56 protein-coding genes and 2 pseudogenes (1 of these 58 running past the window's edge) are annotated in these 55,175 nt (G+C 71.9%); 24 read left to right on the top strand and 34 right to left on the bottom strand.

Annotated elements, in window-relative coordinates; genetic code table 11:
• The 5 genes from ME121_RS17325 to cysG form a co-directional block, all read left to right on the top strand.
• Positions 1-480, top strand: the end of a protein-coding gene (locus tag ME121_RS17325) for an NAD(P)/FAD-dependent oxidoreductase (RefSeq protein ID WP_012319268.1). It extends 789 nt beyond the left edge of the window; the window shows 480 of its 1,269 coding nt (coding positions 790-1,269); the start codon falls outside the window, past its left edge; the stop codon is at positions 478-480.
• A gap of 10 nt (positions 481-490) precedes the next feature.
• Positions 491-2,308 (top strand): NirA family protein, encoded by a 1,818-nt coding sequence (locus tag ME121_RS17320; protein ID WP_012319267.1) that lies wholly within the window; start codon positions 491-493, stop codon positions 2,306-2,308.
• Positions 2,305-3,909 (top strand): sulfite reductase subunit alpha, encoded by a 1,605-nt coding sequence (locus tag ME121_RS17315; RefSeq protein WP_059409279.1) that lies wholly within the window; start codon positions 2,305-2,307, stop codon positions 3,907-3,909. The genes ME121_RS17320 and ME121_RS17315 overlap by 4 nt, the downstream gene beginning before the upstream one ends.
• 88 nt (positions 3,910-3,997) lie before the next feature.
• Positions 3,998-6,694 carry a nitrate reductase gene (locus tag ME121_RS17310; protein ID WP_059409278.1) on the top strand — a complete coding sequence of 899 codons (2,697 nt, stop codon included), beginning with the start codon at positions 3,998-4,000 and terminating at the stop codon, positions 6,692-6,694.
• 203 nt (positions 6,695-6,897) lie between these two features.
• Complete coding sequence (cysG, locus tag ME121_RS17305; RefSeq protein ID WP_083460937.1) at positions 6,898-8,370, top strand: siroheme synthase CysG; 1,473 nt, start codon at positions 6,898-6,900, stop codon at positions 8,368-8,370.
• A gap of 145 nt (positions 8,371-8,515) precedes the next feature.
• Here the strand turns inward: cysG and nudC are convergent, their stop codons facing one another.
• The 5 genes from nudC to ME121_RS17280 all read right to left on the bottom strand — a co-directional run bounded on the left by nudC (position 8,516) and on the right by ME121_RS17280 (position 12,739).
• A complete protein-coding gene (gene nudC, locus ME121_RS17300; protein ID WP_012319263.1) occupies positions 8,516-9,418 on the bottom strand; it encodes an NAD(+) diphosphatase in 903 nt (300 codons plus the stop codon).
• Positions 9,419-9,425: 7 nt separating this feature from the next.
• Complete coding sequence (locus tag ME121_RS17295; RefSeq protein WP_043073720.1) at positions 9,426-9,845, bottom strand: HIT domain-containing protein; 420 nt, start codon at positions 9,843-9,845, stop codon at positions 9,426-9,428.
• Positions 9,846-9,926: 81 nt separating this feature from the next.
• On the bottom strand, positions 9,927-10,520 hold the full coding sequence (locus ME121_RS17290) for a hypothetical protein (RefSeq protein WP_244413239.1): 594 nt from the start codon (positions 10,518-10,520) through the stop codon (positions 9,927-9,929).
• A gap of 179 nt (positions 10,521-10,699) precedes the next feature.
• On the bottom strand, positions 10,700-11,563 hold the full coding sequence (locus ME121_RS17285) for a universal stress protein (RefSeq protein WP_012319260.1): 864 nt from the start codon (positions 11,561-11,563) through the stop codon (positions 10,700-10,702).
• A gap of 27 nt (positions 11,564-11,590) precedes the next feature.
• Positions 11,591-12,739: an acyltransferase family protein gene (locus tag ME121_RS17280; protein ID WP_012319259.1), complete on the bottom strand. Its 1,149-nt coding sequence runs from the start codon at positions 12,737-12,739 to the stop codon at positions 11,591-11,593.
• A 316-nt stretch (positions 12,740-13,055) separates the two neighbouring features.
• On the opposite strand from ME121_RS17280, the gene ME121_RS17275 reads away from it, so the two are divergent.
• On the top strand, positions 13,056-13,757 hold the full coding sequence (locus ME121_RS17275) for a DUF4142 domain-containing protein (RefSeq protein ID WP_024830056.1): 702 nt from the start codon (positions 13,056-13,058) through the stop codon (positions 13,755-13,757).
• 219 nt (positions 13,758-13,976) lie between these two features.
• On the opposite strand, the gene ME121_RS17270 is transcribed toward ME121_RS17275, so the two are convergent.
• The 3 genes from ME121_RS17270 to ME121_RS17260 form a co-directional block, all read right to left on the bottom strand.
• Complete coding sequence (locus ME121_RS17270) at positions 13,977-14,642, bottom strand: carbonic anhydrase (protein ID WP_024830057.1); 666 nt, start codon at positions 14,640-14,642, stop codon at positions 13,977-13,979.
• 44 nt (positions 14,643-14,686) lie between these two features.
• Entirely contained in the window at positions 14,687-15,202 is a 516-nt protein-coding gene (locus ME121_RS17265; RefSeq protein ID WP_043073718.1) for an NUDIX hydrolase, read from the bottom strand.
• A 112-nt stretch (positions 15,203-15,314) separates the two neighbouring features.
• A complete protein-coding gene (locus ME121_RS17260) occupies positions 15,315-16,058 on the bottom strand; it encodes a DUF429 domain-containing protein (RefSeq protein WP_059409277.1) in 744 nt (247 codons plus the stop codon).
• Between the two features lie 120 nt (positions 16,059-16,178).
• Between ME121_RS17260 and ME121_RS17255 the strand changes: the two genes are divergently transcribed.
• Both ME121_RS17255 and dut read left to right on the top strand, forming a co-directional pair.
• Complete coding sequence (locus tag ME121_RS17255) at positions 16,179-17,060, top strand: HpcH/HpaI aldolase/citrate lyase family protein (RefSeq protein WP_012319255.1); 882 nt, start codon at positions 16,179-16,181, stop codon at positions 17,058-17,060.
• A complete protein-coding gene (gene dut, locus ME121_RS17250; protein WP_059409276.1) occupies positions 17,057-17,527 on the top strand; it encodes a dUTP diphosphatase in 471 nt (156 codons plus the stop codon). Before ME121_RS17255 ends, dut begins: the two co-directional genes overlap by 4 nt.
• A gap of 7 nt (positions 17,528-17,534) precedes the next feature.
• Here the strand turns inward: dut and ME121_RS17245 are convergent, their stop codons facing one another.
• Positions 17,535-18,410: an ATP-binding protein gene (locus ME121_RS17245; RefSeq protein WP_012319253.1), complete on the bottom strand. Its 876-nt coding sequence runs from the start codon at positions 18,408-18,410 to the stop codon at positions 17,535-17,537.
• 167 nt (positions 18,411-18,577) lie between these two features.
• Here ME121_RS17245 and ME121_RS17240 point away from each other — a divergent pair, with 167 nt between their 5' ends.
• The 5 genes from ME121_RS17240 to ME121_RS17220 all read left to right on the top strand — a co-directional run bounded on the left by ME121_RS17240 (position 18,578) and on the right by ME121_RS17220 (position 22,320).
• The gene (locus ME121_RS17240) at positions 18,578-19,021 is read left to right on the top strand and encodes an OsmC family protein (RefSeq protein ID WP_012319252.1); all 444 of its coding nucleotides are present in this window, start codon (positions 18,578-18,580) and stop codon (positions 19,019-19,021) included.
• Positions 19,022-19,099: 78 nt separating this feature from the next.
• Positions 19,100-19,465, top strand: a complete 366-nt coding sequence (locus ME121_RS17235; protein ID WP_059409274.1) for a YybH family protein — start codon at positions 19,100-19,102, stop codon at positions 19,463-19,465.
• Between the two features lie 100 nt (positions 19,466-19,565).
• Positions 19,566-20,912 (top strand): serine--tRNA ligase, encoded by a 1,347-nt coding sequence (gene serS, locus ME121_RS17230; protein WP_024830062.1) that lies wholly within the window; start codon positions 19,566-19,568, stop codon positions 20,910-20,912.
• Positions 20,912-21,676 (top strand): 5'/3'-nucleotidase SurE, encoded by a 765-nt coding sequence (gene surE / locus ME121_RS17225; RefSeq protein ID WP_012319249.1) that lies wholly within the window; start codon positions 20,912-20,914, stop codon positions 21,674-21,676. Before serS ends, surE begins: the two co-directional genes overlap by 1 nt.
• Positions 21,673-22,320: a protein-L-isoaspartate O-methyltransferase family protein gene (locus tag ME121_RS17220; protein WP_043073717.1), complete on the top strand. Its 648-nt coding sequence runs from the start codon at positions 21,673-21,675 to the stop codon at positions 22,318-22,320. The genes surE and ME121_RS17220 overlap by 4 nt, the downstream gene beginning before the upstream one ends.
• 112 nt (positions 22,321-22,432) lie before the next feature.
• On the opposite strand, the gene ME121_RS17215 is transcribed toward ME121_RS17220, so the two are convergent.
• The 6 genes from ME121_RS17215 to ME121_RS17190 all read right to left on the bottom strand — a co-directional run bounded on the left by ME121_RS17215 (position 22,433) and on the right by ME121_RS17190 (position 27,902).
• Positions 22,433-23,311 carry a phytoene/squalene synthase family protein gene (locus tag ME121_RS17215; protein WP_024830064.1) on the bottom strand — a complete coding sequence of 293 codons (879 nt, stop codon included), beginning with the start codon at positions 23,309-23,311 and terminating at the stop codon, positions 22,433-22,435.
• On the bottom strand, positions 23,311-23,709 hold the full coding sequence (locus tag ME121_RS17210; RefSeq protein ID WP_059409272.1) for an Mth938-like domain-containing protein: 399 nt from the start codon (positions 23,707-23,709) through the stop codon (positions 23,311-23,313). Before ME121_RS17210 ends, ME121_RS17215 begins: the two co-directional genes overlap by 1 nt.
• A gap of 13 nt (positions 23,710-23,722) precedes the next feature.
• Positions 23,723-24,664, bottom strand: a complete 942-nt coding sequence (gene secF, locus ME121_RS17205; protein ID WP_012319245.1) for a protein translocase subunit SecF — start codon at positions 24,662-24,664, stop codon at positions 23,723-23,725.
• Between the two features lie 232 nt (positions 24,665-24,896).
• A complete protein-coding gene (secD, locus tag ME121_RS17200; protein WP_012319244.1) occupies positions 24,897-26,501 on the bottom strand; it encodes a protein translocase subunit SecD in 1,605 nt (534 codons plus the stop codon).
• A 55-nt stretch (positions 26,502-26,556) separates the two neighbouring features.
• Positions 26,557-26,889, bottom strand: coding sequence for a preprotein translocase subunit YajC (yajC, locus tag ME121_RS17195; protein ID WP_012319243.1), 333 nt, complete (start codon positions 26,887-26,889; stop codon positions 26,557-26,559).
• A 131-nt stretch (positions 26,890-27,020) separates the two neighbouring features.
• Positions 27,021-27,902, bottom strand: a complete 882-nt coding sequence (locus tag ME121_RS17190; protein ID WP_059409271.1) for an alpha/beta fold hydrolase — start codon at positions 27,900-27,902, stop codon at positions 27,021-27,023.
• 126 nt (positions 27,903-28,028) lie between these two features.
• Here ME121_RS17190 and ME121_RS17185 point away from each other — a divergent pair, with 126 nt between their 5' ends.
• Positions 28,029-28,421 carry a YidB family protein gene (locus tag ME121_RS17185; RefSeq protein ID WP_059409269.1) on the top strand — a complete coding sequence of 131 codons (393 nt, stop codon included), beginning with the start codon at positions 28,029-28,031 and terminating at the stop codon, positions 28,419-28,421.
• A gap of 9 nt (positions 28,422-28,430) precedes the next feature.
• On the opposite strand, the gene ME121_RS17180 is transcribed toward ME121_RS17185, so the two are convergent.
• Entirely contained in the window at positions 28,431-28,679 is a 249-nt protein-coding gene (locus tag ME121_RS17180; protein WP_342345203.1) for a hypothetical protein, read from the bottom strand.
• A 186-nt stretch (positions 28,680-28,865) separates the two neighbouring features.
• Between ME121_RS17180 and ME121_RS17175 the strand changes: the two genes are divergently transcribed.
• Entirely contained in the window at positions 28,866-29,207 is a 342-nt protein-coding gene (locus ME121_RS17175; protein WP_029360023.1) for a YidB family protein, read from the top strand.
• A 140-nt stretch (positions 29,208-29,347) separates the two neighbouring features.
• Here ME121_RS17175 and ME121_RS17170 read toward each other — a convergent pair whose 3' ends face one another.
• The gene (locus ME121_RS17170) at positions 29,348-30,832 is read right to left on the bottom strand and encodes a peptidoglycan DD-metalloendopeptidase family protein (protein ID WP_059409265.1); all 1,485 of its coding nucleotides are present in this window, start codon (positions 30,830-30,832) and stop codon (positions 29,348-29,350) included.
• Positions 30,833-31,023: 191 nt separating this feature from the next.
• On the opposite strand from ME121_RS17170, the gene ME121_RS17165 reads away from it, so the two are divergent.
• On the top strand, positions 31,024-31,563 hold the full coding sequence (locus ME121_RS17165) for a GNAT family N-acetyltransferase (RefSeq protein ID WP_059409264.1): 540 nt from the start codon (positions 31,024-31,026) through the stop codon (positions 31,561-31,563).
• Positions 31,564-31,676: 113 nt separating this feature from the next.
• Here the strand turns inward: ME121_RS17165 and ME121_RS17160 are convergent, their stop codons facing one another.
• From ME121_RS17160 to ME121_RS17140, 5 genes are all read right to left on the bottom strand, one after another.
• Positions 31,677-32,954, bottom strand: a complete 1,278-nt coding sequence (locus ME121_RS17160; protein WP_012319236.1) for a porin — start codon at positions 32,952-32,954, stop codon at positions 31,677-31,679.
• Positions 32,955-33,177: 223 nt separating this feature from the next.
• On the bottom strand, positions 33,178-34,026 hold the full coding sequence (locus ME121_RS17155; protein ID WP_012319235.1) for a 23S rRNA (adenine(2030)-N(6))-methyltransferase RlmJ: 849 nt from the start codon (positions 34,024-34,026) through the stop codon (positions 33,178-33,180).
• Positions 34,027-34,093: 67 nt separating this feature from the next.
• Complete coding sequence (locus tag ME121_RS17150; protein WP_059409262.1) at positions 34,094-34,768, bottom strand: ribonuclease T2 family protein; 675 nt, start codon at positions 34,766-34,768, stop codon at positions 34,094-34,096.
• Positions 34,769-34,770: 2 nt separating this feature from the next.
• A complete protein-coding gene (locus ME121_RS17145) occupies positions 34,771-35,232 on the bottom strand; it encodes a hypothetical protein (protein WP_012319233.1) in 462 nt (153 codons plus the stop codon).
• Positions 35,233-35,481: 249 nt separating this feature from the next.
• Entirely contained in the window at positions 35,482-36,477 is a 996-nt protein-coding gene (locus ME121_RS17140; RefSeq protein WP_059409260.1) for an extensin-like domain-containing protein, read from the bottom strand.
• Between the two features lie 111 nt (positions 36,478-36,588).
• Between ME121_RS17140 and ME121_RS17135 the strand changes: the two genes are divergently transcribed.
• Entirely contained in the window at positions 36,589-37,821 is a 1,233-nt protein-coding gene (locus ME121_RS17135; RefSeq protein ID WP_059409258.1) for an amidase, read from the top strand.
• A gap of 87 nt (positions 37,822-37,908) precedes the next feature.
• Here the strand turns inward: ME121_RS17135 and ME121_RS17130 are convergent, their stop codons facing one another.
• The gene (locus ME121_RS17130) at positions 37,909-39,054 is read right to left on the bottom strand and encodes an AI-2E family transporter (protein WP_058606959.1); all 1,146 of its coding nucleotides are present in this window, start codon (positions 39,052-39,054) and stop codon (positions 37,909-37,911) included.
• 264 nt (positions 39,055-39,318) lie between these two features.
• Here ME121_RS17130 and ME121_RS33745 point away from each other — a divergent pair, with 264 nt between their 5' ends.
• Positions 39,319-39,465 carry a hypothetical protein gene (locus ME121_RS33745; RefSeq protein ID WP_179239975.1) on the top strand — a complete coding sequence of 49 codons (147 nt, stop codon included), beginning with the start codon at positions 39,319-39,321 and terminating at the stop codon, positions 39,463-39,465.
• A gap of 27 nt (positions 39,466-39,492) precedes the next feature.
• Here the strand turns inward: ME121_RS33745 and ME121_RS17125 are convergent, their stop codons facing one another.
• Entirely contained in the window at positions 39,493-39,960 is a 468-nt protein-coding gene (locus ME121_RS17125; protein WP_024830076.1) for a molybdenum cofactor biosynthesis protein MoaE, read from the bottom strand.
• Between the two features lie 167 nt (positions 39,961-40,127).
• On the opposite strand from ME121_RS17125, the gene ME121_RS17120 reads away from it, so the two are divergent.
• On the top strand, positions 40,128-41,147 hold the full coding sequence (locus ME121_RS17120; protein ID WP_053620789.1) for a gamma carbonic anhydrase family protein: 1,020 nt from the start codon (positions 40,128-40,130) through the stop codon (positions 41,145-41,147).
• Positions 41,148-41,157: 10 nt separating this feature from the next.
• Here the strand turns inward: ME121_RS17120 and ME121_RS17115 are convergent, their stop codons facing one another.
• The 10 genes from ME121_RS17115 to ME121_RS17070 all read right to left on the bottom strand — a co-directional run bounded on the left by ME121_RS17115 (position 41,158) and on the right by ME121_RS17070 (position 50,454).
• A complete protein-coding gene (locus ME121_RS17115; protein ID WP_024830078.1) occupies positions 41,158-41,886 on the bottom strand; it encodes an amino acid ABC transporter ATP-binding protein in 729 nt (242 codons plus the stop codon).
• 152 nt (positions 41,887-42,038) lie between these two features.
• Positions 42,039-42,731 (bottom strand): amino acid ABC transporter permease, encoded by a 693-nt coding sequence (locus ME121_RS17110; RefSeq protein ID WP_012319225.1) that lies wholly within the window; start codon positions 42,729-42,731, stop codon positions 42,039-42,041.
• A gap of 56 nt (positions 42,732-42,787) precedes the next feature.
• The gene (locus tag ME121_RS17105) at positions 42,788-43,510 is read right to left on the bottom strand and encodes an amino acid ABC transporter permease (protein WP_059409257.1); all 723 of its coding nucleotides are present in this window, start codon (positions 43,508-43,510) and stop codon (positions 42,788-42,790) included.
• An 89-nt stretch (positions 43,511-43,599) separates the two neighbouring features.
• On the bottom strand, positions 43,600-44,523 hold the full coding sequence (locus ME121_RS17100; protein ID WP_012319223.1) for an amino acid ABC transporter substrate-binding protein: 924 nt from the start codon (positions 44,521-44,523) through the stop codon (positions 43,600-43,602).
• 390 nt (positions 44,524-44,913) lie between these two features.
• Complete coding sequence (locus ME121_RS17095; RefSeq protein WP_043073711.1) at positions 44,914-46,035, bottom strand: branched-chain amino acid ABC transporter substrate-binding protein; 1,122 nt, start codon at positions 46,033-46,035, stop codon at positions 44,914-44,916.
• A gap of 49 nt (positions 46,036-46,084) precedes the next feature.
• On the bottom strand, positions 46,085-46,453 hold the full coding sequence (locus ME121_RS17090; protein WP_059409284.1) for a DUF6867 family protein: 369 nt from the start codon (positions 46,451-46,453) through the stop codon (positions 46,085-46,087).
• 5 nt (positions 46,454-46,458) lie between these two features.
• Positions 46,459-47,256 carry an ABC transporter ATP-binding protein gene (locus tag ME121_RS17085; RefSeq protein WP_012319220.1) on the bottom strand — a complete coding sequence of 266 codons (798 nt, stop codon included), beginning with the start codon at positions 47,254-47,256 and terminating at the stop codon, positions 46,459-46,461.
• Positions 47,253-48,143 (bottom strand): ABC transporter ATP-binding protein, encoded by an 891-nt coding sequence (locus ME121_RS17080; RefSeq protein ID WP_024830082.1) that lies wholly within the window; start codon positions 48,141-48,143, stop codon positions 47,253-47,255. Before ME121_RS17080 ends, ME121_RS17085 begins: the two co-directional genes overlap by 4 nt.
• A complete protein-coding gene (gene livM / locus ME121_RS17075) occupies positions 48,143-49,537 on the bottom strand; it encodes a high-affinity branched-chain amino acid ABC transporter permease LivM (protein ID WP_059409256.1) in 1,395 nt (464 codons plus the stop codon). Before livM ends, ME121_RS17080 begins: the two co-directional genes overlap by 1 nt.
• On the bottom strand, positions 49,537-50,454 hold the full coding sequence (locus ME121_RS17070; RefSeq protein ID WP_012319217.1) for a branched-chain amino acid ABC transporter permease: 918 nt from the start codon (positions 50,452-50,454) through the stop codon (positions 49,537-49,539). Before ME121_RS17070 ends, livM begins: the two co-directional genes overlap by 1 nt.
• Before the next feature lie 242 nt (positions 50,455-50,696).
• Between ME121_RS17070 and ME121_RS17065 the strand changes: the two genes are divergently transcribed.
• The 5 genes and pseudogenes from ME121_RS17065 to ME121_RS17045 form a co-directional block, all read left to right on the top strand.
• Complete coding sequence (locus ME121_RS17065; RefSeq protein ID WP_059409255.1) at positions 50,697-51,977, top strand: dicarboxylate/amino acid:cation symporter; 1,281 nt, start codon at positions 50,697-50,699, stop codon at positions 51,975-51,977.
• Between the two features lie 127 nt (positions 51,978-52,104).
• Positions 52,105-53,010 carry an amino acid ABC transporter substrate-binding protein gene (locus tag ME121_RS17060; RefSeq protein WP_059409252.1) on the top strand — a complete coding sequence of 302 codons (906 nt, stop codon included), beginning with the start codon at positions 52,105-52,107 and terminating at the stop codon, positions 53,008-53,010.
• A gap of 94 nt (positions 53,011-53,104) precedes the next feature.
• Positions 53,105-53,778, top strand: a pseudogene (locus ME121_RS17055) (DUF1007 family protein).
• Positions 53,769-54,761, top strand: a complete 993-nt coding sequence (locus ME121_RS17050) for a nickel/cobalt transporter (protein WP_059409251.1) — start codon at positions 53,769-53,771, stop codon at positions 54,759-54,761. The pseudogene ME121_RS17055 and the gene ME121_RS17050 overlap by 10 nt, the downstream one beginning before the upstream one ends.
• Before the next feature lie 61 nt (positions 54,762-54,822).
• Positions 54,823-55,175, top strand: a pseudogene (locus ME121_RS17045) (hypothetical protein); the annotation flags it as partial.

Raw genomic sequence — 55,175 nt, 5'->3', positions numbered from 1 at the left:
GCGCTGGCCCAGGAAGCGGGGCTGGCGATCGGCCGGGGGATCACGGTCGACGACCGGATGACGACCTCGGACCCGCGCATCTTCGCGCTCGGCGAGTGCGCCGAGCACCGCGGCCAGATCTACGGCCTGGTCGAGCCCGCCTACGAGCACGCCGACACGCTCGCCCGCCACCTCGCCGGCGAGGCGGCCGAGTACCGGGGCACGGCCCTGTCCACGAGCCTGAAGGTGTCGGGCCTGCCGGTCTTCTCGGCCGGGATCGTGGACACGCCTGACGATGCCGAGGCGATCGTGCTCTCCGATCCCGGTGCTGGCCTCTACCGCAAGCTGCTGGTGCGCGACGGCCGACTGATCGGCGCGGTGTTCGTCGGCGACATCGCCGAGCAGGGCGCCTGCAAGGGCCTGATCCGCTCCGGCGCCCCGATCGAGAACGTGGACGACTTGATGTTCGGGCGCCCCGCGCCCGAGCCGCTCGCTGCTTGAGGAGGCGCGGATGTCCGAGACCACCACCCAGAGCGCCGCGGGCGCGTTCGAGGCCGAGCAGAAGCGCTACCTCGAAGGCTTCGCCTCCGGCATCGCCGCCGTGCGCCTGACCGGCGGCCTCGCCCCGGGCGGGGCCGGGGCGGCCGCGCCGCCCGCCGAGCCCACGGGCCCGGACGCGATCCACATCAAGGCGCAGGACCGGACCGTCCGGGACGGCGGCAAGCTCTGCGATCAGGAGAAGTGGAAGCGCGCCGAGAACCCGTTCGACGGCCACAATCGCCTCATCCGGGAGGCCGCCGCCGGCAAGCAGCCGAAGCCCGAGGACAATTTCCGCTGGCGCTACCACGGGATGTTCTGGGTCGCGCCGAATCAGGTCTCGTACATGTGCCGGCTGCGGATCCCGAACGGGATCCTGCACCACTGGCAGTTCGCGGGCGTCGCCGACCTCGCCGACCAGCACGGCGGCGGCTACGTCCACGTGACCACCCGGGCGAACCTGCAGGTGCGGGAGATCGATCCCGAGCACGCCCAGCCCTTCCTCGACGGGCTCACCGATATCGGCCTCACCGCCCGGGGGGCGGGCGCCGACAACATCCGCAACGTCACCGGCTCCTCGACCGCCGGCATCGACGCCCAGGAGCTTCTGGACACGCGCCCGCTCGCCAAGTCCTGGCACAACTGGATCCTGAACGACCGCTCCCTCTACGGCCTGCCGCGCAAATTCAACGTCGCCTTCGACGGCAGCGGCGTGATGCCGACCCTGGAGGAGACGAACGACATCGGCTTCCAGGCCGTGGAGGTGCTGGACGGGGCCGCCGTGCCGCCCGGCATCTACATGCGCCTCGTGCTCGGCGGCATCTCGGGCCACCGGGACCTCGCCCGCGACACCGGCATCGTCCTGAAGCCGGAGGATTGCAACGCCGTCGCCGACGCGATCATCCGCGTCTTCATCGAGAACGGCGACCGGACGAACCGCAACAAGAGCCGGATGAAGTACGTCCTCGACGCCTGGGGCTTCGACAAGTACCTCGCCGCCGTCGAGGACAAGCTCGGCCGCAAGCTCGACCGGGTCGCGCCGGAGCACGTGGCCCCGCGCAAACCCACCGACCGCTTCGCCCATGTCGGCGTCCACGCCCAGAAGCAGCCCGGCCTCAACTGGATCGGCGTCGTCCTGCCGGTCGGCAAGATGACCAGCGATCAGGTCCGGGCGCTGGCGAAGGTCGCGGCGGAGTGCGGCGACGGCCAGATCCGCCTCACCGTCTGGCAGAACTTCATCGTCTCCGGGGTTCCGGACGCGAAGGTCGCCGAGGTGGAAGCCCGCGTGGAAGCGCTCGGCCTCACCACCAAGGCCGCGGGCATCCGCTCCGGCCTCGTGGCCTGCACGGGCGCGCGGGGCTGCAAGTTCGCGGCCTCCGACACCAAGGGCCACGCCCTGATCATCGCCGACCACGTCGAGAAGGCCGTGCCGAACCTCGACGTGCCGGTGAACGTCCACCTCACCGGCTGCCATCACAGCTGCGCCCAGCACTACATCGGCGATATCGGGCTGATCGGCGCCAAGGTCGTGGTCTCGGAGGAGGGCGACACCGTCGAGGGCTACGACGTCGTGGTCGGCGGCGGCTTCGCCGAGAACCCGAAGATCGGCACCGAGATCTGGAAGGCCGTGAAGGCCGAGGACGCGCCCGCCCGCGTCGAGGCGCTGCTGCGCGCCTACCTCGCCCTCCGCCAGGGCCCCGAGGAGAGCTTCCAGGCCTTCACCAGCCGCACCGGCGCGGAGGCGCTCCGCGACGCCGCCGAGGACCAGCCCGCCCTGAAGGCCGCCGCATGACCCAGCACGTCTCGCCCCCCCTCGTCCTGATCCCCGAGACCGCGCCCTTCAACGAGGACCAGCGCGCCTGGCTCTCGGGCTACTTCGCGGCCCTGCTCGGCCCCTCCGCCGCGGGTGCCACGGCGCTGGCGCCGGGCGATGCTCTCGCGAGCGGCCCGAAGCTCGCCGACAACGACGACGCCCCCTGGCACGACCCCTCCGTGCCGATCGGCGAGCGGATGGAGATGGCCAAGGATCGGCCCGAGCCGCAGAAGCTGATGGCCGCCATGGCCCAGCAGGATTGCGGCCAGTGCGGCTACAACTGCGCCGACTACGCCAACGCGATCTTCCTGAAGAACGAGGCGCGCCTGAACCTTTGCCAGCCCGGCGGCAAAGAGACCCTGCGCATGCTCAAGAAGCTCGACGAGGAGTTCGGCGCCGCCGGAGGCGCCCCGGCTGCCCCGAAGGCGGACGACGACGCCCCGAAGGCGGCGGCCGATCTGGGCCCGCTCGGCTACTGCCGCGAGAACCCGGTCGAGGCGCTGTTCCTGTCCCGCCGCCGCCTCAACGATCCGGGCGGCGAGAAGGAGACGTGGCACATCGAGATCGGCCTGGACGGCACGCCGATCCAGTACGAGGTCGGCGACTCCCTCGGCCTGTTCCCCGCCAACGCCCCGGCGCTGGTGGACGCCGTGATCGCGGAGCTCGGCGCCCGGCCCGAGCGGGTGATCGGCGAGAAGACCCTGCGCGAGCACCTGCTGATGAACTACGCGCTCGGCGCGGCGCCCGACAACCTCTACCAGCTCCTGTCGCTGCTCACCTCCGGAGCGGCGCGCAAGAAGGCGCAGGCGCTCGCCTCCGGCGAGGATCCGGACGGCGACGCCGCCTATCTCGACGTGCTCGGCGCGCTCCACAAGTTCCCGGGCGCGCGGCCCGACGCCGAGGTCTTCCTCGAGGCCCTGGACGAGCTCCAGCCGCGGCTCTACTCGATCTCGTCCTCGCCGAAGATGGATGTCGGCCGGGTGTCGCTGACGGTGGACGCGGTGCGCTACAATCACCGCTCGCGGCTGCGGCTCGGCGTCGCTTCGACCCATCTCGGCGAGCGCCTGCCCGAGCAGACCAAGGTGAAGGTCTATCTGCAGAAGGCGCACGGCTTCGGCCTGCCGGCCGACCTGGCGAAGGACGTGATCATGTGCGGTCCCGGCACCGGCATCGCGCCGTTCCGGGCCTTCCTGCGCGAGCGCGCCGCCACGCGGGCGCCGGGCCGCAACTGGCTGTTCTACGGCCACCAGCGGCAGGCCAGCGACTTCTTCTACAAGGACGAGCTGAACAGCCTGAAGGACGACAAGGTGCTCACCCGCCTGTCCCTGGCGTGGTCGCGCGACGGCACGGAGAAGACCTACGTCCAGGACCGGATGCGCGAGAACGGCGCCGAGCTGTGGAAGTGGCTCGAGGGCGGTGCGCATTTCTACGTCTGCGGCGACGCCAAGCGCATGGCCAAGGACGTCGAGCGGGCGATCATCGACGTGGCGGCGCAGTTCGGCGGCAAGAGCCCCGAGGACGCGGTGGCCTACCTCGCGGCGCTCAAGAAGGCCGGGCGGTATCAGGCTGACGTCTACTGAGCACCGGTAACCCTCCCCCCTGTGCCGGGGGAGGGCGATGCGGCGCGGCGCTTGCTCCCGCCCAGGACGACCCTTCGAGGATCCAGCCATGACCCAGCCAGTGGCGGCGCCCACGGTGCGGACCACCTGCCCCTATTGCGGGGTCGGGTGCGGCGTGCTCGCGACCCCGGACGGCCAGGGCGGCGCCACGATCGCGGGCGACGCCGAGCACCCGGCCAATTTCGGCCGCCTGTGCTCGAAGGGCTCGGCGCTCGGCGAGACCCTCTCGCTGGAGAACCGCCTGCTCCACCCGCAGGTCGACGGCGCCCAGGTCTCCTGGGACGCCGCTCTCGACACCGTCGCGAAGAAGCTCGGCGCGGTCGCCGCGGAGCACGGGCCGGACGCGATCGCCTTCTACCTGTCGGGGCAGCTCCTCACCGAGGATTACTACGTCGCCAACAAGCTCGCGAAGGGCTTCATCGGCACGCCGCACGTGGACACCAACTCGCGGCTCTGCATGTCGAGCGCGGTCGCGGCCCACCGCCGGGCCTTCGGCTCCGACACGGTGCCGGGCTGCTACGAGGATCTCGACGAGGCCGACCTGATCGTGCTGGTCGGCTCCAACACCGCGTGGTGCCACCCGATCCTGTTCCGCCGCATGGCCGACGCCAAGGAGCGCCGCGGCACCAAGTTCGTGGTCATCGATCCCCGCCGCACCCAGACCGCGCAGGAATCCGACCTGTTCCTCGGCATCCGGCCCGGCTCCGACACCGCCCTGTTCGCGGGCCTGCTGGTCTACCTGTCCGACAACGGCTTCCGCGACCGCGCCTTCGTCGATGCCCACACGGCCGGCCTCGACGGCGCCCTCGACCGCGCCCGCCAGATCGCGCCGGATCTCGCGGCGGTCGCCGCCGTCACCGGGGTGGCGGAGGCCGACATCGCGACCTTCTACGCCCTGTTCGCCGGCACGCGCCGGGTCGTCACGGCCTTCTCGCAGGGGGTGAACCAGTCGGCTCAGGGGACCGACAAGGGCAACAGCATCATCAACTGCCACCTCATCACCGGCCGCATCGGCGAGACCGGGATGGGGCCCTTCTCCCTGACCGGCCAGCCGAACGCCATGGGCGGGCGCGAGGTCGGGGGCTTGGCCAACATGCTGGCCGCCCACATGCACTTCACCCCCGAGGAGGTGGACCGGGTGCGCCGCTACTGGGGCGCCCCGCGGATCATCACCGGCGAGGGGATGAAGGCGGTGGCGCTCTTCGATGCGATTGCCCGGGGCAAGATCAAGGCCCTCTGGGTCATGGGCACCAACCCGCTGGTCTCGATGCCGCGCGCCGACGCGATCCGCGCGTCGCTCGCCGGCCTCGACCTCTACGTGGTGTCCGAGGCAGTGGCGGATTCCGACACCGCCCTGGGTCGCGGCAAGACCACAGTGCTGCTGCCTGCCCAGGCCTGGGGCGAGAAGGACGGCACCGTCACCAATTCCGAGCGCCGGATCTCGCGCCAGCGCCGCTTCCTCACGAGCCCGGGCGCGGCGCGGCCGGACTGGGCGGCGCTGGCCGAGGTCGGCCGCCGCCTCGGCCACGGCCGGGCCTTCGCGTTCGATTCCGCCGCGGCGATCTTCCGCGAGCATGCCGGGCTCTCGGCCTACGAGAACAACGGCACCCGCGACTTCGACCTCGGCGCGCTCACCGACATCAGCGACGCCGCCTACGACGCGGCCCCGCCGGTTCAGTGGCCGATCCCGAAACGCTCCGGCCTCCGGGGTGCCACCCAGGGCAAGGCTCGTCTGTTCGGCGACGGCCGGTTCTACACCTTCGACCGGCGCGCCCGCTTCGTCGCGGTGCAGCCGCCGGCCCTCGCGCTCGCGGCCTCGACGGCATTCCCGCTCATGCTCAACACCGGCCGGGTCCGCGACCACTGGCACACGATGACGCGCACCGGGAAGAGCCAGCGCCTCTCGGCGCACCGGGCCGTGCCGTTCGTCGAGATCCACCCGGACGACGCGGCGACCCACGGCCTGGTGGAGGGCGACATCGCCCGGCTGACGACCGCGCACGGCGCGGCCGAGCTGGAAGTGACGGTCACCGACACGGTGGTGCCGGGCAGCCTGTTCATGCCGATGCACTGGGGCGGCGCCTTCGCGTCGCGGGCCCGGGTCGGCGCGCTGGTGCGCGGCATGACCGACCCGGTCTCCGGTCAGCCCGAACTCAAGGCGACCCCGGCGGCCATCGCCTCCGTCGGCTACCGCGCCCGCGGTTTCCTGCTGACGCGCCGGCAGGTGGCGATGCCCGAGGGCTGGTGGTGGGCGCGCGCCGCGATCACCGGCGGCTGGGGCGCGCAATTCGCCACCGCCGACAGCTCCCGGGCGGTGGCGCTGATGGTCCGCGGGCTGATCCAGAGCGAGGCGCTGTCGGGCTGCGAACTGGCGGAATATGCCGACCACGCCCGCGACCGCTACCGCTGTGCGGTCTACGACGGCGACCGCCTCGTCGCCTGCCTCGCCTACGCGCCCGCCGGGGAACGGCCGGACTGGGAAGCCGCCAAGGCCCTGTTCGCCGCCGAGGCGCCCGGCGCCGCCGAACGACGGGCGCTGCTCTCGGGCCGCGCGGCGACCGCCTCGGCGGGCCCGGTGGTCTGCGCCTGCCACGGCGTCGGCGCCGACGTCATCGCCGCGACCATTGCCGGGGGCGCCGCATCCGTGGAGGCGGTGGGCGCAGCCTGCAAGGCCGGCACGAACTGCGGCTCCTGCATACCGGAGATCCGCAAGATGCTGACCGGGCAGACCGCCCGCGCCGCGTGATTATCTGATACACTCACCGGCAAGGACGGACCGGGTGATCCCATCCGATCCCCTCATCCCGAGGTGACCGCGTCCGCGGGCCTCGAAGGAGCCCTCCAGCCGGCCGCGCGATCCCTGGAGCCTTCCTTCGAGGCTGCTGCGCGGCTCCTCGGGGCGAGGGGGCGGACGGGAGTGGCCGGTTCGCGACGATCCAGGACAGGCCCGTGACCGAGACCCCCCTGCGCGCAGCCCGCGCCCCCCGCGAGACGAAGGCCGCCGGCCTGGAGCCGCTGGCGGTGCTGCCCGTCTTCGTGCCCCTCCGCGGCAAGCGGGTCGTCCTCGCCGGCGCGTCGGGCGGCGCCCCCTGGAAGGTCAAGGTCCTCGCCGCGGCCGGCGCCCACGTCGACGTCTACGCGCCCGAGCCCGGCGAGGAGCTGCGCGCCGTGCCGGGCGAGATCGTCGACGGGCGGGTGGAGCTGCACGAACGCGCCTGGAGCCCGGACGACCTCTGGGGCGCGGCCTTCTGCATCGGCGCGATGGAGGACGAAACCGAGTGCGTCGCCTTCGTGGCGGCCGCCCGCGGGGCCGGCGCCATCGTCAACGCGGTGGACCGGCCGCACCTCTGCGACGTGAAGTTCGGCGCCATCGTCAACCGCTCGCCGCTCGTGGTCGGCATCTCGACCGAGGGCGCCGCCCCGGTCTTCGGCCAGACCGTGCGTGCCCGGATCGAGGCGATGCTGCCCCGCGGGTTCGCCCGCTGGGTCGCGGCCGCCCGCGACTGGCGCGACGGCGTCACCGCCCGCTTCCACGGCTTCGCCGACCGGCGCCTCTTCTGGGAGCGCTTCACCGACCGGGCCTTCGCGGAGCCCGACCGGGCGCCGTCGGAGCGGGATCTCGCCGAGCTGCTCGGCGAGACCGAGACCGCCCCGAAGGGCGGCGCCGTGACGCTGGTCGGGGCCGGCCCCGGCGACGCGGAGCTCCTCACGCTCAAGGCGCTGCGGGCGCTGCGCAGCGCCGACGTCATCCTCTACGACGACCTCGTCGCCCCCGAGATCCTCGACTACGCCCGCCGCGAGGCCCGCACCATGCTGGTCGGCAAGACCGGCCACGGCCCGTCCTGCCGCCAGGACGACATCAACGCGCTGATGGTGCAGCTCGCCCGCTCCGGCAAGCAGGTGGTGCGGCTGAAATCCGGCGACCCGCTGGTCTTCGGCCGGGCGGGCGAGGAGATCGAGGCCTGCCGGGCCGCCGGCATCCCGGTGACCGTGGTTCCGGGCGTCTCGGCCGCGCAGGGTGCGGCGGCGTCCCTGGGCCTGTCGCTGACCCATCGCGACGCCGCGCGCCGCCTGCAATTCGTCACCGGCCACGACCGCCGCGGCGCTCTGCCGGACGATCTGAACTGGGGCGCGCTCGCCGATCCGAGCGTCACCACGGTGGTCTACATGCCGAAGCGGACCCTGCGGGCGCTGCTCGCACGCGCCGTGGCGGAGGGCCTGGCGCCCGCGACGCCGGCGCTGCTGGTGTTCAACGCCACCCGCCCGAACCAGCAGGCGCTGCGCGGCACGGCCGCGGACCTCGCCGACCGGGTCGAGGCGGCCGGCCTCGACGGTCCGGCGCTCCTGATGGTGGGCGAGGCCTTCTCGGAGATGCGGGGCGCGCTCCCGGCCCAGGCCGAGCAGAGCCGCGTCGCGGTCTGAGGCCGGATGGCGTGGGCGGCGTCGTCCGCCCGCCGGACGGCATGCGCCACGCCCTCCGGCCCCCGGGCGTGCTTCAAGTCAGCGGCTGTGGCGCATTCGGGCTGAAGCCGTCGACGCCGCGAGCCGGAGCACCGGCAGGCCCGGGTCAGGTCTCCCCGGCCACGAAGGCGCGCATCAGGTAGTGGGCGATCGCCATGGGCGGCGGGGCCTGGATCCCCTCGGGATGCGTCCCCGCCAGCATGGCCGCGACGTCGGCCCGGGTGAACCAGCGCGCATCCTCCAGCTCGCTCGGATCGGTGACGATGGCCTCGTCGAGGCCCTCGGCGGCGCAGCCGAGCATCAGCGAGGACGGGAACGGCCAGGGCTGCGACGTCCGGTAGGTGACTGCGCCGACGCGGATCCGCGTCTCCTCGAATACCTCGCGGCGGACCGCGTCCTCGATCGTCTCGCCGGGCTCGAGGAAGCCCGCGAGGCAGGAATACATGTGCGGCCGGAAATGCGGCCCGCGGCCGAGCAGGCAGCTGTCGCCCCGGCGCACCAGCATGATCACCACCGGGTCGACCCGGGGGAAGTGGTGGGCGTTGCAACTCGGGCACTCGCGGCGGAAGCCGCCGGCCCGCGCCACGGTGGCGGTGCCGCAATTGGCGCAGAAGCCGTGGCGGGCGTGCCAGTCGAGCATCGACTTGGCCACGGCGAGCAGGCCGAGCTCCTCGGCCTCCACGGCGGATTCGGTGGCGATGGACCGGAGGTCGAGGGTGCGGGTCGGTCCCTCGGCGAAGCGCTCGGCCGCCTCGGCGGGCGCGGCGGCGGCGAAGACGGGCTGCCCGTCCCGGTGCCCGAGGAAGATGCGCGTCCCGCCCGCGAGGCCCGCCGCCTCCGCGACGGCGATCAGCGCCGTCTCTCCCCGCAACACGATCCGGTCGCCGCAGATCAGCACGAGGCGGGCCTCGGGCGTGTCGAAGGGCGGCACCGCCTCCTCGGGCTGCTCGGCCGAGTGGCGGTCGAGGCGGTTGCGGACGAAGCCGAGGGTGTCGCGGGGATCGGTCATGCCAGGGTCAGGCCGCGGAGAAGAGGGCGCCGGCGCGCTCGAGGAGCTGGGCGCGGGCGTGGAGCGGGTAGGGCTTGCGGGTCTCGAACCCCCAGACCGGCCCGGGCCAGGCAGGATCCGACCGGAAGCGGCCGACGACGTGGACGTGAAGCTGCGACACCACGTTGCCGAGCGCGCCGATATTCACCTTGTCGGGCTTGGACAGGGCCAGCATCACCCCCGTGGCGAGGCGGATCTCCTGCCAGAGCGCCGCGGCCTCGGCTTCGGAGAGGTCGGTGATCTCGGTGAGGTTCGGGCGGCGCGGCACCAGGATCAGCCACGGGAACCGGGCGTCGTCCATCAGCAGCACGCGGCACAGGGCAAGGTCGCCCACTTCGGCCGTGTCGGCCGACAGGCGCGGATCGAGGGTGAAGGCGGACTCGGTCATCGCCGACCGATGTAGCGCAGCTTCCGCGTCGGCGCGCGGGTTCGCTGCGCCGTCGGTGACGCAGCGTCCCGGCCGACCGGGTCAGAGACCCGGCACGACGCCCTGGCGGCCCACCGCGATCGTGCCCGCCACCAGTCCACCGTCGTCGCCGGACCGCGCGAAGATCGTCACGGCTGCGCCCGGCTGGAGCATCGCCTTCTCGCCCGGGGAGAGCTGCGTCACCGGGGTGCCGTCGGGGATCGCGAAGGACGATTGGCCGCCGTTGTAGGCGACGGTCACACGCGTCGGCGCGCCCCGCTGCAGGTCGGCGACCCACCCGGCGGTGAGGCGCGCGCCCTGCCCGGTGTCCCAGGGCTGGCTGCCCGCCTCGAAGCCGCGCTCGGAGGGCGAGTACAGGGTCACGGCACTCGCCTGCCGCGGCTCGGACTCGGACGCGCCGAGGATGCTGACGTAGCTCTCCGGCTTGATCGACCGCAGGCTGGAGCCGTTGACCGCGTAGATGCGGGTCCGGGGGCCCATCTGCACCGCCAGGCTGCTGCCGCTGGCGCGGCGGATCTCCAGGCGCTCCGAGTCGGCCCGGACCACGGTGCCGCGGAACCGGACGGTCGTCGGCTCCGCGCGGGCGGTGGGGATGGCCGCGATCGCCAGAAGGCCGGCGAGGAAGAGGCGTCTCACGGGGCTCGTCACGGGGCTCCTTTCCGAGGGGTCGTGCCATGGGGGCCCATCGGGGACGCCATGGAGGCGCCATGGGGCGTGCCGTCCGGGTGCGGGACCCGAACGCCGGGGACCGATTCCGGTTCCCGGCGCCGGTCGCAGGACCGCGCCGTGTCCCGGCAGCCGGGCTCGCGACTCAATCAATGCGCCATCAGCACCGGCATGTCGGCGTAGGCCAGGACGTGGCTGGTGACGCCGCCGAAGATCATCTGGCGCAGGCGGCTCTGGGTATAGGCGCCCTTGATGAGCAGGTCGCAGCCGAAGGCCTTCGCCTCCGCCAGGAAGGTCTCGCCGGGGACCCGCCGGCCGGCCGGAAGGGCCCGGTGCGCGGCGTCCACGCCCTCGCAGGCCAGCGCCTGGGCGAGATCCTGCGCCGTCGGGCCCGGCACCATGCCGCCCTCGACGCTGAGCACCAGCACCCGCTCGGCCCGCCGCAGGAACGGCATCGCGAAGGCCACCGCCCGGGCGGTCTCGGTCGAGCCGTTCCAGGCGATGACCACCGCCTCGCCCAGGCTCGCCGGCGCCGTGGGCGGCGCCAGCAGGATCGGCCGGCCGCTCTCGAACAGGGCCGTCTCGAACGTGGTCATGCGCGGGGCGTTGTCGGTCGTGCCCGGCCGCCCGACCACCGTGGCCGAGAACAGCCGCGCGTACTGGCCCAGGAACGCGTCGCCGGTGGGCACGTCCTGCCGCCAGCGATAGCGCGGGCCGGCATCCGGCACGCGATCCGGTATGCAGAGCCCGTCGCGGGCGTGCCGCGGGATACCGGCGCCGTCCATGAAGGCGACGAAGCGGCCGCCCGCCTCCTCGGCCTCGGCCCGGTCGGCCTCCTCGTCGCGGAGCCACGTCATGCCGCCGACCATGTCGACCGGCACGTACTCGGCGAGGGCCGGGCGCAGGGACACGCCCTCGATCAGACTCCCGAAGCGCGTCGCCGCCAGCCGCGTCGTCTCGAAGACGGAGGGCAGGGCGTCGTGCATCGCGACGGGTACGAGCAGGGTCTTCATGCTGGCCTCCTCCTCGGGCACGCGAGGCTAATCCGCCCGGCCGCCCGGTGGAACCGGGCCCGGCTCGGCGCGCACACGGTTTTGCGGCGCGCCGGGATCGAGCCGCCGCCGGAGGGCCCGGGTCAGGGGCCGCTCGACCAGGCGGTGGACCACGAGCGCGGCCGCGGCGCTGACGGCGAGCATCAGCGCCATGCTGCCCCAGGGGGGCAGGGCGGGGGTGAGGCCGAGCCGGAGCAGCGCCTCGCGCACGAGGCGCAGCGCGAACGGGTGGACGAGGTAGAGCGCGTAGGACGCGTCCCCGAGCCTGACGAGGCCGCGCACGGGGGAGGGCAGCCGCGCGACCTGAGGCGCGTCGCGGGTCGGCCCGAGGGCGGCGGCCACCAGGAGGACGGCCGGGCCGCCGACGAGGAGCGGGCGCAGGAACCCGTCGGCCTCGCCGAGACCCGCGAGCACCCGCGCGGCCAGAGCCAGCCCGAGCCCACCCAGCACCGCGAGCCCGATCCGCGCGGGGAGGGAAGGCCGGAACCCCGCGCCCCAGGCGAGGGCGAGACCGGCGCCAGCGGCGAACTCGAGCACGATCGGATCCGACCAGAATCGGAGCGGCACCGGCAGGCCCGGCACGAGGGCGCCGACGACCACGAGGCCGGCCAAGCTCCCGCACAGCCACGCGACGGCGCCGCGCCGGCCGAAACCGAGGCCCGCGGCGAAGAGTGCGTAGAAGGCCGCCTCGTAGTTCAGGGTCCAGCCGAGGCCGTAGAGCGGCTGGACGGTGCCGTCCGGGCGGGCCGCCGGCCAGAACAGGAAGCTCGCCGCGAGGGCGACCGGGTCGCGCACCAGCGCGGCGGCCTCGCCGAGAAGGTCCGGCCGCGCGAGCGCCAGGACGAGGTAGAGCAGGCTCACCAGCCAGTAGAGGGGCACCACACGGGCGACCCGGTGGGCGAGGAAACGGGCGCGCCCGCCCGGCCGCCCCGCGAGCCGGCCGCCGGCATGAACGATGACGAAGCCGGAGATCACGAAGAACAGATCGACCCCGCCCCACCACGGCAGCAGCGTCGCGGGGTCGAGCGCCGGGCCGGCGCCGCGGTCGGCGAGGAGCCCCGCCTCGTGCCGCGCGTGGTGCCACGCCACCATGAGGGCGGCGGCGGCGCGCAGGACCTGGATGGCGACGAGGGTCACGGGGCGCCCGCCCGCGACGCGACGCGAGCCGCAACCGGCGCGACCCGCCCGCGGCCGGGATCGTCCTCCTGGAGGAGCGTGACCGGCACGCCGCCGGATCCGCCGGAACGGCGGCGTCCACGCGGGATCAGATCGGCCCGGGAACCGTGGCGTCCGAGGCGAAAACGGCAGGAACCATAAGCCGATAACCTCGTTGACGGACCAATTCGCGAACCCGCCGGCGCCGAAACGTCTGCGACATCGCGTGCCGAGGCGTCCGTGCTGCGCATGCGGCGTCCTTCCGCGGTTCGCGTGCCCATTTCGAACAGAGGTCCCGATGCTGAAGAACTACGCTGCCGCGTCCGCGCTCGTCCTGGCGCTGTCGACCCCGGCCATGGCTCAGAGCGCCAACGACTTCCGCATGCAGTCGATGCAGGCGAACGCCTTCGAAATCCAGTCCTCGCAGATCGCCCTGTCCAAGTCGCGCAACCCGCGCATCCGCTCCTACGCCCAGGAAGTGCTCCGTGACCACCGCGCCGCCAACGTCGCCCTGGCCGGCGGCCAGATGAACGGCGTCGCCGGCGATCCCGGCCTCGGCGGCCTCGTCACCGCCCCGATCGCGGTGGCGGGCAGCGCCGTGGGCGCAGGCGTCGGCGCGGCGACCGGCGTGGTCGGCGGCACCCTGGCGGGCGGCCCGGTCGGCGGCCTCGAGGGCGCGGGTGCCGGCGCGGCGCGCGGCGCCGCCGCGGGCGGCCAGATCGGCCGCGGCGACGTGATGGCCACCGGCGCCTCGACGATGGTTCCGCCGAACCCCGAGCAGCAGGCGATGCTGGCCCAGCTGTCGGCCGCCCCGGCCGGCGCGCGCTTCGACCGCCTGTACGCCTCCCAGCAGATCCAGGCCCATCAGATGACCATCGCGATGACCCAGGCCTACGCCCAGGGCGGCCCGAACCCGGCCCTGCGCAACTACGCCCAGCAGGCCCTGCCGGCCCTGCAGATGCACCTGCAGCAGGCCGAGCGTCTCCCGGGCGCGATGTAAGCGTCACGGATTTCGGCGGCCCGGCCTCGGCCGGGCCGAACGAGAAGGCGGCGGGCGCGAGCCCGCCGCCTTTCTCATGTCGATGGCCCTTCGAACCGGGATGATCGCGGGCCGACCGCGGCGGACGACCTTCGCGGACGCGCCGCGCCGGCGCGTCCCAGCAACGTCGGATCCGGGACCGGCCGACCGGTCCCGGATCTCAGCGCCCGCGCTACGCGCTCACTCGCACGCGATGGCGGCGACGGAGCGGACGGCTTGGCCGGTCGTGTCGATCGGCGCCTTGAACACGCCGGATTGCGGGTCGCGCACCAGCAGGGAGCCGCTGGCCACGCCGAAATGCGCGCCGTGGATCTCCAGGCGGCCGTCGTCGACGCGCTCCTTCACGAACGGGAAGGTCAGCAGGTTCTCCATGCTCTGGACGACCACGGCGTGTTCCAGCTTGGTCAGGTAGTCGGGCGCGCCGGGATCGCCGGCCTTGTCCTCGGCCTGACCCACGAGCGAGACCCACTTGCCGATGAAGTCACCGGGCGAGAGCGGCTTGGCCTTGTTGGCCCAGGCCTTGATGCCGCCGCAGGTGGCATGCCCGAGCACGACGATGTGCTTCACCTCCAGGGCCTGCACGGCGAATTCCAGGGCCGCCGAGGTGCCGTGGTACTGGCCGTCCGGCTGGTAGACCGGCACGAGGTTGGCGACGTTGCGGATCGTGAACAGCTCGCCCGGGCCGGCATTGAAGATCGCGCTCGGGGAGACCCGGCTGTCGCAGCAGCTGATGACCAGGATCTCCGGATTCTGCGTGGAGGCGAGTTGCGCGAAGCGCCGGCGCTCGGTCGGGAAGCGATCGAGGAGGAAGGACCGGTAGCCTTCGGTCAGGTAGACGGGGAACATAACGTCGTCTCCAGTTAGACAAATCCGCGACAGCGGGAGTGAACTCAAAGTTCTCGCCAAGCAAGAACGCGCGGCTGGGCCGGAATAGTCCCGCGCGCGAGATCGGATGCGAGGTCCACGAGCCCGGCCGGCTCGACGTGCTCGCCGCTGGCGCGCAGCTCGTCGAGCGGCCACCAGCGCGTCCCGATCAGCGGGTTGTCCTCGGTCTCGGCGAGGCGGCTCGTGTCGACCCGGTCGTCGGGCAGGCGGACGAGGAAGTAGCGCTCGCGGGCGTCCCGCGCCTGCCGGAACAGGTGGAACGGGCCGTCGCAGGCCGCGACCTGCGGGCCGATCACGGCGTCGCCCCGGCCGATCTCCTCCTCGAGCTCCCGACGGCAGGCGGTGACGTGATCCTCGCCGGGCTCCAGGCCGCCGCCGGGCATGAACCAGAACCGGAGCGGCGCCCCATCGGGCCCTCTCGCGTGGACCGACGTGTAGGCGATGAGCAGGATCCGGTCCCGCGGATCGAGGACGATCGCGCGGGCGATGTGGCGGACGGGCAGGGGGTTCGCGGCGCTCATACAGCCAGAGCTAGAGCACGCCCAGGGGACGGACACCGGCCGCGCGCACGCCCGCGTGCAAAACAGCACGTTGGGGCCGATGGCGCGCCGGGCGGCGGTGCGGGGCGCCGGCTCAGGAAGGCGGGCGCGGCGCCGGTGCCCAGATCACCGCGGGGAGCCCGAAGGCGTCGCGCTCGGGCGGATCCGGCAGCGGCTCGGCCCGTCCGAGGCTCATGTCGCGGGCCACCACCAGGGCAGCCAGGGCGTCGAGATGGTCGTCCTCCGGGACGCCCTTCGCCCGGGACGCGATCAGCGCACCCGGCAGGCCGGCCGCCGCGAGGAGCGCCCGCCGGAGGTCGAGCCCCTCCCGGGCGCGCCTGCCCTTCTTGGGCAGGCCGAGCGGCCGGCCGCCGTTGAGGGCGTGGAAGGCGACCTCGGGATGGACCTCGTGGACCCGCGCGCGCGCCTCCGGACGCTCGCGCAGGAGCGTGTCGACCGCCCGGACGTAGGGGAAGATGTTGTAGCCCTGGATGGACGGCGCGAAGGGCGGGTCGCTCGCCGCCCGCGAGGCGGCCTTCGCGGCCGCGTAGTCGGGGGCGTAGACCGCGCTCCGCGGCGGCATCGGGAACACCGACGCCCGCGCCGGCCCGAGCCGGGCCCGGGCGGCCCGGTCGGCGGCGCGGCCACCGCCGGTGATCCGGTCGGGCAGCCCGATCGGCACGTCGATCCCGACGATGCCGGGCCGCTCCGGCGCGTCGAGGAGCGCGGCGACGTCGGGGAACAGGGCGCAGCGGTGTCGGTCAGGGTCGTCCAGGTCGAGGAGCACGCCCGCCCAGGCGCCGCGGCAGCCGTCCAGTCCAGCGATCCAGCGCGCCATGCCCGTCCCCCGTCCCCCGTCGCCGTCAGCGCGGCCGGCGTTCTTGCCGGCGTTCTTGCCGGGATGCGCGCGGAAAGCTATCCGCGTCGCCGAGGGCGCCGCCGGCCCGGGAGAAGCGTGATGAGCGAGATCCGTCCCCGTCGCAGCGTGCTGGCGATGCCGGGCTCCAACGCCCGGGCGCTGGAGAAGGCGCGGTCTCTCCCCGCCGACGTGATCCTGATCGACCTCGAGGACGGCACCGCCCCCGCCGCGAAGGCGGCGGCCCGCGCCCAGGTCGCCGCCGCGGTCGCCGCGCGGGGCTTCGGCCACCGCGAGGTCGTGGTCCGCATCAACCCACCCGAGACCGAGGACGGCGAGGCCGACCTCGTCGCGCTCGCGCCGGCCGCCCCGGACGCGATCCTGGTGCCGAAGGTCCGCACCTCCGACGCGCTGATCGCCGTCGGCTCCCGCCTGCGCCGCCTCGGCGCGCCGCTGGCGACGCGGGTCTGGGCGATGATCGAGACGCCGATGGCGGTGGTGAACGTCGCCGAGATCGCGGGCGCGGCCCGGGACGTGGACGGCCGGCTCGGCGCATTGGTGATCGGCCCGAACGACCTCCTGAAGGCGTCCCGGATCCGGCCACCCGGGCGGGCCGCGCTGATGCCCTGGCTGATGAACGTCCTGGCCGCCGCCCGGGCCTACGAGATCGAGGCGATCGACGGCGTCTTCACCGACCTCACCGACGCGGCCGGGTTCGAGGCCGAGTGCGTCCAGGGCCGCGACCTCGGCTTCGACGGCAAGATGCTGATCCACCCGAGCCAGATCGGCCCGGCCAACGCGGCCTTCGGGCCGGATGCCGGGGAGATCGCGCAGGCGCGCCGGCTGATGGACGTCTTCGACACGCCGGAGAACCGCGGGCGCGGGGTCGTCGCGGTGGACGGCAAGATGGTCGAGCGGCTCCACGTCGAGGCGGCCCGGCGGACACTCGCCATGGCCGAGGCGATCGCGCGGCTCTCCGCGTGAGCGACCTGCCCGAGGTCGGCCTGCGTCTGCTCGACCCGCGCCTGCCGGGCTGGGGCTTCCCGCGCTGGGGCTCGTCGGCCGCCGCCGGCCTCGACCTGCATGCCTGCCTCGACGCGCCCGTGGTCCTGCCGCCTCAGGGCAAGCCGGTCCTGATCCCCGCCGGCTTCACCGTCCTGATCCGCGACCCCGCCTGGTGCGGGCTGATCTTCCCCCGCTCCGGCCGCGGCCACCGCGAGGGCCTCGTGCTCGGCAACGGCACCGGCGTGATCGACGCGGATTACGAGGGCCCGCTGATGGTCTCCGCCTGGAACCGCGACGCGTCGGAGCCCGTCCGGATCGAGCCCGGGGATCGGATCGCGCAGCTCGTCTTCACGCGGGTCACCCGGCCGGCGCTGACCGTGCTGGAGGGCGCGCCCGGCTCCGGATCGGAGCGGGGCGCGGGCGGCTTCGGCTCGAGCGGGCGCTAGGCCCCCGTCAGTCCAGCGTCTTGCCGAGCCGCCCGGCCAGGTCCTGGATGAACTGGAAGGCGGTCCGGCCCGAGCGCGAGCCGCGGGTCGTGGCCCATTCGAGGGACTCGGCGCGCAGCTGCTCCGGCGGCACGGCGAGGCCGTAGCGGTCGGCATAGGCGCGGATCATCGCCAGGTACTCGTCCTGGCTGCACTTGTGGAAGCCGAGCCAGAGGCCGAACCGGTCCGAGAGCGAGACCTTCTCCTCCACGGCCTCGCCGGGATTGATCGCGGTCGAGCGCTCGTTCTCCACCATGTCGCGGGCCAGCAGGTGCCGGCGGTTCGAGGTGGCGTAGAACAGAACGTTCCCCGGACGCCCCTCGATGCCGCCGTCGAGCGCCGTCTTGAGCGACTTGTACGAGGTGTCGTCGGCGTCGAAGGAGAGGTCGTCGCAGTAGACGAGCCAGCGGTGCGGGTCGGGCCGCAGCAGGGCCATCAGGTCCGGCAGCGCCTCGATGTCCTCGCGGTGGATCTCCACGAGCTTCATCGGCAGGCTGCCGGCGGGCCGGCGGGCGTTGATCTCGGCGTGGGCCGCCTTGACCAGCGAGGACTTGCCCATGCCGCGGGCGCCCCACAGCAGGGCGTTGTTGGCCGGCAGGCCGCGGGCGAAGCGCTCGGTGTTCTCCACCAGCGTGTCGCGCGCCCGGTCGATGCCGGTGAGCAGGCCCATCTCCACCCGGGCGACCTGCGGCACCGGGGTCAGACGGCGCTCGGGCCCCCACAGGAAGGCGTCGGCGGCGCTCGGGTCGAAGGCCGGCGGGGCGGCGGGCGCGGCCCGCTCCAGCGCGGTGGCGATGCGCTCCAGGAGCGGCATCAGGGTGTCGAGGGTCACGGGGCTCGTCATCGGATCGGGGGGTTCGCGTGCGGGTCTGTCAGGCCGCCGGTTCTACGGGGAAGATCCGGGGAAATCATCCGTATCCGCTCGCATGGCGCGGTCCTCCCGAACGCGAACCGGGATCGGGCGTTGATCCTCCCGGCAGGTCGCGCCGACACGTCCGCCGGGGAGTATCGATGGCAGCGGAACCGACGATCCGGATCACCCAGGTCGCGGATTACGTCTTCACCGTCGATTTCAGCGCGGCCCTTCCGGCGCTCCGCACCGACGAGGCGCCGCCGATCGGCGGCGGGACCGGGCCGTTCCCCGAGCAGCTCCTGATCTCCGGGGTCGCGAACTGCCTCTGCGCGAGCCTCGTCTTCGCCCTGGGCAAGTTCCGCCAGGACGCGCGGGGCGTCGCGGCCGAAGCGTCCTGCCGGGTGGAGCGCAACGCCGAGGGGCGGCTGCGCGTCACCGGGATCGGCGTCCACATCCAGCTCGGAGCCGCCGCCGCCGACATGCCGCGGATCGACCGGGTCCTGGAGCAGTTCGAGCGGTTCTGCACCGTCTCGGAGAGCGTGAAGGCCGGGATCCCGGTCGCCGTGTCGGTGGCCGACCGCGACGGCACGCGCCTGAAATGACGCGCGCCGGGGAAAGATCGGCCGCCCGGCGCATTGCCGCAGCACCGAACGGCCGCCAGGACCGGAAGAGGAGACGCCATGACGGACCAGACGCGAGAGCCGGCCCGCGCCCCCGAGGCGCTCGCCGCCCTATTCAACCGGCGCGCCAATGCCGGCGACGTCGAGGGCCTCGTCGCCCTCTACGAGCCCGACGCGGTGCTGGCGGCGGGCCGCGTCGTTGCCACGGGCCACGCCGAGATCCGGACCTTCTACGCCGACCTGCTCGCACGCAAATCCGACTTCCCGGCGCCGGAGACGCCGCCGCCGCTGCGCAACGGCGCGCTGGCCATGACCTTCGCGCGGCTGCCCAACGGCGCGTTCTCGGTGGAGTTGGCCCGCGAGCAGGCGGACGGCACGTGGCTCTGGGCGATCGACCAGCTCAAGCTCGCGCCGCCGAAGAGCTGACGGTCGGCGCGGAGGCTCCCGCGCGCTTGTCCCACTGGACGCGATGCGGCAAAGCGGGGCCCGCGCGCTCGACGCCGCGCAGAAGACCCGAGCCGACTCGATGCACGACATCCGCGCCATCCGGGAGAACCCGGACGCCTTCGACCGCGACCTCCAGCGCCGGGGCCTCGCGCCGCTCTCGGCCGAGCTGATCGCCCTCGATGAGGCGCGGAAGTCGTCCGTCTCGGCCGCGCAGGCCAACCAGGAGCGGCGCAACGCCCTGGCCAAGGAGATCGGCGGCGCCAAGAAGGCCAAGGACGAGGACCGCGCCGCCGCCCTGATGGCGGAGGTCGCGGCCCTGAAGGCGGCCGAGCCCGAGCTGAAGGCCGCGCAGGACGCGGCCGACAGGACCCTGGCAGACCGCCTCGCCGCGATCCCGAACCGGCCGAAGCCCGACGTGCCGGAGGGCGCGGACGAGCACGGCAACGTCCTCTACCGCAGCCACGCCGCGACCCGCGAGCGGCTGACCGAGGGCCGCGAGCATTTCGAGCTCGGCGAGGCCTCGGGCCTGATGGATTTCGAGGCGGCGGCCAAGCTGTCCGGCTCGCGCTTCGTGGTGCTCAAAGGCCAGCTCGCCCGGCTGGAGCGGGCGCTCGGCCAGTTCATGCTCGACCTTCACACGCAGGAGCACGGCTACCTGGAGGTGGCGCCGCCGGTGCTGGTGCGCGACGCCGCCATGTTCGGTACCGCGCAGCTGCCGAAGTTCGAGGACGACCAGTTCTCGGTCTTCAAGGGCCTCGACTACGTCAGGTCGCTGCAGGGGCAGGCCGGCGCCGACACCGCCCCGGTCAGCGACGAGCATTTCTGGCTCGTTCCCACAGCCGAGGTGCCGCTCACGAACCTCGTCCGCGAGGCGATCCTCCGCGAGGAGGAGCTGCCCCTGCGGTTCACCGCGCTGACGCCCTGCTTCCGGGCCGAAGCGGGGGCGGCGGGGCGCGACACCCGCGGCATGCTGCGCCAGCACCAGTTCAGCAAGGTCGAGCTGGTCTCGATCACGACGCCGGAGGAATCCGCCAACGAGCACGAGCGGATGCTGACCAGCGCCGAGGCCGTGCTGAAGAAGCTCGATCTGCCCTACCGGGTGATGACGCTCTGCACCGGCGACATGGGCTTCGCCAGCCAGAAGACCTACGACATCGAGGTCTGGGTGCCGGGCCAGCGCACCCACCGCGAGATCTCGTCCTGCTCGGTCTGCGGCGACTTCCAGGCGCGGCGGATGAACGCCCGCTACCGCGGCAAGGACGGCAAGCCGGCCTATGTCCACACCCTCAACGGCTCGGGCGTGGCGGTCGGTCGCGCGCTCATCGCCGTGATGGAGAACTACCAGAACCCGGACGGGAGCATCACGGTCCCGTCGGTGCTCCACCCCTACATGGGCGGGCTCAACCGGATCGAAGGGGCCCGCTGATGCGCATCCTGGTCACCAACGACGACGGCATCCACGCGCCGGGCCTCGCGACCCTGGAGGAGATCGCCCGGGAGCTCTCGGACGACGTCTGGGTCGTGGCGCCGGAGAGCGACCAGTCCGGCGTGTCGCACTCGCTCTCGCTCAACGACCCGCTGCGGCTGCGGCAGGTGTCGGAGCAGCGCTTCGCCGTGAAGGGCACGCCGTCGGACTGCGTGATCCTGGGCGTGCGCCACATCCTCGGCGATCACGGGCCGGACCTCGTCCTGTCGGGGGTCAACCGCGGCCAGAACGTCGCCGAGGACGTGACCTATTCGGGCACGATCGCGGCCGCCATGGAGGGGACGATCCTCGGCATCCGCTCGATCGCGCTGAGCCAGGCCTACGGGGCGGGCGGGCGCGGCGCCCTCAAGTGGGACTGCGCCCGGACGCACGGCGCGAAGGTCGTCCGGAAGATCCTCGAGACCGGGATCGAGCCCGGCATCCTGGTCAACGTCAATTTCCCGGATTGCGAGCCGGCCGACGTGCAGGGCGTCGCGGTCGCCGCGCAGGGCTTCCGCAATCAGGCGCTGCTGTCGATCGACGCGCGGGTCGACGGGCGCGGCAACCCGTATTTCTGGCTGGCCTTCGCCAAGGCCCGGTTCGAGCCGGGCCACGGCTCCGATCTCAAGGCCATCGCCGAGAAGCGGATCTCGGTGACGCCCCTGCGCCTCGACCTCACCGACGAGCCGACGCTGACGCGCTTCGCGCAGGCCTTCGCCGAGTGATCGATCTGGGCAGCCTGGAGGAGGCTGCCGGCAACGCGGCCTTCGTGATGGCGCTCCGCGGCCGTGGCCTGCGGGACACCGCGGTGCTGCGGGCCATGGAGCAGGTCCCGCGGGACACCTTCGCGCCGCCGCCGCATCGGGAGCACGCGCGGCGCGACATCGCCCTGCCGCTGTCCTGCGGCGCGTCGATGACGGCGCCGTCCACGGTGGCGCTGATGCTGGCGCAGCTGCGGCTGGAGCCCGGCCAGCGCGTCCTGGAGATCGGCACGGGCTCGGGCTACGTGACCGCGCTGCTCGCCCAGCTGGGCGCGGGGGCGGTGCTCAGCCTGGAACGCTACACCTCGCTGGCCGGGGCGGCGACGCGGCGGCTCGCGGCCCTGTCCGAGGTGCATGTCGTCCGGGCGGACGGGCTCGCCCCGGACCTGCCGGACGGCGGCTTCGACCGCATCCTCGTGCACGGCAGCGTCCCGGCGATCCCGCCGCACTGGCGCGCGGCCCTCGAACCGGGCGGACGGCTGGTGACCGGCCTGGGCGGCGGCGGAGCTTGCCGGATCGCGGTGCTGACGACGCCCGAGGCCGACCCGGAACCGGGCGCGCCGGTGCGTCTCGCAGCGCTGGTGCCGGGGCTGGCGCGCGTGCTCTGACGACGCGCCGTCATCGCGAGCGCAGCCAAGCGACCCAGGGTAGCGCACCGCGTTCGCGAGCGTGGCGCCGCTGGATCGCGCCGCTCCGCTCGCGAAGACGCCGAAGCCGCGGCTACCCCACCCGCCGCGCGGCGCGCCACAGGCGCCACAGCCGGCGCCAGCGCGGCAGTTCGACGAGCGTGTTGAGCGGGTCGTAGGAGGCCCGCTCCATGACGGCGAGGTAGGGCTCGACCAGGGCCACCGGCAGGAACGCCGCCCCCGCCGAGGGCGCGATGGTCGGGCGCGCCGCCTCGAAGGCCTTGAGGTGCTGCCGGGCGATGCCGCGCAGGTCGGCGCAGGCCCGGCGCAGGCCCGGGCCCCCGCGGCCCGTGACGATGTCCTCGCGGGTGACGCCGTAGCGGCCGAGGATGTCGGCCGGCAGGTAGACCTGCCCCGAGCGGGCGTGCCACGGCAGAGCGCGCAGGAGCCCGGTAATCCCGTAGGCGACCCCGGCATGCCCGGCCGCGCCCGCGCCGCCGGGCTCGGTGCCGTTGCCGATCACGAGGCTCGCCAGCCGGAACAGCGCCGAGGCGGTCTCGCCGCAATACCCCTCCAGGTCGTTCACCCGGGGCATCGGATCCTCGTAGAGGTCGAAGACGCGGGCGTCGATCAGGTCGACGAAGGGCTGGCGGCCGAGGCGGTTCGCCCGGATCGTTTCCTCCAGGGCCGCCGCCACCGGGTTGGCGCGCACGTCGCCCCGCGCCTCGCCCTGCAGGGCGTCGCGCCACCATTGCAGGCGGATCTCGCCGGCCATCGGGTTCGAGACGGCCTCGCGCACCCGCGCGATGGTCAATGAGAAGGCGTAGAGGGCGAAGAGGTGCGGGCGGGCGGCGGCCGGCGCGAACAGCGTGGCGTAGTAGCGATCCGGATCGCCGTCCCGCACGAGGCCCTCGCAGTGGGACTGGGCGAAGGCGAGCCCCGTCTCGGCGGTCTGGCCCTCCACCTCGGGCATCAGGCCACCGCGATCAGGGCGGCCGCGATCTTGCGGTTCTCGGCCACCAGGATGTTGTAGGTGCGGGCCGCGGCCCCGGTCTGCATCACGTCGAGGCCGACGCCGAAATCCTTGAGCCAGCCACGCAAGGCCGGATCGATCGCCGCGATATCGAGACCGGTGCCGACGAGCAGCAGCTCGATCCCCGCGGCCTCGGCTTGGATCGGGCGCAGCGCCGTCCGGTCGATCGCCTGGGGCTCCGTCACGTCCCAGGCTCGGACCCCTGAGGGCAGCATCAGGATCGAGCCGCGATGCGACATCCCGGCGAAGCGGAAGCCGCCGTTGCCGTAGGTGTCGATGATGTGGCGCCCCGGCACGAAGCCGGACTCGAAGCTCTTTGGACTTGGCTGATCGGCCATGTTGGAAAAAGGACTACTCCGCCGGTTGCGGGACGCCCGACCGCTCCGACGCCGCGCGGGCGCCCGAGAGCATCAGGCCCAGATAGATCAACACCGGCGTCGAGACGAAGATCGCCGAGTAGGTGCAGATCAGGACGCCGCAGAGCATCACTACGGCGAAGCCCTTGATCGCCTCGCCGCCGAACAGCACCAGCGCCAGCAGCGACAGCGCGGACGAGATCGACGTCATCACGGTGCGCGACATGGTCGAGTTGATCGACAGGTTGAGGAGATCGACCGTGGGGATGGTCTTGTAGCGCCGCATCAGCTCGCGGGTCCGGTCGAACACCACCACGGTCTCGTTGAGCGAGTAGCCGACGATCGTCAGGATCGCGGCGATCGAGGTCATGTTGAACTCGATCCGGCTGATGATGAACACGCCGACCGTCAGAACGATGTCGTGGAGCGTCCCCACGATGGCGCCGAGCGCGAGCTCCCGCTCGAACCGGAACCAGAGGTAGAGCAGCACCGCCACGACCGACAGCACGACGCCGAGCGTGCCAGACTGGACGAGCTCGCCGGAGACGCGTGGGCCGACGGTCTCGGTGCGGCGGAAATCGTAATCCTTGTCGAAGGCGGCGTGCGCCTTGTTCATCACCGCGGTCTGGCCCTGCTCGCCGGGCTGGAGCGGCAGGCGGACCAGCACGGTGCCCTGGTTGCCGAGTTCCTGCACCTCCGGCTCGCCGAAGCCGAAGCCCGCGGCCGTGTGCCGGATCGACGCCACGTCCGCGGTGCCCGACTTCGCCTGCAGCTCCACCAGGGTGCCGCCCTTGAAATCGATGCCGAAGTTCAGGCCGATCGTCAGGAACAGCGCCACGGTCGCGAGCGACAGCACCGCCGAGAGCGGGAAGGTGAAGCGCCGGAATCGCATGAAGTCGAAATGCGATTCATCGGGCCAGAGGCGGAGCAGGCGCATTTTTCGGACCTAACGTTGGGAAGATCGCAGCACCGGCCCGATCGCCTGTCCCACCCTCGACCTCATCCTGAGGTGCCGGAGCGCAGCGGAGGCCTCGAAGGAGGGCTCCAGGATCCACGGCGCCTTCCGGAGAGCTCCTTCGGGGCCCGCTGACGTGGGCACCTCAGGATGAGGGCGGTGGTTCGGAACGGGCTTGTGCCAGGGGTGATGCGTCTCCCGATAGTGAGCGCGTTCAGAACGGCAGGGTCTTCGGCCGGAACGTGTTGTACCACACCGCGATCATCATCCGGGTCAGCGTCACCGCGGTGATGACCGTGGTGAGGATGCCGAGGATGAAGACCACGGCGAAGCCCTTCACCGGGCCCGAGCCGAGGAAGAACAGGATCAGGGCGGCGATCGCCATGGTCGAGTTCGAGTCGATGATGGTGGCGAAGGCCCGGTCGAAGCCCGCCTGCAGCGCCGAGATCAGCGAGCGGCCGGCCCGCTGCTCCTCGCGCATGCGCTCGTAGATCAGCACGTTCGAATCCACCGCCGTGCCGATGGTGAGCACGATGCCGGCGATGCCCGGGAGCGTCATGGTCGCCTCCAGCACCGACATCAGGCCCAGGATCAGCCCGACATGGACCATGAGGGCGATGTTGGCGATGAAGCCGAACGTCCCGTAGGTCGCGAACATGAAGGCCACCACGAGGCCCGCCGCCACCAGGGTCGCGAGCTTGCCGGCCTCGATGGAGTCGCGGCCGAGACCCGGGCCGACGACGCGGCGCTCGACCACGGTGAACTTCGCCGGCAGCGCGCCGGCGCGCAGCAGGACCGCCAGGTCGTTGGCCTGCTGCACGGTGAAGTTGCCGGTGATCTGGCCCGAGCCGCCGGTGATCGCCGAGCGGATCACGGGCGCCGACACGACCTCGTTGTCGAGGACGATCGCCATGCGCCGGCCGATATTCTCCGAGGTCGCCTGCCCGAAGCGCTGCGCGCCGCGCAGGTTGAACTTGAAGCTCACCATCGGCTCGTGGGTCTGCTGGTCGAAGGCCGGCTGCGCGTCGGTCAGCTCGCCGCCGTCGGCCATGACCCGGCGCTCCACCGGGACCTTGGCGCCCTTCTCGTCCTTGGAGGGCAGCATGTCGACGTCGCCCGAGGGGCTGTCGGCGAGCATGCGGAACTCGAGCTTGGCGGTGGAGCCGAGCAGCTTCTCCAGGCGCTCCGGGTTCTGCTCGCCCGGCACCTGGATCAGGATCCGGTCGGCGCCCTGCTGCTGGATCGACGGCTCGGTGGTGCCGGTGGAATCGAGGCGGCGCCGGATGACCTCGATGCCCTGGCTCACGGCCCGGCGGGTCCGGTCGGTGATGCCGGCATCGGTGAGGGTCAGGCGGATCACGCCGCCGGGCTGCTCGGAGACGTCGAGGGTGCGGGCCGCCGTCTGGCCCAGGGAGGTGGTGATCGGCTGCGACAGCTCCTGGAGCTTCGGCAGGACCTTGGCCCGGGCGGCGGCGTCGTCGATCTTCACCTGGACGCCGCGCTGGAGCAGGCCGATGCCGCCGTCGGCGCGGACATTCTCCTGCTGGAGCACGCGGCGCACGTCGTCGCGCAGCGCCTTGGCCTGCGAGGCGATGAGCTCGTTCTGGTCCACCTCGAGCAGGAGCTGCGAGCCGCCCTGCAGGTCGAGGCCGAGCACGATGGCGCGCGTCGGCACGACCCAGCTGGGGAACCAGGAGGGCAGGCCGGCAACGAAGCTCTTGCGCTGCTCGGGCGAGAAGAAGCTCGGCACGGCGAGCGTCAGCCCCACCAGGATCAGACCCAGTGTCGCGATGATCTTCGCACGGGAGAAGCGCAGCATCGGCCGTTTTTTCTCTCTTGGGCCGGCGCACGGCGCCGGCCAGTTCAATCGGAAATCAGGCGGCCTTGACCGTACCCTTGGCGCGGACCTCCGAGATCATCGACCGGACCACCCGCACGCGCACGTTCGGGGCGATCTCGACCTCGATCTCGGGCTGGTCGTCCGAAGCCTTGGTCACGCGGCCGACGAGGCCGCCGTTGGTGACGACCGTGTCGTCCCGGCGCACGGACTTGAGCAGCGCCTGGTGGTCCTTGACCCGCTTCTGCTGCGGTCGCAGGATCAGGAAGTACATGATCACGAAGATCAGGACGAACGGGACCACCTGAAAGGCGATCTCCGCTCCGCCAGCGGCCGCACCGGCCCCTTGCGCGAAGGCGGGGGTGATCAACGAGCGTCTCCTGCGAATGGCGCGCAGGCCTGCCGCCGGATGTGGCGCCCGCAGACCTGTCGAAAAGCGCGCGGACTATAGCCAGGGGCTTCCCGAAAGCAACGGCGAAGCGTCGGGCATCCGCGGCGCGCTCAAAGCAGGGCGCGGATCGCCGCCGCGAAGGCGTCCGGCGCCTCCTGGGGGAAGTTGTGGCCGACCCCCGCGACGATCTCACGCCGGTACGGGCCGGTGAAGTGGCGGGCGTCCGTGTCGGTGGCGGGCGGCGGCCCGACGCCGTCGTCGGCGCCGAGCAGCACGATCGACGGCACGGCGATGGCCGGCCGGGCCGCCAGCCGCGCCTCGATCGGGGTCAGCGCCGGGTCGCCCGGCACGAGGCCGAAGCGGTGGCGGTAGGAATGCACCACCACGTCGACGAAGTCGGGGTTGTCGAAGGCGCGGGCGGTCTGCGCGAAGGTCTCCGCGTCGAACGCCCAGGTCGGCGACCAGAGCCGCCAGAGCAGGCGGCAGAAGGCGTCCCGGTTCTCGGAGAGGCCGGCGCGGCCGCGCTCGCCGTGGAGATAATACTGGTACCAGAGGCGGTGCTCGGCCTCCGGCGCGACCGGCCGCCCGGCGGTCGGGATGTTCTGGATGTTGTAGCCGACGCCGCAGCTGACGAGGCCCCGGGCCCGGTCCGGCCAGAGTGCGGCCACCACGCAGGCGGCCCGGCCGCCCCAATCGTAGCCGGCGAGGACGGCGTTCCCGAGGCCGAGGGCGTCGAGGAAGGCGAGCAGGTCGGCCCCGAGCGCCGCCTGCTCGCCGGAGCGCGGCGTGGCGGGATCCAGGAACCGCGTCGGCCCGTAGCCGCGCAGGTACGGCACGAGGCAGCGCACGCCGTCGGCGGCGAGTTGCGCGGCCGCGGCCGCGCAGGCGCGCACATCGTAAGGGAAGCCGTGGAGGAGCACCGCCGGCGGCCCGTCGGCCGGTCCGGATTCGAGATAGGCGACCTCCAGGACGCCGGCCCGCACGCGCTTCATCGATGGCTCCCGGATTCGCGACGCCGGGATCCTAGCGGGTTCGCCGCGCAATTGCCGCACGCGCTTGCCCTCGCCGGTTCGCGCCCGACTTCACCCTGCGACGAAGAAGCGCGACGGTGGAGAACCATGGGCCTGCTCGACGGTGCGAAGACCCTGATCGGCGATGTGGTGGCGGCGGCCGACCGGGCCTTCGAGGAGACCGGCAGCGGCAAGCTCGCCCTGTCGCTGGCGAAGTTCTATCCCGGCGGACTCCCGGCCTTCCTCGACCGCCTGCGGGAGACCGGGCACGGGGAGGCGGTGGGATCCTGGCTCGGCTCGGGCGCGCGGCAGACGGTGCCGGCGAGCGCCATCGCGGCCTGCCTGCCGGAGGGCGTGACCGAGCGGCTCGCCTACGACCTCGGCGTTCCGGAGGCGCGCGTCCCCACGGTGCTGGCGGAGTTCCTGCCGGCGGCAGTCGCCGACCAGAGCGAGAACGGCAGCCTCAAGCCGCAGCCGAATTTCAGCACCCAGGTCCGCTGATCGCCCACCTCACGGGACGGCGCACTTCATCCGCGGCGGCGCGGTCGCGCAGCTCAGGTAGCAGCTCTGCCTGGCGAAGCAGAACCACGACAGTTCGCCGCTCTTCAGGCAGGAGCCGCCGCAATGGCGGTACGTGCCATAGAGCGGCCGAACGAAGACGGCATCCGCCAGAGGGCGCTCCTGAGCAAAGCGCTCCTGCGCCAGACGCGCCGATTCGGCGTCCGGCAGGGCCGCGGTGACGGACGCGACCGCGAGCACGCAAGACAGCGCCAGGGATCTCATGAGAGCCGACCGCGGACCGATGTCCCGGCCGGCATTCCGGACCATAGGCCGATCGCTGTCGACTAAATTGCGGTTCACACCGGCGCGTCGCGGACCACAGGCCTCTCCCGCTTCGCGAAGATTTCTCTAGACTCCCGCCACTGACCATTCGACGGGGTCCACATGAGTCTGCTCAACACCCTCGGCGGCTCGCTGGGGCAGATCGCGCTGAAGGCATTGCCGGGCGTGATCCAGCAGGTGCTGCCCGGAGGACTGAACGCGCTGCTCGATCAGCTCCGGCGCTCCGGCTACGAGAGCCAGGTCAATTCCTGGCTCGGCCGCGGCCCGAACGAGCCGATCACGGCCGAGGACCTGCGCAAGGTCCTCGACAACGAGCAGGTGCGCCAGATGGCGGAGAAGCTCGGCGTCCCGATGGACCAGCTGTTCCCGACCCTGGCGCAGGCCCTGCCCGAGACCGTCGACCGTCACAGCCCCGACGGGACGCTGCAGGCACCGAAGGCTTAGGACAGCCGGCGCGGGTCGCGAGCCGGGGCGGCCGGACGGCGGACGACGACGCGAAACGGCGGCCCCGTCCGGGACCGCCGCCGCGTCTTGCCGTCTCGTTCGGTGCCGCGCGGGCCGGCCTCGGCCCCGCGCGGTCCGTCTCAGTTGCTGGCGAGCTGGGACATCGGGTCCACGGGCGCGCCGCCCTTGCGGATCTCGAAGTGCAGCTGCGGCGAGGTCACGTTGCCGGAGGCACCCGACTTCGCGATGGTCTGGCCGCGCTTGACCTTGTCGCCGGGCTTCACGTCGATCTCGCCGTTGTGGGCGTAGGCCGAGACGTAGCCGTTGGCGTGGCGCACGAGGACCAGCTTGCCGTAGCCCTTCACGTCGGACCCGGCGTAGGCGACCGTGCCCTCCTCGGCGGCCTTGACCGGGGTGCCCTCGGGGACGGCGATGTTGATGCCCTCGTTGCCGGAGGTGCCGTAGCCGGAGATCACCCGGCCCTTGGCGGGCCAGCGGAAGTTCTCCGTCGCCTCGGCCACCGAGCCGGTGGCGGCGGGCTCTGGCTTGGCCGGCGCGGCGGCCGCGACCGGGGCCACCTTCGGCGCCTCCTTGGCGGCGACCTTCTCGACCTTCTCGGCGGCGGCGGCCTTCTGGGCGGCCTCCTTGGCGGCCTTCGCCTCGGCGAGCTTCTGGGCGGCCTCCGCCTTCGCGGCGGCCTTCGCCTCCGCCTTGGCCTCCTGAGCCTTCGCTTCGGCCTTGGCCTTGGCCTCGGCCTTCGGATCCGCCTTCTTCTCGTCGGCCTTCTTCTCGTCCGCCTTGGCGACCTGTCCGGGACGCACGTGCTTCGGCTTCTCGCCCTCCTTCAGGGCGACGTCCTTGCGGGACTTGGCGTCGGCGACCTTGCGGGCGGCGGCGTCGCGGGCGAGCGCCTCCTTGCGCTCCGCCTCCTTCTCGGCGGCGGCGGCCTTCTGCGCGGCTTCCTTGGCGGCCTTCGCCTCGGCGAGCTTCTGGGCGGCCTCCTTGGCGGCCTCCTTGGCCTCCTCGCGCTTGGTCGCGATCTTGTTCTCGACCTGCTTGGCGTCCTCGCGCTTCTCCTCGGCGGCCCGGGCCGGCCGGGCGGTCATCGGGGACGCGGCGGGGTTCAGCCCGGAGGCGTTGTAGACCGGGATCACGATCTGGCGGCCGGGCGTGATCTGGTTCGCGTTGCTCAGGCCGTTGGCGGCCAGGATCGCCGAGGCGGGCACGCCGAAGCGGGTCGACATCTGGTTCAGGCTGTCGTTGCGCGACACGGTGATCTGCGTGCCACCCTCGGCGCTCCAGCCAACCTTGCCGGTCGAGGCGACGCGGGTCGCGGGGGCGGCGGCGTTGGTCTGGGCCGGCGTCGCGGCGGCGGACGGCCGCGCCGCGGCGGGCGCGCCGAGCGCCTCCGACTGGATGCGGCCGGTCCGGACCGGCGGCACGGATTTGAGGCTCCCATCCGGCAGGCTGCCGGTGGCGGCGGGTTCCGAGTCGAACGGGTTCGAGAACGGGTTGGTCAGACGCGACGCGTCCGAGGAACAGGCGGCAGCCGCACCGCCGATGATGCCGATGAGCGCGACGCGCGACAGCGTCCGCAACATCTGACCCGTACCGCGCACCCGCATCGACGCACCCGTTTGCCTGACGCAACCTGATGCGCCAATGAAGACGGATTCAGGTTAAGCAACCGTTCCCGTTCAGGCTGTCTGCGACCCTGGAGCGAAGGTAGGCGCAAGGTTTTCGCGCGGTGCCGGGGATGATTCCCGGGCGCGGGATCGTCCCTTTTCGTAACCGGCCGGCACCCCACATCGAATCTATGTTTACCATCCGCGGCGCGCGCGACACCCTGGCCGACCTGCCGGCGATCGAGACGGCGCGTCTCACGATCGCCGCCCTCCGGCCCGCGGACGCGGCGGCCGTCCGCGCGCTCACCGACGATCCGGCGATCACCGCGGCGGTGGATTTCCTGCCGACGCCGTTCACCCTGCAGGATGCCGAGGACCTGATTCGCAGCGGCGCGCGGGGCCGGGACTGCTTCCTCGGCGCCTGGACGCGAGACGGCGCTCCCGATTCGGCCGGGCGCGCGCTCGTCGGCGTCTTCGGCACGCACCTGCGCGGCGCCGGCACGATCGAGATCGGGTACTGGGTCGGCGGCGCCGCCCGCGGGCGCGGCTACGCCTACGAGGCCGTCTCGGCGATCCTCGGGCTCCTCGGCGGGCGCTTCCCGGCGCGCGTCGTCGTGGCGGAGTGCCGCCCCGCCAACGTCGCCTCCTGGGGCCTGCTGGAGAAGCTCGGCTTCCGCGACACCGGCGAGGAGGGCCACCGGCCGGGCCGGCGCCTGCTCAGGCGGGCCTGACCCCCGGGGATCGAGCCGGGCCGGGATCGATGGCGCGGCCATGAAAAAAGCCCCCGGCCTGAGGCCGGGGGCTCGCTGACGGGCGGCGTCCTGAGCCGGACCGGGCGTTCCGATCAGAAGGTGATGCCGGTCTCGACCATGTAGCGGTCCTGCGAGGTGCGGTTGCCGGTGCGGCCGAAGCCGGTGCCGAGCGTGCCCTCCGCGAGATTGCCGCGCGTGATCCCGCCGAGTTCGACGTGGGCGTACTCCACGCGGAAGAAGTAGCGGTCGAAGGTGAAGGTCGGCGTGACGGTCACCGAGAAGGCGTTGCTGCCCGCGCCGAAGCCCAGCAGGTTGGTGCCGCCCGAGCCGCGGACGCCCGTCTGCTCGGTGTACTCGACGCGGCCGGCCAGGGCGAAGTTGTCGGTGAACGAGTAGGCCGCCAGCAGCGCGCCGCCGTAGGTCGAGGCCGAGTTGCCGATGCCGACGCGCAGGTCACGCTCGACATTGGTGAACTGGAAGTAGGGCGAGATGATCCACGGACCGTTCGCGTAGGTGTAGTTGATGTTGAAGATGCCGCTGTTCTGCTGGAGGTTCGGCGTCGCGAACTGGTAGCGCGGGCTGCGGTCGAGGGCGTTGGTCCGGCCGACGTTCAGGCCGCCGTTGACGCCGATCGTGTTGTAGTCGTCGAGCTTGTAGGCGACGTTACCGGTGAACCACGTGATCTCGTTGGAGAAGAAGCCGTCCGTGCCGGCGAGCGACACCGAGAGCGGGCCGCTGCTGTAGTTGACCTGCACGCCCTGGTTGATGAAGTTCTCCTGCACGAACAGGAGGCCGCGGTTGATGTTCAGGTTCTGGTAGGTGAACAGCAGCTCGGTGCCGATCAGCGTGAACATCCGGCCGCCCTGGACCGACCACTCATCGTTGATCTGGATCTTGCCGTAGGCGACCGGGACCGGGCCGAACAGCAGGTCGGTCTGGGTGAAGGTGCCGAGCGTGGGGAAGCCGAGCTGCGGGATCGAGTAGCCGCCGGCCTGGATGTAGAACTGGAACGCGCCCTCGGGCTTCTGGATGATGCCCTGGACGTTCGAGAAGTCGAACCGGGCCGCGCGGTCGCGGTCGTTGGGGGCCGCCGGGGTCGAGAACGACGCGAACGGGTTCGACTGGGTGTAGCCGTAGCCGGTGATCGCGCCGCCGACGTAGAGGTCGCCCAGCGGGCCGGCCGAGAAGCAGCTCGGATTGGGATTGGCCTTGATCACGCCGCTGTAGGCCGGGCCGAGCAGCGTGGCCTTGCAGGGCTCGGCAGGGGGCGCGACGGGAACCGGCGCCGGGGCAGCCAGATCGGCCGCGAGGATGCTGGTCGAGGACAGCAGCACGGTGGCCAGGCCGGCCAGGGTGGATCGCTTCAGCATGGTGTCGCAGCTCGTTCGGATTCGTCCACGGCCAAGCTGACATCGCGACGCGATTGACACAAAATCAAACATGAAGCAGTTGCATAATTTTTAGGCAGTTCCGTATCGCAGATCACGTTCGATGCGGAAATGTGACTTTGCCGCCACATTTGTATCGGAACCCCGGCCCTTTCCTTCCGCGCGGAGCCGGAGGACTTCCGCCGGGCTCGCCAATTCTACCGAGTCAGTCGGCGGGTCCGATCGGATCGCAGCGAAACCCTCCGAAGTCCTGCCGGGCGAGGCGTTCGGCGAGCGCCGGCAGGAACAGCATCGCCTCCTCGGCGAGGCGCCAGGGCGGGTTGACCACGATCAGGCCGCTGCCGGTGAGCCGCGTCGGATCGCCCGGCCGGTCGATGAGCAAGTCGAGGCGCAGGGCCGGGCGGGGCAGGGCGGCGCCGAGGTCGCGGACCATCCGGTCCAGGACCGCGGTGTCCTTGATCGGGTACCAGGCCAGGAACAGCCCGGTCGGCCACTTCGCCACCGCGCGGGCGAGATGGGCGCCGAGGCGCTCGATCTCTCCGGGCACCTCGTAGGGGGGATCGATCAGCACGAGGCCGCGCCGCTCCGGCGGCGGGATCTGCGCGTTGATCGCGGTCCAGCCGTCGAGGTTCATCACCTTGGTGCGGGCATCGCGGGCGTAGCGGCCCTGCAGGGTCGCGGCGTCCGCCGGGTGCAACTCGACGAACACGCCCTTGTCGCCAGGGCGGAGCGCCTCGCGGATCACGGCCGGCGAGCCCGGATAGGCGGTGTCACCGTGGCGCGCCCGCACCGCCGCCACCGCGGCGCGGTAGGGCGCCAGCAGCGCCTCCACCTCCGGCGCGAAGGGCGCCGCCATCCGGCCCCAGCCGTCCCGCCACTCGCCGGTGCGGGCCGCCTCGTCGGCCTCGAGATCGTAGACGCCGAGCCCCGCGAAGGCGTCCAGCGCCCGGAACGGCTTGTCCTTGAGGCGCAGGTGGTCGAGCACCCGCGCCAGGACGAGGTGCTTGAGGACGTCGGCGTGGTTGCCGGCGTGGAAGGCGTGCCGATAGTTCATGGCAGCGCGCTCAAGCCGATCCCGGGCGCCGGGTCCAGGGTCCGGCGCGCGAAAGGCCGAAAAAAACTCAGCGGGCGGCGTCGAGACTCACTTCGGGCGCCCGGCAATTGCCGCGGGCGACCTCGGGGCAGGGGGTGAAGCCGCGCAGGTCCTTGCCGAAGCAGATCCGGACCTCTTGCAGCTGCCCGCGGGTGCAGGTGACCGCCATCATGTCGGGGCGCAGGCCGCGATTGGCCGTCACGAACTGCCGGGCGATCTCGATCGGCGCGAGGCTCTGCGGCGGGGCACCGCCCTTGAGCGCGTCGGGGATCGTCACCGCGAGCCGCGCCGCGCGGGCGGCCGCGAAGTAGGCGGCGGGATCGAGCCCCGAGCAGGTGCCGTGCTTGCGCCACTCGTAGCGGGCGAGACCCTCGCTCGGGTAGACCTGCCCGGCGACCTCCATGGCCTGTCGGGTCGGCGCGCGGTTCACCGCCGAGCAGTTCTGCGGGTAGCCGCTCGCGTATTGCGGCCACAGGCCGTGGACGACGAAGCCGAGGCCGCGCCCGGGGGCGCACTGGACGTCGTCCCGGCGGGTGCCCGGCCCCGCGCAGTAGGTCGGCGACCACGACAGGGCGAGGACGTAGAAATCGAAGTCGCCCGGCGTGCCGCGCCGGGCGAAGCCGCCGTAATCCTGGGCGACGGCCGGGGCGGCGACCGACCCGGCGAGGAGCAGGCCCGCGAGGCCGGCGGCGCGCCCGCGCATGGTCAGGGACGCGCCATCCGGCAGGCGGTGGCGTAGGCGTAGGAGAGGTCCCGGTCGAGCCCGTGGATGCAGAACTCGACGCCCCAGGTCGCCCCGATGATCCCGAGGCTCTCGCGCACCGAGTAGTCGACCTTGCGGCGGACCCCGTCGGAGGTGGTCACGGTCGCGGTGCAGAACCGGCGCGGATAGGTGTCGAGGCCCCAGGGCCGCCACGCGGTGCGCTCGATCGTGTCGAAGGACAGGATCGTCATCGACGAGTTCCAGAACTTCGCCTCCTTCTCGGCGAAGTTGGTCGAGACCCGCTCCAGCACCGACGGGTCCTGGCAGCCCGGGATCTGCGCGTCGAACGGGAAGATCCGCTCCTCGGCGGGCTCGATGTCCTCCCGGGCCGAGCGGGCGAGCGCCGGCTGGGCCAGGGCGAGAAGGGCCAGCCCGAGGGCGAAGCCGTGAAAGACCGGGCGCATGGCGCGTGCCTCGACGGATGTGCGATCCTGCATCCGCGAACGATGGCTTGGCCGCGCCGCCAGTCAAGCTCCGGCAGCCCCGCGCCGGCGCTTTGACGGCCTGTGCGGCGCGGCCGCTACAGTCGTCGGTCGAGGTCAGATGCGGGACCGGTGCTCGGCCGGATCCGGCTCCGTCCTCCCGGGGGCGCATCCGGACGGATGGCCTTCGGACCGGCGCCCGGCGCGGAGCCGGGGAGCCGCGTCCGTCCCTCAGTAGATCGGCTCAGCGCTCGGCGGCGCGCCGAGCTGCAGCGGCTCGTCGTAGTCCTGCGCGGGCTCCTCGTGGGCGGCGGCGACCCGCGGCGCCGGCCGCACGGGCGCCGCCGCGGTGTAGGCCGAGGCCGCGGCCGGGCGGTCGAGGGGCCGGGCCGGCGCCCGGGCGACCTGGGTCGCGCTCCCGGCCTTCGACATCGGCGACACGCCGTAGGGATCGTCCTCCTCCACGTCCACCGGTGCCTGCGGGCCGGCGGGCTGGCGCTGCGGCGGGACCGGACGGCTCAGCGGCCGCTCGGCCCCGGTGCCGAGCTGCGGCGTGAACTTGATCAGCGGCTTGCAGATCCGCCGCAGACCGCGCGGGTCGTGCCGGGCGAGGTCGACGTGGATGTGGTCGTAGTGGAACACGTTGGAGCCCGGCGCCAGCACGGTGGTGAAGCGCTGGCAGGCGCCCAGGAAGATCTCGCGCAGGAAGCCCTGCTCGGCCTCCGTGCCGCGCCAGCCGCCCTTGACGGTGATCACGTGGCCGTCGGCGAGCTTGATCGACATCACGTCGATCGCGTTCCCGAAACTGTGCTCGGAGAGCTTGGCGCCGGGCTGGTTGTTGCGGCCGCGGCAGGAATAGGAGCCGGCGTTGATCTCGGCCACGGGTACGCCGAAGTAGAGGTTGGCGGCCGGCTGGATCGTGTCGGCGAGCCACGCCTCGGCCTCGGCCAGCGCCGGGCAGCCCAGCGTCATCCGCTGCTTCAGCAGCACGGAACCGCCGCCGAGCCGCGTCACCCGGAAGGGCTGCTGCATGCCGCAGGGGCCCGGGCCGTCCATCGCCGCGATCGGCGTGATGTACTCCGAGGGCTCGACGAGCTTCTTGGCCAGGCAGACCTGCTCCGCCTGGTCGCGCCACGGTTCGCGTCGCTCGAAATGGTTGATCGAGCACGCGGTGAGGCCCGCACCGAACAGCGCCAGGGCCGAGAACAGGGATACGCCACGCCACATGACCCGGACGATGCGCACGGTCGCGTAAAGCGTTCGTCAACGGCGTTTCGGGAATGCCGCGGGCTGTGGCGTCTCGGTTGACAGCGCCGCGGACCCCGGACTGAATGCATTATGCTCTCGCTTCTCGACATCCGTGCCCGCATCGAAGCCGGCACCCTGACGCCCGCGGGCGCGATCGACCTGTGCCGCGCCGCGATCGCCGCGCGGGAGCCGGACCTGCACGCGCTGGTCACCCTCGATCCGGCTCCGGCGATCCCCGAGACCGGGCCGCTCGCCGGCATCGCGGTCGGCGTGAAGGACATCATCGACAGCGCGGGCCTGCCGAGCCAGATGGGCTCGCCGATCTACGCGGGCTGGATGCCCCGGGGCGACGCCGCGGTCGTGAGCCGGCTGAAGCAGCTCGGGGCCGTCGCCCTCGCCAAGACCACCACGACGGCCTTCGCGAGCAGCGATCCCACCGAGACGGTCAACCCGCACGATCCCGGCCACACGCCGGGGGGCTCCTCGGCGGGCTCGGCCGCCGCCGTCGGCGCCGGGATGCTGCCGCTGGCCCTGGGCACGCAGACGGCGGGCTCGGTGATCCGGCCCGCGAGCTTCTGCGGCTGCGCGGCGGTGAAGCCGTCGTTCCGGCTGATCCCCACGGTCGGCGTGAAGACCTACTCGTGGGCCCTCGACACGGTCGGGCTGTTCGCCGCCGGGGTCGCGGACGTCGCGCACGCCCTCGCGCTCGTCACCGGGCGGCCGGAGATCGAGCGAGCGGAGGCGGGCTCGGCGCCGCGCATCGCCGTGGTGCGGCAGGACTTCGCCGGGGACCCCGAGCCGGAGGCCGAGGCCGCGCTCACCCGCGCCCGGCAGGCGGCCGAGCGGTCCGGGGCGCGGGCGAGGGACCTCGTCCTGCCGCAGGAGCTGGCACAGGCCTGGGAGCGCCACCGTCTCATCCAGAACTACGAGGGCCGGCTGGCGCTGGCCTGGGAGTACGACACGCAGACCGACGCGCTCCCGCCCCGAACCCGCGCGCACCTCGATGACGGGGCGGCGATCAGCCCGGCCCAGTACGACGACGCGCGCCGCCACGGCCATCACGCCCGGCGGGTGCTGAAGGGCCTCTTCGCCGATTACGACGCGATCCTGACCTTCTCGGCGCCGGGCCCGGCACCCGCGACCCTGGTCTCGACCGGCGACCCCCGCTTCAACCAGCTGTGGACGCTGATGGGCGTGCCCTGCGTGAATGTGCCGGTGCCCGGCCACCGCCTCCCGGTGGGCGTCCAGGTGATCGGCCGGTTCGGCGACGACGGCCGGGCCCTGGCGGTGGCCCGGATGATCGAGGCCGCCCTGCGCGGCTGACCGGCCGCGCCCGTCGACGCGGCCACGCGCCGTCCGTCCGGAATTGCGGAGCGGCGCCCGGACGGACGGCGCGGGAGCCCGGGACGCTCAGTGGCTCGGCTGCTCGTGGAGCGTGTCCTCCACGTAGAGCTGCTCCAGCAGGACCTTGATCACTGCCATCAGCGGCAGGGCGAGGGCGATGCCCCACAGCCCGAAGATCACGCCGAGGATCAGCTGGCCGGCGAAGATCGTGGCCGGCGGGATGTCGAGCGCCCGTTTCTGGATGAACGGCGTCAGGCCGTAGCTCTCCAGGCACTGGACCGCGAGATAGACGCCGATCGCGCCGATGACCGCCTTCGTGCCCGAGGCCAGGGCGGCCAGGACGATGACGAGGCCCGCCACCAGCGGCCCGACCGTGGGCACGAAGGCGAGCAGCCCCGCCTGCAGGCCCAGGATCAGCGCGCCGCCGATGCCCAGGAAGGCGAGGCCGGCCCAGGTGCACAGGAAGATCACCGCCATGATGATCAGCTGGCCGAACAGCCAGTGGCGAAGGGTCTCGCCGGCCCCGTCGAGAACCTGGCTGGCGCGCCAGCGCTTCGCCGGCGGCACGAACCGGACCGCGCCGTCGCGGTAGGCCTTCGGGTCGGCCGCGAAGGCGAGCCCCAGGAAGGCGATCACCAGGACGTTGCCGAGGGCGTCGAACAGGCCGAGGATCACGGCCGCGGCCGGGCCGAGGACGCTGCCGGCATCCGAGACGATCGAGCTGCTGCCCTTCAGGAGTCCGTTGGCGAGACCGCCGAGTCCCCCCTCGCGCTGGCCCGAATCCGTCGAGCCGTCCTTCCCCCCGCCCTGCGGCGCGAGGCTCGGCACGTCGATGCCGCGCTCGGACAGCCAGCCCGTGACGGTTCCGGCCTGATTCTTGATCGTCGTCCCGAGGTCGCGGCCCTGCTGCACGATGGTGGCGCCGCCGTAGCTCCCGAAGCCGATCACCGCGACCGCGACCGCGACGCTGGCGATGGACAGCCGCACGCCCCGCGGCAGGGGCAGGACACGGCCGAGCCCGCGGGTCAGGCCGTCGAGGAACACGCCGAGGAGGACCCCGGCGAAGATCAGCAGCAGCGTGCCGGCCGACATCCAGGCCAGGGCCAGCGCCGCCACGAAGCACACCACGGCGATCCCAGAGGCCGCCAGCGGCGCCGCCCCGCGCCAGGGCCCGATCGGGCCGTCCAGATCCTCGAGCCTGCTGTCCGACATCGTCACTCCTGCACCGCGGGCTCACGAACGCCGCGGGCCCTCGGGGGTCAAGTGCGGGCGCGCGGGTTCCCGGGGTGATGCGTCGCGAAAAGGCCGTTCCGCGCCGGTGAGCGACGCCTCCGGCTCGCTCGGCGCCGCGAAATATCCTGATCGACCGTCTCTCCAGCGCCGCGGCGGCGCGCCGCCCCTGGGACCGGACGGCTCCCCGCGCGTTGTCCGCGCACGCAGCCGGAGCGCAGGCTCCGGCCGATCAGGAGGATCCCCATGAGCAACCACGGCGACACGTACGTTCGTTCCCTCGGCCCGGGCCGGACCGTCGATACCGGCGATCAGCTCAGCAGCGTGGTCCTGCTCGGGATCGCGGTCGCCGGTGCCGCGGCCGCGGTGCTGCTCAACGCGCTGATCGTGTAGCGCCCGCCGCGGCCCGGGACACGGCCCTCAGCCCCAGCGGCCGGCCGCGACCTCGTCCTGGGCCGTCGCGTCGACCCAGCCGCCGGTCGTGCCGTCGGCGAGGTGCTCCCGCTTCCAGAACGGGGCGCGCGTCTTGAGGTAGTCCATCAGGAAGTCAGCGGCCTCGAAGGCCGCGACCCGATGGCTGGCGGCGGTGACCACCAGCACGATGCCGTCGCCCGGGCGGACCAAGCCGTGCCGGTGGATCACCCGGAGGGCCTGGAGCGGCCAGCGGGCCATCGCCTCGTCGGCAACCCGCCGGATCTCCGCCTCGGCCATGCCGGGGTAGTGTTCCAGCTCCAGGGCTGTCAGCCGCCCGCCCTCGTCGCGGCACAGGCCGGTGAAGGTCACGACGGCGCCCGCCCGGCCCCCCAGCGCGGCGCTCAGGCCGGCGATCTCGGCGGCGGTGTCGAAGGGCTCGGCCTGGATGCCGACGCTCGGGACGGGGGCGCTCATGGCCCGATCCATAGGAGTCCGCGGCTTCGCCGACCAGCCCCGTCCCTGTCACACCCGGTCCCGCCTCTATATGACACGGTCCGTCGCGCCCTGCCGGCCCGGCGCGCGGCCCGCCATCGTCCGGATGTCCCCGCGCGCTCCGGACGGCGCTGGAGAAGGATACCCGCGTGACCCCCGACCTGATCCTGCCCTACGACGGCGTGCAGCCGGACTTCGCCAGTCGCCCCGTCTGGTGCGGCCGCGGCAGCACGGTGATCGGCGCGGCCCGGATCGGCGCGCAGGCCTGGATCGGCGACGAGGCGGTGATCCGCGCCGACGGCCAGACCGTCACCCTCGGCGACCGCTTCTGGCTCGGACACCGCTCGACGGTGCACATCGCCACCCGGACGCACGGCACGCGGGTGGGCGACCGGGTCACGGTCGGGCGGAACAGCGTCGTCCACGCCTGCACCCTCGGCTCCGACGTGGTCGTCGAGGACGACGTGGTGATCCTCGACGGGGCCGAGATCGGCGACGGCGCGGTGATCGAGGCCGGCGCGACCGTCTTTCCGCGGTCGACGCTGCCCGGCGGCTTCGCCTACGCGGGCAGCCCGGCCCGCCCCAGCCGCGCGATCGGATCCGACGAGGTCGCCGAGCGTGCCGAGCGGGTGCGCGAGCGGATGGGCGACGGGCCCGCGCTTCCGCCGGGAGACGCGCCGGAGATCGAGGACAGCGTCTTCGTGGCGCGCACCGCCCGCCTGCGCGGGCGGGTCAGCCTCGGCGCCGGCGCGAGCGTGCTGTTCTGCTGCGACCTGAACGCGGAGGTCGGACCGATCGTGGTCGGCGCGGACACCAACATCCAGGACAACACGGTCGTCCGGACCCGGGCCGACGGGGTGGTGATCGGGCGCGATACCACCATCGCCCACAATGTCCGGATCGCCGATTGCCGGATCGGGGCGCGGGCGCTGATCGGCATCGGCGCGACGATCGCGTCGGGGACCCTCATCGCCGACGACGTCATGCTGGCGGCCGGAGCCACCACCGATCCCGGGCAGATCCTGGAGGCCGGCTACCTCTGGGGCGGCCGCCCGGCCCGCATCCTCGCGCCCCTCGACGCCGAGAAGCGCGCCCTGATGATCCGCATCGTCGAGGGCTACTGCCGGCACGGCCGGGAATACCGGGCCGCGCAGGAGGCGCTGGCCTGACGCTCCGCCGTCAGTGCTGCAGGATCTTCGACAGGAAGGTCTGCGCGCGCTCGGAGCGCGGGCTGCCGAAGAACTCGTCCTTCCGGGCATCCTCGACGATCTCGCCGCGATCCATGAAGATCACCCGGTCGGCGACCTTGCGGGCGAAGCCCATCTCGTGGGTCACGACCATCATGGTCATGCCTTCCTTGGCGAGCTCCACCATCACGTCGAGCACCTCGCCGACCATCTCGGGGTCGAGGGCCGAGGTCGGCTCGTCGAACAGCATCACCACCGGGTTCATGGCCAGCGCCCGGGCGATGGCGACGCGCTGCTGCTGACCGCCCGAGAGCTGCCCCGGGAACTTGTTCGCGTGGGCGCCGAGGCCGACGCGGGCGAGCAGGTCGAGGCCGCGCTTCTTCGCGTCCTCGGCGCCGCGGCCGAGCACCTTGCGCTGGGCGATGGTGAGGTTGTCGGTGATCGACAGGTGCGGGAAAAGCTCGAAGTGCTGGAACACCATGCCGACCCGCGAGCGGAGCTTCGGCAGGTTGGTCGCCTTGTCGGCAACCTTCGTGCCGGCCACCGTGATCTGGCCCTTCTGGAACGGCTCCAGGGCGTTGACGCACTTGATCAGGGTCGACTTGCCCGAGCCCGAGGGGCCGCAGACGACCACGACCTCGCCCTTGGCGACCTGGGTGCTGCAGTTCGTCAGCACCTGGAAGTCGCCGTACCATTTGCTGATGTTGTCGATGGCGATCATGGTCTCGCCGGGGGCCGCCGCGGGCGCGCCGGAGATCAGGCTGCCCGGCTGCAGGCCGCCATCCTTCGGCGCGTGGCTGGCATCGGCGACGGGTTCGGCGGCGGTGGGGGCCGGCATCGGGGACGAGGTCATGACACGGTCTCCAGTGTCGGTCAGCGGATGATGGCCACGCGGCGCTGCAGGCGGCGCACGAGGTACGAGGCCGAGAAGCAGATCGCAAAATAGACCACCGCGGCGAAGACATACATCTCGACGAGACGGCCGTCGCGCTGGGCGACCTTCGAGGCGGCGCCCATGAAGTCGGTCAGCGAGAGCACGTAGACCAGCGACGTGTCCTGGAACAGGATGATGGTCTGGGTCAGCAGCAGCGGCAGCATGTTGCGGAAGGCCTGGGGCAGGATCACGTTGCCCATGGTCTGCCAGTAGTTCATCCCGAGGGCCTGGGCGGCGGCCGTCTGACCCTTCGGGATCGACTGGATGCCCGCGCGCATGATCTCCGAGAAGTAGGCCGCCTCGAAGGCCATGAAGGTGATCAGGGCCGACGGGAAGGCGCCGACCTGGATCGGCGTCGTGGAGCCGGTCAGGTAGGCGCCGATATACGGCACCAGGAAGTAGAACCAGAAGATCACCAGCACCAGCGGCAGCGAGCGGCAGAGCTCGACGTAGCCCTTGGCGAGGTGCCACAGGCCGGGAATGCCCGACAGGCGCGCCATCGCCAGCAGCGTGCCGATGATCACGCCGCCCACGGCCGCCATGGCGGTGAGCGTCACGGTGAAGACCATGCCCTGACCGAACAGGTAGGGCAGGGAGGAGACGATGACGGAGAAGTCGAAGTTCGAGAGCATCGGGGCCTGTTACCGGTGGCCGTCGGGCGGGGTGGCGGAACGGAAGCGGGCGGCCCTCAGCGCTGGCCGGGGATGGCGACCGCCTTCTCCAGGAAGGTCGCCGCCGTGACGACCACGAGGTTGATGATCACGTAGAGGATCGTCGCCGCCGTGAACGCCTCGAACACCTGGAACGAGAATTCCTGCATCGAGCGGGCCCGGGCGGTCAGCTCCAGCAGGCCGATGGTCAGCGCCACCGACGTGTTCTTGAGATTGTTGAGGAATTCCGAGGTCATCGGCGGCAGGATGATCCGGTAGGCGTTCGGCAGCAGCACGTAGCGGTAGGTCTGGTAGGTCGTGAAGCCCATGGCGGTGCCGGCCATGCGCTGGCCCCGGGGCAGCGACTGGATGCCGGCGCGGACCTGCTCGGCGACGCGGGACGCGGTGAAGAAGCCGAGGCAGACCACGGCCGTGTAGAACGGCGCGTCCGGCAATTGCTTGATCGCGTCGCCGATCCGGGTCGGCACAACTTCGGGGAGCACGAAGTACCAGAGGAACATCTGCACCAGCAGCGGCACGTTGCGGAACAGCTCCACATAGGCCGTGCCGATCGCGTTCGCGGGCTTCGACGGCAGGGTGCGCAGCACGCCGACTAGGGAGCCCAGGAAGAACGCGATCACCCAGGAGCAGAGCGCGGTCGTGATCGTCCACATGAGCCCCGAGAGCAGCATGTCGAGATACGTGCCGTTCCCCTCCGGCGAGGCGTCGAAGAAGATCCGCCAGTTCCAGTTGTAGTTCATCGCGCCGCTTCTACTGTGAACTTACAGAGACGCACCGCGGACCGGAGCCCGCGGTGCGCATCATGGCATGAAACCGTACCGAACGGATCTCAGTAGGCCGCCGGATCGGGGCTCGAGATCGGGGTCGTGAACTGCTTCTTCATCTCCGCGCTCATCGGCAGGTTGAGGTTGATGTTGCGCGGCGGGATCGTCTTGGTGAACCACTTGTCGTAGAGAGCCTTGCCCTCGGGGCTCGTGTAGAGCTTGGCGGTGGCGTCGTCCGCGACCTTCTTGAACTCCGTGTCGTCCTTGCGGAGCATGATGCCGTAGGGCTCGGGCTTCGACAGGGCCTCGGTGGAGATCTCGTAGGCCGACGGGTCCTTCGACGAGGCGGCGAGCGAGGCGAGCAGCACGTCGTCCATCACGAAGGCGGCGGCGCGGCCGGTCTCGACCATCAGGAACGCCTCGGCGTGGTCCTTGGCGGGCAGGATCGTCAGGCCGAGCTTACGCTCCGTGTTGGCCTCGTTGATCTGCTTGATGTTCGTGGTGCCCGAGGTCGACACGACGGTCTTGCCCTTCAGGTCCTCGATCGTGTGCAGGTTGGCCGACTTCTTCGAGACGTAGCGGGTCGCGGTCAGGAAGTGCGAGTTGGTGAACCACACCTGCTTCTCGCGCTCGGCGTTGTTGGTGGTCGAGCCGCACTCGAGATCGATCGTGCCGTTCGCCATCAGCGGGATGCGGGTGGCGGAGGTGACCGGGTTGAGCTTCACCTCGAGGTTCGGGAGGTTGAGCTTGGCCTTCACGGCGTCGGCGATCTTGTAGCAGATGTCCATCGCGTAGCCGATCGGCTTCTGATCGGCGCCGAGATACGAGAACGGCACGGAGGCGTCGCGGTAGCCGATGACGATGGCGTTGGCGTCCTTCACCTTCTTGAGGGTGCCGGTCAGCTCCTCCGCCCGGAGGCTCATCGGAGCGAGGGCGAGGGTCAAGCCCAGCGCCGCGGCGACGCCGCGGCGAGCGATATCAGACTGCATCGGTACGGAACTCCTGGATCGAGCCGAATGGTGTCGGCCGGCGGCGGGATACGCGGGCCCGCCCGCTCGGGCGACGCCATTGCAATGATGGTGCCGGGAGAAGGGTCGAAACGCCGCGCAAGACTGCGGCTGAGTACGGACAAGTTGCGGCCAAGCTCCTGCGCGCGTCCGCAGGTGCGGTCCCCGCCGTCCTCATGGCCTCCTCCCAAGCGCTGAGCCGGCCTCACGCTCGCGCCGGCGGCATCATGCACACTTCTTAGGCGGACGCACGGGGTGCGGAGGACTGATCTGCCCGGAAGGCTGACGAATCCACGGTATAGAAATCGACGACGCCGCCCCCGCGGTATCGGGGGGCGGCGTCGGGCCGGAAATCCGGTCTGTGGCCGCGGCTTACTTCGTCAGCTCATTGCCGCTGTAGTCGATCTTGCCGTCCGGCCCCTTCTTCCACTCGTACATGACGTAGTCGGGCCGGGTGATGTCGCCCTTCTTGTCGTAGGCGATGGGTCCGACCACCGTGTCCACCGGCTTGCCCTGGTGCAGCCACTCGGCGAGCTTCTTGCCGTCGCTGGAGCCCGTCTCGGCCATCGCCTTCGCCAGGACCTGCACGGCCGCGTACGAGTAGAGGGTGTAGCCCTCGGGATCGATGTTCTTGGCCTTGAACGCGGCGAGCGCCGCCTTGGCGTTCGGGTTCTTGCGGGCGTCCGGCGGGAAGGTGGTCAGCGTGCCCTCGGCGGCGGGACCGGCGATCGCCACGAGCTCGCGGTCGACCATGCCGTCGCCGCCCATCATCGGCGCCTTCAGGCCCTGGTCGCGCATCTGGCGCAGGATCAGCCCGGCCTCGGTGTAGTAGCCGCCGAAATAGACGACGTCGACGTTGGCGGACTTCAGCTTGGAGACGAGGGCGGAGTAATCCTTCTCGCCCGGATTGATGCCCTCGAACATCACGTCCTTGCCGCCCTTGGCCTTGAGGGCCTTCAGGGTCTCGTCGGCCAGGCCCTTGCCGTAGGGCGTCTTGTCGTGGACGAAGGCGATCTTCTTGCCCTTGAAGTGCTCGGCCAGGTAGTTGCCCGCCACCGCGCCCTGCTGGTCGTCGCGGCCGCAGGTGCGGAACGTGTTCCACATGCCGCGCTCGGTGAACTTCACGTTCGTGGAGGCCGGCGTGACCTGGATGATGCCGGCGTCGAGGTAGACGTCGGAGGCCGGGATCGAGACGCCGGAATTGTAGTCGCCGACGACCATCTTCACGCCGTCGCTGGCGAACTTGTTGGCCACCGAGACGCCCTGCTTCGGGTCGGAGGCGTCGTCGCCGACCGTGACGGTCAGCGTCGTGCCCTTCAGCGTGCCGGCCTTGTTGAGGTCCTCGACCGCCTGGCTCGCACCGTTCTTGAGCTGCGCGCCGATGGCGGCGCTGTTGCCGGTGATCGGCGCGGCGACGCCGAGCTTGACCTCGGCGGCCTGCGCGGCCGTCACCATCGCGCCGAGGGCGAGCCCGGCCAGCAGAATCGATCTCATCGCGTACTTCCCCTAGATGTCAGGACCGCACGTGCGGATCCGGCCGCACTCATCGGACCTCGCCGGCCGCGGGCGCCCGCGCGCGCCATGTCAGCGGTGAGGTCTTCTCGTAGAGCCAGCGGTACTGGCTCGTCATCTGGCGCGTCCGCGTGTAGCGGAAGCCCGCCGCGCCGATGATCATGACGACGACCGCGTCGACCGCATAGTAGTGCAGCGACAGCAGGGTGCCCGAAAACAGGGCGTAATGGATGAAGCGCACGGCGGTTGCCACCAGGAGCAGCGCCAGGGCGCATTGCCAGAACGGCCGCCAGCCCCGGGCGATGCCGCGGGCCGCCATCCAGCCGGCCCAGCCGCCCATGACGACGGTCACGAGCAGGAACAGCCAGGCCGACGGCTCCTCGTACAGGATCCCCTGCAGCATGCTCATGTCCCGACCGGGCCGGCATGGCCCCCTTCCAGATAGGCGGCCTGAACGTTCGGATCGTCGAGCAGCGCCCGCCCGGTCCCGCTCATGGTGACCCGGCCGTTGACCAGCACGTAGCCGCGATGGGCGAGCTTGAGGGCGTGGTAGGCGTTCTGCTCGACGAGGAAGATCGTCATGCCGTCGGTCCGGTTCAGCTCCCGGATCGCGTCGAAGATGCCCTTCACCACCAGGGGCGCGAGGCCGAGGGACGGCTCGTCGAGGAGCAGCAGCCGCGGGCGGCTCATCAGCGCCCGGGCGATGGCCAGCATCTGCTGCTCGCCCCCCGACATGGTGCCGGCGCGCTGGTTCAGGCGCTCCTTCACCCGCGGGAACAGGGTGCAGACCTTCTCCAGATCCTCGGCGAAGAAGCGCCCGTCGTGGAGCGCGGCGCCCATCTGGAGGTTCTCGTAGACGGTCATGCGCGGGAAGACCCGGCGCCCCTCCGGCGACTGGGCGATGCCGAGCCGGGCGATGGCGTGGGTCGGCAGCCGGGTGATGTCGCGCCCGTCGTAGGTGATCGTCCCCGACCGCGCCTGCGGGCTGCCGAAGATCGTCATCATCAGGGTCGACTTGCCGGCGCCGTTGGCGCCGATCAGCGTGACGATCTCGCCCTCGGCGACGTCGAGATCGACCCCGCGCAGGGCGGCGACGCTGCCGTAATAGGTCGAGACGTCGCGCACCGCGAGGAGCGGCGGCTTCTTCCCCGCCTGGATCGCCCGGGTCTCCTCGACCAGGACGTTGATGCCGGCGACGCTCATGCCGACGCTCCCGTGTGCGCCGCGTCCCCGTGCGGCACGGTGATCCCGACCTCGGCCTCCACGGCCTCGACCTCCTCGTCCTCGACGCCGAGATAGGCGGCGATCACCTTCGGGTCGGCCCGCACCTCGGCCGGGGAGCCGTCGGCGATCTTCACGCCGTAATCGAGCACGACCACGTGGTCGGAGATCTCCATCACCACCGACATGTCGTGCTCGATCAGCAGCACCGAGGTGTCGTGCGCGTCGCGGATGTGGCGCAGGAGGCCGTTCAGCTCGGCCGATTCCCGGGGGTTGAGGCCGGCTGCCGGCTCGTCGAGGCAGAGCAGGACCGGGTCGGTGCACATCGCCCGGGCGATCTCCAGGCGCCGCTGGGCGCCGTAGGGCAGGGCGCCCGCAGGATCGTCCGCCCGCGCCATCAGGTCGATGCGCTCGAGCCAGGCCTTCGCCCGCTCGATCGCGGCGTCCTGCGCGTCCCGGTAGGTCCTGAGACCGAGAAGCCCCAGGATCGTGTAGCCCGACGCGCGCATCAGCGGCGCGTGCTGGGCGACCAGCAGGTTCTCCAGGACGGTCATGCCCTGGAACAGGCGGATGTTCTGGAAGGTCCGGGCGACCCGCGCGGTGCGGTTGACCTTGTGGTTGGGAAGCCGCTCCAGCAGATGCGACGTGCCGTCGGCGTGCGCCAGCGTCAGCATGCCCTCGGTCGGCTTGTAGAAGCCGGTGATGCAGTTGAACACCGTGGTCTTGCCGGCCCCGTTCGGGCCGATCAGCGCGGTGATGTCGCCGCGGCGTGCCTCGAAGGACAGGTCGGAGACGGCGGTGAGGCCGCCGAACCGCATGGTCAGGTGCTCGACCGTGAGCACCGGCGGGGGGAGAGGTGACGTCGCCATCAGCCGTGCCCCTCGCTGACGTGGGCGCCCGAGACCGCGCGCCGCTGGCCCAGCGACACCGACGGCATGCGCTCGGAGATCAGGCCGCGGGGTCGCCAGACCATCATGGCGACCATGGCCAGCCCGAACAGGAGCAGGCGGTACTCGCTGGGGTCGAAGCCCTCGCCGAACACGGCCTTCAGGAAGCCGAGGTTGCGCAGCATCTCCGGGCCGCCGACCATCGCCACCGCGGCTATGGCGACGCCGACCTGGCTGCCCATGCCGCCCAGCACCACGATCGCCAGGATGATGGCGCTCTCGAGGAAGTTGAAGCTCTCCGGGCTGATGAAGCCCTGGCGCACGGCGAAGAACGAGCCCGCGAAGCCCCCGAAGGCCGCGCCCAGCGCGAAGGCCGTGAGCTTCGTGGCCGTCGTGTCGATGCCGAGCGACCGGCAGGCGATCTCGTCCTCGCGCAGGGCCTCCCAGGCCCGCCCGATCGGCAGGCGGCGCAGGCGTAGGGTGACGAAGTTGGTGATCAGGGCCAGCGCCAGGATCAGGTAGTACAGGAAGACGAGGCGGTGCATCGAGTCGTACGGGATGCCGAAGGTCGCGGCGAACCCGCCCTCGCCCGCCGTGAACGGGATGCCGAAGAAGGTCGCCCGCGGGATCGACGAGATGCCCGCGCCGCCGCCGGTGACGTCGGTCCAGTTGATCAGGACGAGGCGGATGATCTCGCCGAAGGCCAGGGTGACGATGGCGAGGTAGTCGCCGCGCAGGCGCAGCACCGGGAAGCCGAGGATCATCCCCCACAGGCCCGCGAACAGGCCCGCCAGCGGCAGGCAGACCCAGAACGACAGGCCGAAGGTGGTCGAGAGCAGCGCGTAGGAGTAGGCCCCGACCGCGTAGAAGGCGACGTAGCCGAGGTCGAGCAGGCCCGCGAGGCCGACCACGATGTTCAGGCCCCAGCCGAGCATCACGTAGGTGAGGATCAGGATGCCGAGGTCGATCCAGTAGCGGGCCGAGGACAGGCCGCCGGTCGCCAGCGCGGAGATCATCGGCAGCGTCAGCGCGACGAAGATGAACAGCCAGAGGCCGACCTTCGAGGTCTTCTGCCCGGCGTCGGGCTCGCCGTGCACGGCCTCGGTGGCCTGGGCCGGGGAGGGGGTCAGCGCCCGACGCGCGTCGCGGCGCAGCAGTACGAGGCGCTGGACGAGGCGCAGCACGAAGATCGCCGCGCAGAGCGCCGCCACCAGCCCCCAGCGCGGCACGAGCACCAACTCGGTCCCGGGCCCGGGATCGGTGCGGAAGGCGATGATCGGGACGCAGAGGCCGAAGGTGACGAGGGCGTAGAGGGCGGCGTCGCGCAGGATGCCGGCCATCGCGGAGCCGGGGAGAGCGTTCTGCGAGGCGGCCATCAGACTTTCTCGACCTCGGGCCGGCCCAGGATGCCCGACGGCATGAAGATCAGCACGATCGCCAGGATCGAGAAGGCGGCGACGTCCTTGTACTCGATGGAGAAATAGGCCGACCAGAAGGTCTCGATCAGGCCGATGATCAGGCCGCCGAGCACCGCCCCGGGCAGGGAGCCGATGCCGCCGAGCACCGCCGCCGTGAAGGCCTTCACGCCGGGCACGAACCCGTCCGAGAAGGACACGACGCCGTAGTACATGAGGTAGAGGACGCCCGCGACGGCCGCGAGCGCGGCGCCGAGCACGAAGGTCAGCGAGATCGTGCGGTCGACGTCGATGCCGAGCAGCGCCGCCATCTTGCGGTCCTGCTCGCAGGCGCGCTGCGCCCGGCCGAAGGGCGTGCGCTGCACGAGGTACCAGAAGCCGGTGAGCAGCACGGCGGTCACCGCCATGATCAGCACCTGCTTCCAGGCCAGGAACACCGCGTAGCCGTCGCGCTCGAACAGGGTGATGCCGCCCGACAGCATCGGCGGGGTCGGCTTGTTGCGCGCGCCCTGCACAACCTGCACGAAGTTCGACAGGAAGATCGAGACGCCGATCGCCGAGATCAGGGGCGCCAGCCGGAACGAGCCGCGCAGCGGCCGGTAGGCCACCCGCTCGATCGCCCAGCCCCACAGGGCGGTGAGCGCCATGGCGACCACCAGCACCACCAGGAAGGCCAGCGCGATGGAGCTGACCCCGAGCCAGACCGTCAGCAGCAGGAAGGTGATGAGCGCGATGAAGCAGGAGACCATGAAGACGTCGCCGTGGGCGAAGTTCACCATGCCGATGATGCCGAACACCATCGTGTAGCCGATCGCGATCAGGCCGTAGATCGAGCCGAGCGTCAGCCCGTTGATGAGCTGCTGTACGAAGACGTCCATGAACTCTCGCGCGCAGGTTGCTTGGGCCGCCTACGGAGAGCGCAGGCAGCTTGGCGGGGCAAGTCTCGTACCGCAGCCGTAGCACACCGGCCACAGGTTTCATCGCCGCCCGAGCGTCGCGTGAAAACAGTCGACCACGCCAGTAACGCCCCCTGGTCGGGCTTGCGTGTGGCGCAGTTCCTGCGACACGTTAACGAATTGAAATGCTCGATCATCCCGGGCCCGTGCGAGGAGCAGTACCGATGGCAGGGTCGCGACTCACGACGATGATCTTCGTCGGCATGCTCCTCGGAATCGCCGTCGGCTACGCCTGCAGCATCACCTGGCCCGACCCGCAGACCGCCAAGGAGATCGCCGGCTACATCGCGCTGGTCTCCGACGTGTTCCTGCGGCTGATCAAGATGATCATCGCGCCGCTGGTCTTCTCCACGCTGGTGGTCGGCATCGCGCATCTCGGGGACACGGCGTCGGTCGGCCGGGTCGGCGGCAAGGCGCTGCTCTGGTTCGTCGGCGCCTCGTTCTGCTCGCTGATGCTCGGCCTCATCATGGTCAACCTGATGCAGCCCGGCCACAACCTGAACCTGCCGCTGCCCGATGCCGGGGCCGGCACCGGGCTCAAGGCGGCCTCGCTCTCGCTCAAGGAGTTCGTGACGCACCTCGTGCCGAAGAGCGCCGTCGAGGCGATGGCCAACAACGAGATCCTGCAGATCGTGGTCTTCTCGATCTTCTTCGGCGTGGGCCTCGCCGCCCTCGGCGAGAAGGGGCGCCTGCTCGCGCAGGGCATCGAGGGCGTCGCCGACGTGATGCTCAAGGTGACGGGCTACGTGATGATGTTCGCCCCCGTGGCGGTGTTCGCCGCCATCGCGGCGACCATCACCACGCAGGGCATCGGCGTGCTGATCACCTACGGCAAGTTCCTCGTGGAGTTCTACATCGGCCTCGGCGTGCTCTGGGTGCTGCTGATGGGGGTCGGCTTCCTGATGCTCGGGGCCGGCGGCATCATGCGCCTGTTCAACCTGATCAAGGAGCCCTTCGTCCTGGCCTTCTCGACCGCGTCGAGCGAGGCGGCCTACCCGAAGATGCTGACGAACCTGGAGAAGTTCGGGGTGCCGAACCGCATCACGTCGTTCGTTCTGCCGATGGGCTACTCGTTCAATCTCGACGGCTCGATGATGTACTGCACCTTCGCGGTGATGTTCATCGCGCAGGCCTACAACATCCCGCTGAGCTGGGGCCAGCAGCTCACGATGCTGCTGCTGCTGATGGTGACGTCGAAGGGCATGGCCGGCGTGCCGCGCGCCTCGCTGGTGGTGATCTCGGCGACGCTGTCGCACTTCAACATCCCGGAGGCCGGGCTGCTGCTGATCATCGGCATCGACCAGTTCCTGGACATGGGGCGCTCGGCCACCAACGTGCTGGGCAACAGCGTCGCCACCGTGGCGGTCGCCAAGTGGGAGGGACAGCTCACCGCCACCGACCAGCGGCTCGACCATGTCGGCACCATGGCTTCGCCGGCGGAGTAGGGGCCGGTCCGGGGAAATCTGCGCGCGCCGGGATGGCGGGCGCAGGAAGGCCGCTCTCATGAGCGCTCTCACGACGGGTGCCCGGAATCGCGGCGTTGCTTGTGCGGTGCCCTTCGGAGGCGGAGTGATGACGATGCGGCTCGTCGCGGTTGTGGCGCTGGCGCTGGCGGCGACGCCCGCCTCCGCCGTCGAGGTGCTCACGGGGACGCTCAGGAGCGTGGCCGAGCGCGGGGAGATCGTGCTCGGCTACCGGGAGAGCTCGGTGCCGTTCTCCTTCGTGGAGGGCAAGCAGCCGGACGGCAGCCCCCGCCCGATCGGCTACGCCATCGACCTCTGCGGCGAGATCGCCGACGACGTCCAGGCGGCGATCGGCCGGCCCGTGAAGATCCGCTACGCGCCGGTCACCGCCGAGACGCGCATCGAGGCGGTGACCTCCGGCAAGATCGACCTCGAGTGCGGCTCGACCACCGCCAATGCCGAGCGCCGCAAGCAGGTCGCCTTCTCGCCCGTGGACTACATCAGCGCGACGCAGCTGCTGGTGAGGCGCGGATCGGGCATCGCCTCCTACCGGGATCTCGGCGGGAGGACCGTCGTGGTGACGGCCGGCACCACCAACGAGAAGGCCGTGCGCGACCAGCTCGCCCGCCTGAAGATCAACGCGCAGGTGGTGACCGCCCCAGACCATGCCGCCTCCTACGCGATGGTGAAGGCCGGCAAGGCCGACGCCTTCGCCACCGACGACGTGCTGCTCTACGGGCTGATCGCGACGGACGCGAAGGACGGGGCGGACTACACGGTCCTGCCCGACAAGCTCTCCTACGAGCCCTACGGCATCATGTTCCGCAAGGACGACCCGGAACTCGCCGGCCTCGTGCAGCAGACCTTCACCCGGCTCGCCGAAACCCGGGCGCTGCGCTGGACCTACGAGCGCTGGTTCCTCAAGCGGCTGCCCAACGGCGAGCGCCTCGACATCCCGATGTCGAACGACCTGCGGGTGAGCTTCCAGCTGATGGGCCTCGACGGGGGCGAGTGACCGGCGCGGGGTCGGTACGGCGCCTCGCTTTCGCCCAACCGGCGCGCGAGGAGATCCGGCCTGACCGCCTCCCTCCGCGAGCGTGCCTCCGCCCATGCCGATCGCCGCGCACTGTCCGAAACCGCCCGCCCTTCTGCTGGCCGCCGCCCTCGGCTGCGCCGCCTCGGCCGCCGCCGCCCACCCGCATGTCTGGGTGACCGCCAAGGCCCAGCTCGTCTACGAGGGCGGCAAGCTCGTCGGCGTCCGCGACACGTGGAGCTTCGACCCCGAGTACACGGCCTTCGTCACGCAGGGCCTCGACACCGACAAAGACGGCAAGCTCAGCCCGGAGGAACTCGCCGGGCTCGCCGCCGAGAACACCGCCAACCTCGCCGAGTTCGGCTACTTCACGAAGCTGAAGGTCGGCGGCAAGGACCAGGCCTTCGGCGATCCGAAGGAGCCGGCGGCGCATATGGACGACCGGGCGCTGGTCATGACCTTCCTGCTGCCCCTCAAGACTCCGGTCCAGCAGGGGCGGGGGTCGCCGCGCTGGAGGTCTACGACCCGACCTACTTCGTCGCCTTCTCGTTCGCCGAGGGCGCCGACGCCGCGACCCTCGCGGGGGCGCCCCAGGGCTGCGCCGCCACGGTCACCCGGCCGAAGACCGAGCAGCCGAAGACGGCCGATGCCGGGTCGCCGGGCATGACCGAGGCCTTCTTCGAGGCGCTCACCGCCGCCTCGACCTACGGGGTGCAGTTCGCCAGCCGGGTCCTCGTGGCATGTCCGTAGGCGTCGGGATCGTCGCCCCCGCCGGGGCGGGGCGGCTGGGGCTGAGGCTCGGCCTCATGGCCGCGGCCATCGCGCTGGCCGCGTTGCTGGCGGCCGCGATCGCGTGGCTCGTCGCGCCCGGCCTCGCCGCGCCGCCGCCGCGCTCGCCCTTCGGCATCGGCTTCCGGGAGGCCGCCCCGGCCGCCACGGGGCTCGGCGGCGTGATCCTGGCGCTCCAGGCGAGCTTCTCCCGCAGCCTCAACGCCGCGGTGAGCGCGCTGCGAGGCGGCGGCAGCTGGACCCCGCTCATCGGCCTCGCCTTCGCGTACGGCGTGTTCCACGCCGCCGGCCCGGGCCACGGCAAGGCGGTGATCGCGGGCTACATCCTGGCGGGGGAGCGGGCGCTCCGGCGCGGCGCCGCGCTAAGCGTCCTCGCCGCGCTGCTCCAGGCCTGCGTGGCCGGGGCGATCGTCGGGCTCGGCACGCTGGCCCTCAACGCCACGGCGGCGAGCATCACCCGGGCCGGCACCCTGATCGAGACCGTGAGCTTCGCCCTCGTCGCACTGATCGGGCTGGTCCTGACGTGGCGCAAGGCCGGCCGCCTCGCCAATCTCGGCGCGGGCTGCGGACCGGGCTGCAACCACCTGCCCGGTCCGCAGACCCTCGACACCCTCGACACGTGGCGCGAGCGCGCCGGGGTGGTGCTGGCGGCGGGCACGCGCCCCTGCGCGGGGGCGGTGCTGGTCCTGGTCTTCGCGGTGTCGCAGGGCGTGCCCGGGGCGGGCGTGCTGGCGGTCCTCGCGATGGCCCTCGGCACGGCGGTGACCACGACCGCGCTGGCCTGCCTCGCGGTCTTCGCCAAGCGGATGGCGCTGCGCCTCGCGGGCGGACGGGGGCAGGCCGGGCTGCTGGCGCTCGGCGGCCTCGAGCTCGTCGCCGCCGCCTTCGTGCTGGTCCTGGGCACCGCGATGCTCTCCGGCCTCGCGCCGGGCCTCGGCGGATGAAGGGCCTCGCCTTCCGGGGCGCGGCGTGCCACGCTGCGCGACCGAGACGGAGAGCGCGCCGATGCATCCCGACTTCGCGACGATCCTGAACTGGCGTCTGCTCGCCGGATCGCATCCCTTCCCCGGCCCCGACGGCGGGACCTGCATCAACGAGGCGGCGATCGTGGCCGCGGGGCTGCCCTACCGGGCGATACGCTCCAGCGCCGACTGCCCGCCCTGCTTCTCGCGGCCGGCCGCCGCCTACGCCCTCGGGCTCAACGACGCCATGCCGGACGAGGCGCGGCCCCAGCTCATGGCCTTCGTCCTGCGCCTGTCGGGCAGCGCCGACACCCCGGAGATCGAGGCCGCCCGCACCCGGCGGCTGGCGCTGGAGAGCGTCCGCCGCATCCTGGCGCCGCTCTGCGCCGTCGCCGG

Origin of the sequence: Methylobacterium sp. ME121, assembly GCF_000974725.1 — a bacterium.
Classification (GTDB): Bacteria; Pseudomonadota; Alphaproteobacteria; order Rhizobiales; family Beijerinckiaceae; genus Methylobacterium; species Methylobacterium radiotolerans.
Note: the sequence above shows the minus strand (reverse complement) of the source record. Positions and strands in the feature narration are given on the sequence as shown.

Coding starts and splice junctions, on each gene's coding strand:
- ME121_RS17320 (WP_012319267.1), top strand. CDS start 491: ATGTCCGAGACCACCACCCAGAGCGCCGCGGGCGCGTTCGAGGCCGAG.
- ME121_RS17315 (WP_059409279.1), top strand. CDS start 2,305: ATGACCCAGCACGTCTCGCCCCCCCTCGTCCTGATCCCCGAGACCGCG.
- ME121_RS17310 (WP_059409278.1), top strand. CDS start 3,998: ATGACCCAGCCAGTGGCGGCGCCCACGGTGCGGACCACCTGCCCCTAT.
- nudC (WP_012319263.1), bottom strand. CDS start 9,418: ATGACCGATCCCCGCGACACCCTCGGCTTCGTCCGCAACCGCCTCGAC.
- ME121_RS17295 (WP_043073720.1), bottom strand. CDS start 9,845: ATGACCGAGTCCGCCTTCACCCTCGATCCGCGCCTGTCGGCCGACACG.
- ME121_RS17285 (WP_012319260.1), bottom strand. CDS start 11,563: ATGAAGACCCTGCTCGTACCCGTCGCGATGCACGACGCCCTGCCCTCC.
- ME121_RS17275 (WP_024830056.1), top strand. CDS start 13,056: ATGCTGAAGAACTACGCTGCCGCGTCCGCGCTCGTCCTGGCGCTGTCG.
- ME121_RS17270 (WP_024830057.1), bottom strand. CDS start 14,642: ATGTTCCCCGTCTACCTGACCGAAGGCTACCGGTCCTTCCTCCTCGAT.
- ME121_RS17265 (WP_043073718.1), bottom strand. CDS start 15,202: ATGAGCGCCGCGAACCCCCTGCCCGTCCGCCACATCGCCCGCGCGATC.
- ME121_RS17260 (WP_059409277.1), bottom strand. CDS start 16,058: ATGGCGCGCTGGATCGCTGGACTGGACGGCTGCCGCGGCGCCTGGGCG.
- ME121_RS17255 (WP_012319255.1), top strand. CDS start 16,179: ATGAGCGAGATCCGTCCCCGTCGCAGCGTGCTGGCGATGCCGGGCTCC.
- ME121_RS17245 (WP_012319253.1), bottom strand. CDS start 18,410: ATGACGAGCCCCGTGACCCTCGACACCCTGATGCCGCTCCTGGAGCGC.
- ME121_RS17240 (WP_012319252.1), top strand. CDS start 18,578: ATGGCAGCGGAACCGACGATCCGGATCACCCAGGTCGCGGATTACGTC.
- ME121_RS17235 (WP_059409274.1), top strand. CDS start 19,100: ATGACGGACCAGACGCGAGAGCCGGCCCGCGCCCCCGAGGCGCTCGCC.
- serS (WP_024830062.1), top strand. CDS start 19,566: ATGCACGACATCCGCGCCATCCGGGAGAACCCGGACGCCTTCGACCGC.
- surE (WP_012319249.1), top strand. CDS start 20,912: ATGCGCATCCTGGTCACCAACGACGACGGCATCCACGCGCCGGGCCTC.
- ME121_RS17215 (WP_024830064.1), bottom strand. CDS start 23,311: ATGCCCGAGGTGGAGGGCCAGACCGCCGAGACGGGGCTCGCCTTCGCC.
- ME121_RS17210 (WP_059409272.1), bottom strand. CDS start 23,709: ATGGCCGATCAGCCAAGTCCAAAGAGCTTCGAGTCCGGCTTCGTGCCG.
- secF (WP_012319245.1), bottom strand. CDS start 24,664: ATGCGCCTGCTCCGCCTCTGGCCCGATGAATCGCATTTCGACTTCATG.
- secD (WP_012319244.1), bottom strand. CDS start 26,501: ATGCTGCGCTTCTCCCGTGCGAAGATCATCGCGACACTGGGTCTGATC.
- ME121_RS17190 (WP_059409271.1), bottom strand. CDS start 27,902: ATGAAGCGCGTGCGGGCCGGCGTCCTGGAGGTCGCCTATCTCGAATCC.
- ME121_RS17185 (WP_059409269.1), top strand. CDS start 28,029: ATGGGCCTGCTCGACGGTGCGAAGACCCTGATCGGCGATGTGGTGGCG.
- ME121_RS17175 (WP_029360023.1), top strand. CDS start 28,866: ATGAGTCTGCTCAACACCCTCGGCGGCTCGCTGGGGCAGATCGCGCTG.
- ME121_RS17170 (WP_059409265.1), bottom strand. CDS start 30,832: ATGCGGGTGCGCGGTACGGGTCAGATGTTGCGGACGCTGTCGCGCGTC.
- ME121_RS17165 (WP_059409264.1), top strand. CDS start 31,024: ATGTTTACCATCCGCGGCGCGCGCGACACCCTGGCCGACCTGCCGGCG.
- ME121_RS17160 (WP_012319236.1), bottom strand. CDS start 32,954: ATGCTGAAGCGATCCACCCTGGCCGGCCTGGCCACCGTGCTGCTGTCC.
- ME121_RS17155 (WP_012319235.1), bottom strand. CDS start 34,026: ATGAACTATCGGCACGCCTTCCACGCCGGCAACCACGCCGACGTCCTC.
- ME121_RS17150 (WP_059409262.1), bottom strand. CDS start 34,768: ATGCGCGGGCGCGCCGCCGGCCTCGCGGGCCTGCTCCTCGCCGGGTCG.
- ME121_RS17145 (WP_012319233.1), bottom strand. CDS start 35,232: ATGCGCCCGGTCTTTCACGGCTTCGCCCTCGGGCTGGCCCTTCTCGCC.
- ME121_RS17140 (WP_059409260.1), bottom strand. CDS start 36,477: ATGTGGCGTGGCGTATCCCTGTTCTCGGCCCTGGCGCTGTTCGGTGCG.
- ME121_RS17135 (WP_059409258.1), top strand. CDS start 36,589: ATGCTCTCGCTTCTCGACATCCGTGCCCGCATCGAAGCCGGCACCCTG.
- ME121_RS17130 (WP_058606959.1), bottom strand. CDS start 39,054: ATGTCGGACAGCAGGCTCGAGGATCTGGACGGCCCGATCGGGCCCTGG.
- ME121_RS33745 (WP_179239975.1), top strand. CDS start 39,319: ATGAGCAACCACGGCGACACGTACGTTCGTTCCCTCGGCCCGGGCCGG.
- ME121_RS17125 (WP_024830076.1), bottom strand. CDS start 39,960: ATGAGCGCCCCCGTCCCGAGCGTCGGCATCCAGGCCGAGCCCTTCGAC.
- ME121_RS17115 (WP_024830078.1), bottom strand. CDS start 41,886: ATGATCGCCATCGACAACATCAGCAAATGGTACGGCGACTTCCAGGTG.
- ME121_RS17110 (WP_012319225.1), bottom strand. CDS start 42,731: ATGCTCTCGAACTTCGACTTCTCCGTCATCGTCTCCTCCCTGCCCTAC.
- ME121_RS17105 (WP_059409257.1), bottom strand. CDS start 43,510: ATGAACTACAACTGGAACTGGCGGATCTTCTTCGACGCCTCGCCGGAG.
- ME121_RS17100 (WP_012319223.1), bottom strand. CDS start 44,523: ATGCAGTCTGATATCGCTCGCCGCGGCGTCGCCGCGGCGCTGGGCTTG.
- ME121_RS17095 (WP_043073711.1), bottom strand. CDS start 46,035: ATGAGATCGATTCTGCTGGCCGGGCTCGCCCTCGGCGCGATGGTGACG.
- ME121_RS17085 (WP_012319220.1), bottom strand. CDS start 47,256: ATGAGCGTCGCCGGCATCAACGTCCTGGTCGAGGAGACCCGGGCGATC.
- ME121_RS17080 (WP_024830082.1), bottom strand. CDS start 48,143: ATGGCGACGTCACCTCTCCCCCCGCCGGTGCTCACGGTCGAGCACCTG.
- livM (WP_059409256.1), bottom strand. CDS start 49,537: ATGGCCGCCTCGCAGAACGCTCTCCCCGGCTCCGCGATGGCCGGCATC.
- ME121_RS17070 (WP_012319217.1), bottom strand. CDS start 50,454: ATGGACGTCTTCGTACAGCAGCTCATCAACGGGCTGACGCTCGGCTCG.
- ME121_RS17065 (WP_059409255.1), top strand. CDS start 50,697: ATGGCAGGGTCGCGACTCACGACGATGATCTTCGTCGGCATGCTCCTC.
- ME121_RS17060 (WP_059409252.1), top strand. CDS start 52,105: ATGACGATGCGGCTCGTCGCGGTTGTGGCGCTGGCGCTGGCGGCGACG.
- ME121_RS17050 (WP_059409251.1), top strand. CDS start 53,769: ATGTCCGTAGGCGTCGGGATCGTCGCCCCCGCCGGGGCGGGGCGGCTG.